Here is a 55237-nt window from a genome sequence, read left to right as displayed (position 1 = left end):
TCGACCGGTCCAACTCTTCACCTTGGCACGCAGCAAGACAGCGGTCTTAGCTTCAGTCGCAACTTGTACCATTCCGACCATCGCGGAAGTAGACAGACGAGCATTGGTCACAAGGATTAAGTTGATCGTCCCGGCTTGAGCCTGGCTGTTCATACGTTGTCCCAAGACCACCGGCTCCCCTGCTCGCACGGCATTCGACGTGCCAACCGTGACCAATCCTTCAACCCACATGTCATCATGGGCCTCTCGCACCGTGACCAAGTCCGCGAGTGAGACAGCCGTCATCAGACCGACGAATGGATCGCGAATACCAAGCGAGAGGGCGAGCTGACTCAGCGTTCTCGCAGGATCAGCACATCGCAGACCCTTGTCACGATCACTCTTCGCCATCGAATGAGCCGCGACTTGATGATTCAAGATATATCTGGCTCGTGTGACCCCACCGGCTCTGGGAGCAGAGGACAGAACGGTTCTCAGGCCCCCAAGATCGACAATAAGCGTCTTTCGACTGACCCGAAAGACAGTCTGCATCCCGCGTTTTCTCAGTGCCTTCATGGCTTTTGTTTCTCCAAACAGGAGCCAAGGGCTGCCAGCAATCGCCGATTGTCTTTCTCAGTTTTAACCGCAACTCTGATCATCTGTGATGTGAGGCCTGGCATCGTCGAACAGTCTCGAACCAGAATCCTCTCAGCAGCCAGACGTGCCGTCACCTCAGCGGCAGACGTTGAGACGGGAAGTTCGATCAACATAAAATTCGCGGCAGACGGGTAAAGACAGAGGCCGGGCAGGTGACGAAGCTCGCGCATGAGCCGCGCCCGTTCGCCCTTCATAAATGTGCGGCTTCTTGTCGCATAGGCATGATCGCGTAGCACCGCAAGTGAGACCTCTTGAGCCAGTGAATTGACCGACCAGGGAGGCTGACGATCTTTCACTCGTTCCACGACCTTGCTCGCGCCAACCAGGTAGCCGATTCGCAGCCCCGGCATGGCATAAAACTTCGTCAGACTGCGTAGCACCATCATGTGCGGGTACTCTCGCAACATCGGCATGACAGACTGAGCCGGACAGTAATCGATGAAGGCCTCATCCACGATCAGCCAACCCTGCTGCCGTTCGACGACTTCAGCAAGCTCCCGCACAGCAAGCCGGTTCATCACCTGACCGGTCGGATTATTGGGATTGCACAGAAAGACGGCGTCGAATCCTGACCGTTTGCCAGAAAGTTGCCGCAGCGTTTCGTTCAATAATGGAGGGCGAAATTGCTCTGCATGTGTGGCGTGAACATACTGAACCGAACTCCCTCCCTCCGTCAGCGCATGCGCATATTCCTCGAACGTAGGACCCATAACAAGCGCAGACGTGATTGTGAGTGCGCGGGGCAGCAGATGGATCAATTCGGTTGAACCATTGCCGACGAGAATCATGTCCGGATCGACCGCGCATTGTTGCGCCAGTTCTTGCGTGAGCTGCCAACAATCTGGATCCGGATAATGGACGATCTGCTTGAGCGCCGCGCGAATGGCGCGAAGCCCTGTGTCGGGAGGCCCCAACGGATTGATGCTGGCGCTGAAATCCAGGATGCGGCCAACAGGAATTCGTTGTTCCCGGGCGACCTTGTAGACATTTCCGCCGTGAATTGGTTGTGTCATCCCTTTACCATCAGAAGCGATCCGATGCTCAACACCGTTCCCAAGAGACTGGTCCAGAGCATGAGGGCCAACGCCCTACCGATGTGAGCTTGCGTCAAAGGCTGAACCGGGTCGCCGAGGCAAGGCCGTTCAAGAGAAAGACCGTCATAGCGGTTGACCCCGCCCAGTTGCACCCCAAGCGCCCCGGCCATCGCAGCTTCCGGACGTCCACTGTTCGGGCTTGGATGCTGTCCTCCATCACGCAACAGAACCTGCCAGGCCCTCTGCATTACTGGCCATGATCGAGACAAAATTCCCGCAGACAACACCAGCAAGAGCGCGGTAATGCGAGCCGGAAGAAAGTTTGCGACGTCGTCCAATCGAGCCGATGCCCAACCGAACCATCGGTATCGGTCGTCCAAATGGCCAATCATCGAGTCCAAGGTATTGATCGCCTTATAGGCCAACGCCAAAGGCGCTCCCCCGATAACCAGATAGAACAAGGGCGCGACGATGCCATCAGCCGTGCTTTCCGCAATCGTTTCCACCGTCGCACGAACGATATCCGCTTCCGCCATCTCCTCCGTATCGCGGCCGACGATCTGGGCAACGGCTGATCGAGCTTCCGGCAAAGAATGGGATTGGAGTGCCCGTTGTACAGAGAGAACATGGTCCATGAGATCGCGAGCCGCAAGCGTGGTCCAAGCCAACAGGACGGTGACAACAGTACCCACCAAAGGATCGATCGATCCCCCTAACCAGATGAGTACCGCTCCAGCGGCATAGGCTCCGGTTGGCAATGCAGCAGCCAGCAACACACCTGCCATCCGTTGTTTGGGAGGAGAGAAGGCGAGTCGATCAACATGCCGGTCGCACCACTCGACGACAGATCCCAGCCATCGCACCGGGTGTGGAAACCCGCGGGGGTCTCCGACCACCGCGTCTACGATGCAGGCCACCGCCAATTCGCCTCCGGTCATCGGGACAGCACCACAGGGACGATCACGAGAAAGAGAATCTCTGCGACTTCGTTCGTCGCACCGAGCAAGTCCCCCGTGACGCCGCCAAACATGCGATGGAACCAGGCCGTAGACAGGCGCACGAGCGCCGTACCGATCAGGAGACAGCCCAAGGCCGCCCAGGGTCCCAGCAACAGCGTCAAGACGACCCCTGCTGTGGCGGTTGCCAGACAGAGATGACGCCATGATAAATATGTGAGAAACGGTTGGGCCAATCCTCCTTCCGACCGTGCATAGGTCACATGGAAGGCCCCCATGACCATGGCCCAGCGTCCGACCACCGGCATGCCAAGCAGCAATGCGAGATGCTCGCCAGCCGGCATGGCATTGAGCCCGGCAAATCGCAGACCGAGGGCGAGAAAGAGTCCCGTGGCTCCGATTGCGCCGACGCGCCCATCTCGCATAATCGCCAATCGAGCCTGAGCGGTCCGGCCGCCAGCCAGGCCATCCACCATATCGGCCAGACCATCCTGGTGGAGCCCACGCGTGATCCCGATCAGGAGAAGCATCAGGACCACACTTATGATTTGGATAGAGAGGACTTTCGAGAGGAACAGATCTGCCGTGACTAACAGCGCGCCAAGGAGCAAGCCCACGAAGGGATACCAACTCATGGAGGCCGCCAACTCCTCCGGCTTGGCATCGTGCGTTGAGCGGCTGAGCGGAACGGCTGTGAGGAACTGCCAGGCGATGATGAATAGACGTACCATTTGAAAGATGGGGGTAACGGGATAAGGGCTACCGGGGTAATAAGACCACCACTGGTCTTCCCCCTACCCCCTTTACCCCTTTATCCCCGTACCCCCTTCCGTACGCTCCGACACACCCGCTTCGTCGAACGTGGCCATCTCCGTGAGGATCTTAATGGCGGCAACAACCAGACTCATACCCAGGCAGGCGCCGGTCCCTTCCCCTAGACGAAGGTCGAGATCGAACAGCGGCTTCAATCCAAGATGATCCAATATCGCCTGATGGCCGCGCTCTACGGACCGGTGGGATGCGATGAGATAGTCTTTGCAGTGCGGTTGTAAACCCACAGCGATCAACGCGGCTGCTCCTGCGATAAAGCCGTCCAACACGACAGGAACACGAGCCGCTGCGGCGCCGAGCATCAGACCGGCCAGCCCCGCGATTTCTAATCCGCCTACTTTCGCAAGGACCGCGATCGCATCAGACGAGTCGAGCCGGTGGAATGCGAGCGCCTGCTGAATCACGTCGATCTTGCGGGCATGGCTGGCATCGTCAATACCCGTCCCCCGTCCTGTCACCTCGGAAACCGGTCGGCCCGTTATCACAGCAACAATCGCTGAGCTCGCCGTCGTGTTGCCGATCCCCATCTCACCGGTCCCGATCAAGCCGATGCCCTGCTGAGAGGCCTCAGTGGCCAGTTCTATCCCGACTTGAATCGCTTGCGCAGCCTGCGCGGGACTCATCGCCGACTCCTTCATGAGATTCTTTGTGCCAGGCATGACCTTCTTATGAATCAGTCTTGGCACCGCTTCAAAATCGAAATCGACACCGATATCGACCACCCGCACCTCAAGGCCGGCATGACGCGCCAGCACATTCACGCCAGCGCCACCGCGCAAGAAGTTCAAGACCATCTGAGGCGTCACGGCGGAGGGATAGGCGCTCACCCCTTCAACCGTCACTCCATGATCGGCCGCAAAGGTAAAGACCGCTCCGGCTGGGACCTTTGGCTTCAACTCACCCGTGATCATGACATAACGTGCAGCCAATTCTTCCAGCCGGCCCAGACTGCCGATCGGCTTCGTCAATCGATCGAGGCGCGCCTGCGCCTGTGCCAAGAGTCGAGGGTCGGCCGGCTGAATTCGGTCAATGGTTTCTCGGAACAACATCCTCGACACTCCTCTTACTTCAATCGTAGCGGGAGACCGCTGACCGTCAGATAGACTTCATCGGCTTCTGCCGCCACCTGCTGATTCACCTTCCCTGCCAAATCACGAAACGCTCTAACAGGTTTTGTTGCAGGCACCAGCCCAAGCCCCAATTCATTACTCACGATCACCACGCGGGCCTTCGTCGCTCGAATAGCACCTAATAGGCTGGCCGTCGCGTCAAATACGTCTCCATCACGCAGCCGCAGCCCCTTCATATTACTCAACCATAGCGTGAGACAATCAAGCACAATTGACTGATACGTAACGCCTTTATCTAAAAACCACTGTGCGAGATCAGTCGGCACTTCCGCCGTCTCCCAATCGGACGCGCGCGTGGCCTGGTGCCGCTCGATCCGGACTTTCATCTCCCGATCCAACGCCTGACCTGTCGCCACAAAGGCCCTTGGCCCTCTCTGACCTGCCAGGTCGAGCGCCACCTGACTCTTGCCGGATGCCGCACCGCCCAAGACAAAAATGATCTGCGACTTACTCCGTGGCTTTCCTCTCACCGATCACCCCTCACTCGTCACTTCCCCGTATCACGCTGCCAGAGGAACTCCGGCTCCCCCTGGGTCTTGGCAGCCCAGCGTGCCAGGACAAACAAGGCATCGCTCAGCCGATTCACGAACTTGATATGCACCGCATCGACCGGCTCTTCCCGCGAGAGATGCACACAGATCCGCTCCGCCCGACGGCACACCGTTCTCGCCTGATGCAAAAAACCCGACACCTTCCCCCCGCCTGGCAGAATGAACTCCTTGAGCGGAGCCAGATCCTTCTGGCAGCGATCGATCATCTTTTCCAGCTTCGTCACATCCACTGCCGTAACTTGGGGCATATTTTTGAACTCTTGCCCAGGGGTCGTCGCCAGAATGCCACCGAGGTCGAATAGTTTATTCTGGACCCAGCGGAGATCTTCTTCGAGTGGCTCCGCCTGCTCATACATCCCAACCATCTCGGCATTCATCACCCGCACCACCCCGACCACCGCATTCAGCTCATCAAGCGTGCCATAGGCTTCAACTCGAAGACTGTCCTTCCAGACCTGCTGCCCGCCGGCCAGCCTGGTTTTTCCCGCGTCTCCCGTTCTTGTGTATACTTTCGTGATGCGCATCGCCGTTGCTCCTGTCACCCTGCTGTGTGGCTCCCCACGATTCGTAGTGAATGAGTTGCTCGACTGGAATCCTGGCGCGCCACCCTGCCGACTCCAAGTCCGGCTGCACCGCAAAGTCGTCGACGTACCCCAGACACAGATAGGCCAACACCGTGACCGGCCTTGGAATACCGAGCACCCGTTTCAGGGCTCCATGGTCCAGGATGCTGACCCAGCCAACCCCGATGCCTTCCGCACGTGCAGCCAGCCAGAGATTCTGGATGGCGCAACAGGTGCTATAGAGATCCGTATCACGCACCGTCGAACGGCCCAGCACATGAGGGCCGCCACGTTGACGACTGCACGTGACACCGATATTAACCGGCGCTTCTTCGATGCCTTCCAGCTTGAGACTTCGATACAGCGCGGCTCGCTTCCCCCGATACTTCGTCGCAGCCTCGGCATTCGCCGCGCGAAACAAGTCTTTGACCAGGCCCTTCACGGCAGAATCGCGGACCACCACAAAATCCCATGGCTGCATGAATCCAACCGATCCGGCATGGTGCGCGGCCGTCAATAGGCGCGTCAAGACCTCGTCCGGTATCGGCGCCGGCAAGAAATTCCGGCGGACATCGCGCCGCTCGAAAATTACCCGATACACCGCCTCCCGCTCCGCATTTGAAAATCGTCCGTTACCCGGCATCGCTCGTTGCACTCCTTCACGTCGCCCGCTCAGGTTGATGCGTGGATTGAGGCCCCAGCTCACCGGCGGCAACTTTTCCCAAGCAGACGGGACAGAGACATTCTTTATACCGCGCGGTGATCCAGTCCATCTGCTGCTCCGTAATGCCGAGAGTCCCACACCAGCATTGATATCCACGGCACTCGAACATCTCCCTGCAATGTTCGCAGGTCTTCGTCACCGGCCCCCTCAAAACTCCACCCCCGCCTGCGCCTTGATGCCTTTTCGAAAGGGATGTTTGACCTGCTTCATCTCCGTAACGAGATCGGCTTCCTCGATCAACGCTTCTTTGGCGCCACGCCCGGTGATCACCACATGCTGCATGACCGGCCGTGAACGCAGCCCCGAGAGCACCTCGTCTAGCGGAACGTACTCATGCTGCAATGCGATATTGAATTCATCCAAAATGACCATCGCATAGGAGGGATCCCGCAGAAACCCGCAGACCACGGTCCAGGCCTCTCGGGCGAACTTCGTATCCCGCTCACGGTCTTGAGTTTCCCACGTGTACCCTTCCCCCATACGGAGAAACGTGACGCGATCGCCAAAGGACTTTAAGGCCCGCTCCTCCGCCGTATCAATTGCCCCCTTGATAAACTGCACCACCGCCACCTTCATGCCATGGCCGAGACATCGTAACGCCATACCCAGCGCTGCCGTGGTCTTCCCCTTGCCTGCGCCTGTATAGACCATCAACAGGCCCTTCTCTTCCTGCGCCGCTTCAATGCGCCGATCCACTGACGCCTTGAGCCGTTCCATCTTGGCTTTGTGTTCGTCCTGCTCCGTCATCTCGCGCCTCCTCCATTCACCGACAATCGCGGAGAGGTCCGTCGCACCGACGACACCAGCGACTTCGCAATCTGCGGCTGGCTGGCAAAATGCAAATGCGTATAGAGCCCCACCACATTGCCGATGGAGACCCCATCCTGCCCCTTCGACAGGCCTCCCGCATCCCGAAGCGCACAGGCATAGTCCAATGTTCCGCTCGAAACCAGCGAAGAATAATGAAACTCATGTCCTCGTGCGGTGGTGCCAGCCGCACCAAGGATGCAGTCGTGCGAGAGTTCCATCGTCCTGTACCCCAGGGTCAAACCCGGCTTCTTCATGACAGCTTCAGCGGAAAACAGCCCGACCATCTCATGCGATATCCCGGCGAAGTCGCGGATGGCTTGCGTGAGATACATCATCCCCCCGCATTCTGCATAAATCGTCCCACCCTGCTCGGCAAACTTCCGGATGGCCGTCCGCATTGGGGCATTCTTACTCAGCACCCCACCATGCAGTTCCGGATAACCCCCGCCAAGATACAGCATATCCACATCGGGCAGCACCTGATCGTTCATGGGGGAAAACGTCACCAACTCCGCCCCCTCTGCTTTGAGCAATTCAAGATTGTCGGGATAGTAAAAACAAAAGGCCAGATCCTGAGCCACCCCGATTCGAATCGTGTGCCCTTGGCTCCTGGTCACAGGCGGAAGTGCCACTGCAGGGCACTCACCGCATGAACGGGCCACTACCTCGATTCGATCCAGATCGACCGTTTCTTCCGCTGCCTTCGCCAGCCGACCGTAGAGTTCGCCTGTTCCCTCTTCCATCGCCGTCACAAGCCCGAGATGGCGATCAGAAATCGTCACTGCCGGATCCGACCGGAAATACCCCACAGCCACGACATCAGTCTCTTGCTCTACGGCTTCCTTGAGTAACTTGTAATGCCCTTCGCTACCGACTCGATTGAACAGAACGGCCTTTACTCGTAGCGCCGGATCGAACTGTGCATACCCCGACACCATCGCTGCGGCGGAGCGTACCATGGCGCTTCCATCAATGACGAGTACCACCGGCGCATCCAACTGTTTTGCCAATTCGGCCGTGCTGCCGATTTCGTTTGCCGGTGAGCTCCCGTCGAACAGCCCCATCATCCCTTCGATAATGGAGATATCTGCGTCAGCAGCGGCCCGCGTAAAGATATCGCGATTGACGGCTTCCCCCAACATCCAGCCATCCAGATTCCGAGATGGACGTCCGGTCGCTGCGGCATGATGGCTCGGGTCAATAAAATCAGGCCCAGCCTTGAAGGGCTGGACCTGGCGGCCCCGAGCTTTCAGAGCCGCCAGGATTGCCAAGGTGACCGTCGTCTTGCCGACACCGCTGGAAGTGCCTGCGATGACCAATCGGGGAAGGATCATATGATTCAGTTACTTCGCATCGTAATTCACTCTCAGCCCGACAAAAATAGATCGCACAGGAGTACCGTAAAACTGAATCTCTTCATACTTCTCATTGAAAATATTGTCGGCGCGCACGTACGTCTGCACACGATTCGTCACATCATAGGTGGCAGAGAGATTCCACACATCGAAGGCACGCATCTTTTGCTGATTATTGACATCGTCGAATCGTGAGCCCACATAGCGGCCTTCGAGGTTCACCCTGACCGGATCAATCGGCTGATAACTAATGATCATGCTCCATTGATCGACCGGCATACGAGGCGCTCGATTGCCAGGCTGCTGCACCAGGTTCCTGGTCAGCGTATTGGTATATTGAGCCTGGACATCTAAGCTCTTGATCAAGGGCATATCCCTCACTACCGCATATTTGACACTCGCCTCCCATCCCTTCGTGCTCACCAAGCCTATATTCTGCGCACAATAATTGGCGAAGCCGAACGAGCTCCCGCATACATCTGCGCTCTGTTGAGCCACAATCATGTCACGGTAACGGCTCCAGAAATGTCCCCCGCTCAGAGTCAGCCGGTTATTGAGCAGATACTGGTCCACCCCGATATCCATACTCTGACTTCGCTCGGGCTTCAGATCCGACTTCCCAAAATCTGGGAAGTACAATTGATTGACGGTCGGCGCGCGAAACCCGGTCGCATAACTGCTCCGGATCTTGGTCCCGGTCTCTTGATGGAGATAGCCGGCGGTAGTCCGGTACGTGGTGGCGCCACCAAAAACGTTGTAATCGTCATATCTCACGCCTGCCGTTGCAAAGACTCGTTCCCAGAGATTCAGTTGGGCCTGAGCAAATCCGGCATTGCTGGAAACGATCTTGGTCGGGATATCGAGATTGTTTGTCAGAAGGTCTCGATTTTGCCCTTGCTGCTCACGGAACTGATATCCGGCACTAAGGAGTAAGGGCTTGGCAATCTGGATATTATTTTGCCACTCCATGCGATTCGACAACGTGTTGATCTGCGATCGGTAGAGAAATGGAGTAGAAACGACCCCAGTTTGCAGATTGCGCTGGGTCGTTCCGGAAAAAGACTCAGAATCCTCTGTTTGGCGTGACACCGTGAGGACTTGGTTCCACCAGGTCGTAATCGGCTGCGTATAGGCAGCGCTGTACACAAACTGCTGGCTGTTGTTGAACGCTCCCAGGGTATCGAATCCAGGAGAAAAACCGTTATCGATGTTCACCCTGCCTTGCAAGAGACGAAAATTGAAGTCGAGCCGTCCCTCGTGAGGAAGGGCCACACCCAGGCGCGCTGAGGTTTGCCAGTTGTGAAAGCCATCTCGCTCCGAAGCACCACGGCGATAGTTGACGGCTGAAAATCCCGTATAATCCCAACGTGAGATCGCCGCGCTGTAGTCCACGATTCCTGTTTTTCCGGAAACTTGGCCACCTTCTCGGATGGACGAGAACGATCCGTACTCGAAGAACGCGTTGGCCGACGGAGCGCCGGTGCCCCTCTTGGTAGTAATATTGATGACACCACCCATCGCGTCCGCGCCCCACAGCATGCTTTGGGCGCCACGGAGAATTTCAATACGTTCGATGTTGTCGGTGGTGAGATTTGCAAAGTCAAAACTACCGGTCGTAGCGCTGTTCATAATCGCGCCATCGATCAGCACCAGCACCTGGTCGGAGTTGCTGCCTCGGATGCGCACACTCGTGCTCGTACCGGGTCCACCGTTCGAGAACACCGTGAGTCCCTGGCTGAGACGGAGAGCTTCCGAAACCATCTTGATCTGCCGACGCTTCAGGTCTTCCTCAGTAATGATCTCGGCTGCGCTGGTGAGTTGAGTGACAGGAACAGGGGTTTTGGTTGCACTCACCACGACTTCCCGCGTCTCAATGGTGTCTATTTGATCGGCGGATGCCACTTCGATGTCCGGGGCAGCATGAACGAGAGGACTCATGGCAAACAGAGAAAGCAGACACCACCACACACGACTAGAACGAAGGAACCACATCATAACGATCTCCCTTGTGCTCGAAGGGTTGAGTCGAATCAACTACGGAATGGGTCTCCTGACTTGCGGATCGTCGTGTTTCTGCGCCTTCCCGTGTGCCAGGCACACAGTGGCTCAATGCAGAATTACTCCCCGCTTACAGTGGCGGCACCGTGATGGATTTGCACCATCTTCCCCGTCACCCGCGTCGCTTCTCCAAAACGCCCTTTCTTAAATAAGAAACTAACCGCCCCCCTTGGTCACACACAGCCGGGCCGGGGACAGGACCCTGGCTGTCTTCTACTGTCGAACGATACTCATCGGCATCGTCACGCGTGGCCTGCCCGTTTGGGGATGGGCGTCGACGACCACATCACATCCATAGACCATCCGAAGCACATCAGGTCGAATGGTCTCCTCCGGCGAGCCGATACGGCACAGCCCGCCGTCCTTGAGCATCAAGACCCGGTCGCAATACTGGCTCGCGACATTCAGATCGTGCGACACCAACACCACCGTCAGCCGTCGTTCTGTCCTGAGCCTCGCGATGAGCGAACAAATCTCGATCTGGTGATTGATGTCGAGAAACGCCGTCGGCTCGTCAAGAAGGAGGATCTTCGGCTCTTGCGCGAGCGCTCGCGCGATCATGACACGTTGCCGTTCTCCGCCGGATAAGTCCGAGACCAGTCGGTCGGCCAGCGAGAGCACATCGGTGTCGACCATCGATTGGTGCGCACAGGCGAGATCGTCCGCGGTCTCATCTCCGATTCCCAGACTCCACCAACGAGTCGTCCGATGGGGGAACCGTCCCATCAATACGGTCTCGGCCACAGTAAACGGGAATACCTGTGCATATTCCTGCGGCACGACCGCGACCACACGGGCGATATCGGTTTGGCTCTGTTTCCCCAGGGAGAGACCGCCCAATCGTACATCGCCTTCGCCTGCCGGCAAGAGACCTGACAACACTTTTAAGAGCGAGGTCTTCCCGGACCCGTTAGGTCCCACAATGCCCAGAATCTCGCCGGTATCGACGTGGAAGGAGAGATGATCGAGGGTCCACATTCTCCCTCGCCCTTCCGACGTGCGGTATTGAAACGATAGTCCAAGGACTTCGATGGCAGGACTCTCCGCAGACAACCCGGAATGCGCGACGTCAATCTGGCAGGTCGTCATCTCACAACATCCGATCTTTTCGCCAGAGAAGAAGATAGAGGAAAAATGGGCCACCGGCGAGCGCCGTCACAATGCCCACCGGTATTTCCGCGGGAGACATAATCGTCCGGGCGATCGTATCGGCCAGGGAGAGAAACATGCCTCCGACTAACGCCGACGCAGGCAGCAACAGCCGATGATCCGATCCGATGAGCAGCCGCACCGCATGAGGCACCACCATCCCGACGAACCCGATCATGCCGCTCACCGACACAATCGCACCGGTCAGGAGTGCCGTGAGCACAAAGAGCTGCTTCTTCACCCCCTCAGTCTCTATACCCAGTGAGCGAGCTGTTTCTTCGCCCAACGTGAGCACATTGAGCGACTGGGCCTTGTGCATGAGAACCCCGAGGACCAACACGACATACATCAAAAAGACGCCTAATGCCGGATACCCCGGCGCGGTCAGCGATCCCATCAGCCAGGCCATCAGTCCCGCTGAACGGTTCGGCTCCATGATTGATGTGATGAACATGATAAAGGCCGTCAGAATGGCATTCAAAATCACGCCAGCCAGCAACAGGCTATGAACCGGCAACCGGCCTTTTGACTGCGCCAGCCGATAGATCAACACCAGTGCCAGCAGGCCTCCGGCAAATCCAAAGAGCGGGAGCACCGGCAGCAGCATGAAGGTGGAACCGATGCCAAACAGAATCGCCACCGAAACGCCCAGAGCGGATCCGCTCGACACACCCAATACATAGGGATCGGCTAACGGATTTCTCAGCAGGGCTTGAAGCGTGACACCGACCGCCGCCAAACTGGCCCCCACGAGAAAACCCATGAGCACTCGCGGAAAACGAATCTGCACCATAATAATCTCGGAAGTCGCCAGACTTGGAGAGCCGGCCTCATCCCCGCGCAACAGACGCGCGATCGCCGTCGCGACCGTTCCCATGCCGACCGACGTGGCGCCGAATTGCAGACAGAGCAGCAACACGGCCAGGCTCGCCAGCAGCAGTCCACCGATCACTACCACCCATCGCTGGACGGTCAACACCGCGCCGGCCTGCGCCCATGATGCCACGATATCTGCCATACGCTGTTCTCGTTATCGTTCGGTTCGACTGCCCGGCGTGTTATCCGGATGTAAAATTGCGGCGAGCGACTCAAGTCCCTGGGCGATGCGCGGACCAGGCCGGTTCAACCAATCGGCAGAAATCTGGTGAAGTCTGCTGCGCTTCACCGCCGTCATCGTCGTCCACTGGCGCCAGGTCTGCTGCTCGCTCTCTGAGATGCCTTCCGCTTTGCCGACAGGAAACACCAACACTTCAGGATCCTCTTGGAGCACAGACTCCATACTAAGCCGCGGATAGGGCGTAACGCTCTTGGCCGCGACATTGACGCCTCCGGCCATTCCAATGAGCTGATCGATGAAACTGCCCGGCCCGACAGTGATCAAAGGTTGGCTGTTCAACACATAGAGCATCCGCACTGGAGCCATTCCCTGAACACGCTGCTGGATCGCAGCCACCTGATGTCGAAGCTGCATGGCAACGGTATCGGCTTTTGCCGAATGTCCGACAATCCGTCCAAGCGTTTGAATGTGAACGAAAATCCCCTCGACGTTCTTGTCTGCCAAGATAAATACTGGGATCTTCAGCTGCTCAAGCTTGACGATGATATCGGGTTTGAGAAAATCGTTGGGCGCCACTACCAGATCAGGCTGGAGCGCCACCAACGTTTCCAAGTTCGGATTGGAGTAGCCGACTTTAGGCTTTGTCAGAGCTTCGGGTGGATAGTCGCAAAAGTCTGTGACGCCGACGAGCTGCTCCCCCGCCTCCATGGCAAACAGCATTTCCGTGATGCTGGGCGCCAGTGAGACGATTCGCGCGGGAGGTTTGGCAAAATATATGCGGCGACCCGCATCATCGACATAGGCGCGTGCCGAGACGTTCGCCATAAACGGCATGCCGGTGAGGATGCCCTGCTGTCGACGTGCCATGCCCGACGTCCCATCATCTGCATTCGCGAAGGTGGCCATCGCAAGAACGAGTATTCCCATACTCGTCAACAGTCCAGCCCACCATCGACCATGCCATGCAGCGGTGCGCAAATAAAAAATCCCCAAGGCCTGACAGACCCTGAGGATTGCTCCCGCAACTCATCCTCGCCAATTCCCCAGCCCACGAGGGAACGTCGGTCAACTATCCTGGGAGGTCTTCTGGCTTATGGTTCACCCTACTCCCCGCACCTTCCCATCCGCCGAAGCGAACAGTGGCATTTACGGGTTTCGTCCCCATTTACAGCGGCGGGACCGCGAGGGACTTACACCCTCTTCCCTGACCACAGGAGTCACAATGTGGAGGGCACTCTAGGAGACAAGGAAGAAGGTTGTCAAGTTCATTAATGTCCGTTCGACAGTTCCCTCCTCATCGTCTGACATCTCGCCAATCCGAAGTCTCTGACAAAGGGAGCAAAAGACCGAGCTTTTTCAGGCCGCCTTCCGGCATAGCCCTTGCTCACCTCTGCCCTGCATGACGATCCCAGAGGACATAGCGGTCCAGGTGAATGACCGGTCCAACATACAACTTCTACTTACGTATTTATGAAACACCTGATCATTGGCGTTCTCATCCTCTGGGCTTTCTTCCAAATTTCAGGCCTGATCTGGTCCTCGAAAGGGCAACCGCCCAGCCCAGCCTTCACTCGCCTCCTGGAACCGCCGCAACAACGTCTCGTCGATCCCTATGAGAATGGCTATTTCTATTTGCTCGGGTTTGCCTCAGCTGCGACGCTCGATCCCGCCAAGACGGGGCATGAAATATGGGTTGAAACCAACGCCGCTCCAAGCAACAGCGAATTCAACTACGACAAGCTTGGACGTGCAGAACTGCAGATTCAACTCCCTGTCGAACGGATCATCCCTTCCTGGAACGCCGAGAGCCCGATGAATGAGTTCAGGAATATGCAGGCATGGTTCCACCAGGTGACCGGTCGCGACCGGACCTTTCTAACACGATATGAGCGATGGCTCTCTATGCCGTTCGAAGACATGGGATTCGCGCACTGCGGCACGCCTCGCTTTGCCGAAATGTTTCTCGCCCATCGCCTCTATATCGCCGACGGATTTTCCCGCCAGACAGTCCTGGGCATGCACCGGATGACGCAAGACCTTCGTATGTGGCGACATGTACTTCGAGATGCGACCACCATCGCCACCAAAGTCATGGCGCAAATCGTCATCACCGACGATCTCCACCTGCTCTCGACCTTATTGTCGCAAGCAACCGTCGACAAAACCGTCCTGGCGATGACTCCCAACATCGCACCCCCACTGACGGCAACTGAGTCGTCGCTCCGCTGGCCGCTACAACATCAATTCACACTTGGCGTCCAGGCCGATCGCACAGGCACATTCATCACGAAACGGCCGTCCGAATCTCTCCTGACACCCCAACAGTGGCTGGCAGGCGCAGCCCGTCTGCCCGAACAGGCCTTTGATCGAATCGCACATCCACTACCCCGCTCGTTGGTCGGCATCCCGTTACAAACGCGAGAGACCTGGGAAATGTACGCGACCTACTACGATGCCATCATCCATGCGACAGAAACTGGACAGACGACCTTGCCCACACTCAGAGAGCTGTCCGGAACCGCACGTCACGGCATGACTGAACGCCTCATCAATACCGCTCCATTCGAGCCTGACTGGGCCCCCTTCCACTATCAGCTGAAGGAGACCGATGCCAGGCTGCGGCTCGCCTCATTACAGGTCGTCTTGCGGCGCCCGAGCGCACAAACCACCGTGCCGAATCGACTCGCGGAAGTCGGCTCGTCCTATTACGACCCATTTAGCGGATTGCCGATGTTGTGGAGCCCGACGCAGCAGAAGATCTATAGCGTGGGGAAAGACCGATTCGACGATGGTGGCGACCAGAGTTTCGATGTCAGTGTTCCTGCGATGGTCACCCTCGCACCAGCGACCAAGGAAATCCAGGCAACTCCTCCAAGCCGAAAAACTAACCGCCGCTAGTCCTAAACCGAATCTTGAGTACTAATATCGCCCCCGTCAGTATCAGCGTCACAGCATTGGTCAAAATAATCGGCCAGGACTGAAGCACCAGTCCATAGAGAAACCAGAGCCCAACGCCTGAGGTGAAAATCGCCAGCATGCCCAGCGAGACATCACCCGCAGACTTCGAGATCCATGTCTTCTGCAGCTGGGGCCAGAAAGCACAGGTCGTCAACGTCCCTGCCGCAAAACCCAACAGATCGATTCCGGTCATGATTCCCTCTCCACTCGCAAGCCCGACATTCCCGAACAACCACTCATGTCCCCCCCAACCTGCTTGTCAAGACCGATGTCCCTGTGGTACATTTGCCCGTTCGCAATATTGTCTTGATTCGACCAGATGAAGGAGTGTACCCGTGGCATTTACATGCGACCTCTGCGACAAACGACGCCAATCCGGCAATAACATCAGTCACGCCAATAACAAGACCAAGCGGATCTTCAAGCCCAACCTCCAGCCAGTCAGGGCCTTGATCGACGGTCAGCCAAAGCGCCTTCGAGTCTGCACTCGCTGCCTTCGCAGCGGCAAAGTCATCAAAGCCGTATAACAGATCCAGACAAAGACCGACGTTCGAAGTTCAGGGTATCGCGCAGCAACACCTTGGACTTCGAACCATTTGTACTCTTGCCCACCCACGCAAGCCCCTCGTCTCGCAAGCCAAGCTAGTTTCCCAGAAGACCCTTATGGGGCCGACCAGATCACACGGCCGCTCTGATCGGACAGCTTCACGGCAAACCGATCGTCCGGCGACAGGGCCAACGTCCGATTCCCATCACGGCTCATCAGCACCAGACCGACCTCGCCATTCTTATCAAGTCCCAATCCAGCTCGTGCCTTTCCAGTCTGATCCAGCAGGAGAAACTCTTCCGCATTGACCCCATTCGTCTTCTGCGCCTTCGCAGATATCGGCGCCAGCCACCAGCCGCTGACGGCGCCGCCGACCATGCTTCCAACGAACGTCACGACGACTAAAAATATAAATTGGCCTCGGCTCACAGTGCCTCCTCGTTGATATCGCACAGGGCTATCGCCCATGCTGCTGCCTGACTTCGATTTCCCTCAAGGACTGCGTGTACGGTGCGCACATCTCTTTCGCCTTGGGAGGCTCATCTTGATACTTGGTCAAACAGAGCCGATAGGCCTTCAGGAGTTCCGCTCGCTCATCCTGCAAATCCGCCGTCGATTTGAGCACCCGATATTCTTCATAGTAATGACAGCCAGTGACAGTGAAAATGCACCAGAGCGCCAATCCAAGCATGACCGTCTGTTTCATCAGTCCACCTTTGTCTAGATACAACAAAGGACTTGGAAGCGCATGCCTCTCAAGTCCTCCATCTCTCCCGTAAGACGCGTCACGCCTCACGTTTTAGTCTTATTTTGGAGCGGGCGAGGGGATTTGAACCCCTGACAACTTGCTTGGGAAGCAAGGACTCTACCACTGAGCTACGCCCGCTCACTGCACCGAATCCTACCTGGGCCTCTAGGCCAAGTCAAGAAACTCCTCGTACTATCCCTTGAATTCAACCAGTGCAAACTTTCGCCGACCAACCTTCAGTCGATAGGCTTTTCCTGTCACGATCGACAAGACCGCATTGGCATCGCTCTGCTTCTGTTCATCGACCTCTAACCCACCCTGAATGATCAATCGTCTGGCTTCGCTCTTGCTCGGAACCAACCCTGTCTTGGCGACCAGATCGACCAAACCGATCGTCTGGCCCTCGCGCAGATCAGCCAGGGTCAGGGTCAAGCGCACGTCCGGCTCTGCGGGAAACTCTCGCTCTGAAAATTTCTGTTGAAAGGCCGCCCTTGCCTGTTGGCCAGCCTCTGCCCCGTGATACCGGGCCACGATCATCGCCGCGAGTGCCTGTTTCGCCTCCATCGGATGTGCGGCCTTTACTCCAGCCAAGTCTTCCGTGGTGAGCAGCTCGTAGTACCGGAGCATCAATGCATCGGTGACGGACATGAGCTTGCCGAACATGTCGTTCGGGGCATCTTCCAACGCAATGTAGTTCCCCTGGCTCTTGCTCATCTTTTTGACGCCATCCGTGCCTTCGAGCAACGGCATCGTGATGACCACTTGAGGCTCCTGGCCATAATCTCGCTGCAACTCTCGCCCCATCAACAGATTGAACTTTTGATCGGTCCCGCCCAGCTCGATATCGGACTTGAGCGCCACGGAATCGTAGCCCTGCACGAGGGGATACATGAACTCGTGGATACTGATCGGCTTCTGCTCGTGATACCGTTTGTGAAAATCGTCCCGCTCCAGCATCCGCGCGACACTGCTATGCGCACTCAGATGGATCAACCCTTCCGCGGTCATCGTACCCATCCAGCGGCTATTGAACTCCACCAGAGTCTTGGCAGGGTCGAGAATCTTAAAGATCTGCCGCTCGTAGGTCTTGGCATTCTCCAAGACTTTTTCTTTCGACAGCGCGACCCGCGTATCGGATTGGCCGGTCGGATCCCCGATCATCCCGGTGAAATCACCGATCAAGAAAATAACTTGGTGCCCCAACTCCTGAAAGTGCTTAAGCTTGTGGATCAAGACCGTATGACCCAGATGCAGATCCGGCGCGGTCGGATCGAAGCCGGCTTTCACACGGAGCGGACGGTTCTCTTTTAACGACCTAGTCAGCTTCGATTCAAGTTCAGCCCGTTGAATGACCTCCACCACTCCACGGAGAATCAGATCTAGTTGACGGGAGAGTTCACTCATGTCGCTTTCTTCCCTCTGTCCAAAGATGAGGCCTCGGGCGTCACCGTGACCAATGGACGAATTCGTTCAAACTTCTTTTTCCCAATCCCTTTGACGGCTCGCAATTCGTCGAGCGAGCGAAAGGCTCCCACCGATTGCCGATGCGCCATGATCCGTTCCGCCAACTTGGGACCGATCCCCGGCAAGGCATCGAAGTCCTGTTCCGTTGCGCGGTTCAGATCGAGGAGCCCCAGGTGAGATCGTCTCGACGCGGGAGCCATGGCCTGCGGATCTGGCGTCAAGGTCGCAGGGGCTAGACTCACCGCAGCAACTGGTTCACGGCTTAGTGTATTGGCAGACTGCAACCCTTCGAACGATTTCGCGGCAAGATCATGGTCCCGATCGAATGAGGTCGGCAGTGTCCAGCCGATCCAGAAGACGACGGCCATCGTCACGGCGAACATCCCGAGCTTGATGAGAAGGGACTGCATCATGACGGCATCCGCTTTCGCGCCTGATGAATCGCTTTGCCTTCGACATCCTCCGCCGCTTCCATCAACCCTTCGGCCAGCGTCGGATGGGCATGGATCATCTCGGCCATTTGAGTCACTGTCGCGCCGACTTGCATCGCCAAGGCTGCTTCATGCACCAGGTCGGCCGCATGGGCGCCAAGGATATGTACGCCGAGAATTTTTCCGCTCGGCGACTCGGCAATGACCTTAAACAAACCGGTCGTATCCCCTGTCGACTGCGCCTTCCCCAAGCCGGCATAGCGAAAACGTCCGACCTGAATGGTCTCGTCCGGGTTCTGCCCGGCAGCCTGGGCCCGTTCGCGCGCCTGCTGCTCCGTGATACCGACACGACCGATTTCCGGCAGGGTAAAAATTCCGGCAGGAATGACGTCATAGCGAACAGTCGTCTCATGACCCATGATATTTTCGACTGCCACTTTTCCCTGAGCCGAGGCCACGTGCGCCAACATCACCTTACCGACCACGTCGCCGATCGCATAAATCCCCGGCACCGTCGTTTCCATCCGGTCGTTCACGAGAATCTCTCCTCGCCGTCCCGTCTGCACCCCGACCTGCTCCAGTCCGATGCCTTTGCTATTAAACCCTCGCCCTACGGATACCAGCAGCTTCTCCGCCACAACCTGTGAGCCGTCTTTCAAATGAGCGGTGACAGCCGTCGGTGACCGCTCCAATTTCTCTACAGTGGTTCCGGTCTCAACCGTGACCCCGCGCTTCTTCAACTCCCGCTCCATCGTCGAGGAGATATCCTCATCTTCCAGGGACAAGACGCGTGGCATCAATTCCACGATCGTGACCGCAGTACCAAGACCGCTATAGAGGGCAGCAAACTCACAGCCTTCAACACCAGCGCCGAGGATCAGCAAACTCGCAGGAATACGATCGAGATCCAGGAGATGTTGGCTCGTGAGCAACTGCTGTCCGTCGATTGGAAACTGCAGCAGATTAGGCCAGGACGATCCGGTCGCCACCACAATGGCATCGGCCTGAATATCCCGCACCGACCCATCGGCAGCAGTCACCGTCACCGTCTGCCGGGCGCGTATTGAACCAGTCCCCTGCATCTGCTCGATGTTCCAGGCCTTGAAGAGTGTGGCAATGCCCTTCACGAGTGACGCCACGACTTTATTCTTTCGGGCGACCATCTTAGCAAGATCGTACGAGACCGGTCCTTGAACGAGCAGCCCCATGTCTTCAGCTTTTTTGACTTTGTCGCCAAGTTCGACGACCGAGAGGAGGGCCTTGCTGGGAATGCAGCCCCAATTCAAGCAGACGCCGCCAAGCGCGTGGGATTCGATGACCGTGACCCGGGCACCCAGCTGGGCTGCGCGAATCGCCGCGACATACCCGCCAGGCCCGGCGCCGACAATGACGATGTGCTTAGACATGGAAACGAATCAATGCTTTTGCGTGGAGAGAAAGGCCTCGTACTGGGCTGCCGTCATCAGTCCCTCGACTTCGCCCGCATTGGAGAGATCGATCAGCACCATCCAGCCCTTGCCATAGGGATCGGAGTTCACGACTTCCGGGTGATCCTTCAAGTCGACATTGATCTTGGCAATGGTGCCGCTTACAGGTGTGTAGATCGTGGAGGTTGTCTTGGTCGATTCCACTTCGCCGATCTGCTGCCCCGCCTTGACGACGGCGCCGGGCTTCGGCATATCGATGAAGACAATATCGCCCAACGCATCCTGGGCAAAATGACTGATGCCTACCGTGGCCTGCAAGCCGCTCACGCGCACCCATTCATGCTCTTGGTGGTACCGGAGATCTTTCGGAATCATGCGCGCTCCTTCTAAAGCAAAAGAAGGCCGAAGTTGGGTAAGGCAGAAGCCTGAACTACTCTCATCGCACCTCGACTTCAGCCTTGATCTCGACCTGTATTTTTTGGGGATCGTAGTGGTCCGGTGCCTCTTTTGTCAAGGAATCGCCGGTCCGTTCATCAGCAACAAATGAGGACCGGCCTGCCCAACTGTTGCCGCAATGGAGGCTTGCACCGCTGCGACCAACGAGGCTGGGTCCGAAGCACCCAGGGCCATGCCCATCCAGAGTTGCCGTTCATCTCCGAACGTCAGCGCCAATCGTTGTCGCACCCGCTCCATCCCGGCCCCTGGCTCATTCGATCGCTCAGGCGAAATCGGCTCCGGCTGAACGATGACATGTAACCCTCGTTGCTTGGTCTCGAGCAGATCTTCTCCATAGTCCGTCAATGCCTCCGCCGGTGAGAGCACCGCCTGCTCATGCACAGCCACCGCCGTTACAAACCCCGGTCTCGTCTGACGCAACTGACGGGTGAGTTGTGCAAGAAACCCAAGATAGGTCCTCGTCTTCCACCCGGCCCAGCGCCAGGCATCCGGCGAGACCGGTTGGTCCCGGCTATCGAGCGAAAGACCAAACATCCCTTCGAACTGCCGTCGCGACATCGGGCTCCATTCTTCGGCGAACCCCCGAGCCCTCCTCGCCCCCACCACTAGCCCATCGATGTCGGTGCGCAACAAATCCTGCGCGACTTCCCCGACGGCACGCTGATAATCGGGCTGGAGTATATCGATAGAACCGGCCTGCTGGCTTATGCCGTTGGCTATGACCGTACGCCGCTCAGGACTCACCGCCATCCAGTCAGGCTCATGGAGATTGAGCGACGCCAAGACCGCCATCCCCTTGGCATGGGCGACCGGCACGATCGTCTTGAACCGATCCGCGACAACCGGAGCCTTGGTGGTTTGACCAAATATCCCCATCGGGCCTGACGCCCCAGCCTCGAGAATCAACGATGTCACACCGGCGTCGGCGAGCTGCGCAATCCAGACCCCGGCATCAGACGCCATGAGCCAGTCCAGATTCGACAACCAGAGCGCAACCTGCCGCCGTTCCAATAAAGAGGTCGAGCCGAAACTCCGGCGAAAGGTGTCCAGCCGATTGAGCGCATGAAAAGCATAAGTGCCGGCGAGCGGAACAGATGGCGGCGCCGCCCCGACCACCGTGCGATAGACCGACAGCGCAGCCGGGAGATCCCCGCGCTCCTCATTGGAACGTGCAAGCCACCAGCGCGCTTCACTCAACCTGGGAGAGTTGGGATTGGAGTCGACGAATCGTTGGAAAAGCACAGCAGCCAGCGGATACCGCTCTTGCACAAAGGCCCGATAGGCGGATTCAAGAAGCTTGGTCTGGGCGTCCAGTGCCGGATCGGCACCGGACGCAACAGACGGCGATGAAGCGGGAAACTGGTGCGCCAGACCGGCGCACCCGGAAAGAACCACACACAGCACACAAAACATCCATCGCACAAAGTCGAGGCAACGTGGAACGGGAAATCGCACAGCCGTTCACGCCTGCCAACAGGCGTCCTTATTTGACGAGGTCTGTTTCTGGGAAGAAATAGGAGACCTCAAACTTCGCTGTCTCCGGCGAATCGGATCCATGCACCGCATTGAACTCGATATTCGCGCCATGCGCCTTGCGAATCGTGCCAGCTTCGGCCTTGGCTGGATCGGTCGCACCCATCAGGTCACGGTTCTTCTTGATGGCGTTGTCGCCTTGCAGGGTAAGCACCACGACCGGACCGGACGACATGAACGTGCAGAGGCTGTCGAAAAATGGACGGGCCTTATGCACGGCATAGAACCCCTCGGCCGTTGATTTCGAAAACTGCATCATGCGGATGGCCACTGGCGTCAGACCGGCCTTTTCATAGCTGGCAATAATGTCGCCAATCGCATGCTTCTTGACTGCATCCGGCTTGATAATCGCTAATGTTCGTTCACTCATGGGCTCTAAGGCTCCTCCAGATAGTTAAAGGATAGATTGAACAGCACTGGCGCATTATAAGTGGCGGATAATGGGCTTGCAAGAGTCGGATAGGCGGTACGGTGCTCCGCCTTGGTCAATCGGCGCTCGCATCAATGATGCCGGTGATCAGCTCAGCCCAGGTCACATTGAAGGATGGAGTGACCAGAAATAGCACTGTGATTACCCTGGCCGTCAACGGCTGGAGCAATCCCCTGTACTACAATCTCAAGATACGCGCCCTAACGGGCTGCGCGACGCCACGACAGCTTCAACGTGCTGAGTCCTGAGCGCTGAGTCGGCACCGATCAAGCATCCTTGCACTGGCTCAGCACTGAGCACTCAGAATTCAGCTCTTTCAGAATGTCGCGCATCTGCGTGAAAGCTTTGGCGCGATGACTGATGGTGTTTTTTTGTTCTACCGAGATCTGCGCCAAGGTTTTGCCGAGTTCTGGAACGAAGAACACTGGATCGTATCCGAACCCCACCGTACCGCTCGCCTCTTCTGTGATCGTGCCGTCCAGCGTGCCCTGCGCCACTCGTACTTCGCCCGATGGAAGGGCGAGGGCTGCAACAGTGAGAAAGCGAGTGGTTCGTCGTTCACGAGGCACGCCCGTCAACTCTCGCAGCAACTTCCTGCAATTGTCGTCGTAGGTGGCGTCTTCGCCGGCATACCGGGCGGCATAGACACCGGGCCGCCCACCGAGTGCGTCCACTTCGAGTCCCGTATCGTCGGCGACCGCCGGCAACCCTGTGAACTCGGCAATGGCACGCGCTTTCTTGATCGCATTGGCTTCGCACGTGGTCCCATCTTCGACCACGTCCGGTGCATCGGGAAACTCATCGAGGCTGCGTATCGTGATACCAAGATCACGTAGGAGCGCGACGAGTTCTATGGCTTTATGCCGGTTGCGAGTGGCGAGCACCACTTCACGGATCATCGCCTCTCCCCTATTCCAATTCCCCGATCAGATCCCTCTGTAGCGCGGTGAGGGTCTGAATCCCGCTCCATCCCACCGCCATGAACTCATCCATTTCCGATTTGGCAAAGGGGGTCCGTTCTGCGGTGCCTTGCACTTCGACATAGCGCCCCTGTCCCGTCATGACGACATTCATATCGACATCGGCCATCGAGTCTTCTGTATAGGCCAGATCGAGCAGGATTTCCCCGCCCACTTTCCCAACGCTGATCGCGGCCAGATAGTCCGTCAATGGACGTTTCTTAATCAGCCCCTTCTTCTTGAGTGAAGAGAAGGCATCGGCCAAGGCAATAAAGGCTCCCGTAATGGAGGCGGTTCTGGTCCCGCCGTCTGCTTGGATCACGTCGCAATCGAGCCAGATCGACCGTTCTCCCATCTGCCCCATATCGGTCACCGCACGGAGGGCTCGCCCGACAAGACGTTGAATTTCTAACGTTCTACCGCTTTGCTTGCCTTTGACCGCTTCACGCGGAGACCGGTCGTGGGTCGAACGAGGGAGCATCGAATACTCTGCCGTGACCCATCCTTGCCCTTTCCCTTTCAGAAAGGGAGGCACTTTCTCTTCGATCGAAGCCGTACAAATGACTTTGGTATCGCCCATTTCAATTAACACAGATCCTTCGGCATGCTTAATGAAATTTCGCGTGACCTTTACCGGACGCAATTGATCTTTTCGCCGCCCATCGACACGTAATAATCCTGCTACACTGCTCATTGGTGACTCCTGTTGTGTGATGTGGCGCATTATAAGTGAAGGCCCGGCGAAAGCGCAATGAAACCGGCCCGGCACCCCAGCGATGACTCGAACCGAGGGAACAGCTGTATGCATTTGATCATTCCTCTCGTCGATTTGTACAAAAGTACACGGTGCGATCGGCGAAATCTGTACAGCCCTTTCCGCACTCCCGTTGAGCGCCCTCCTCCACGCCGCGCAAGCCACGATCACGGCACCCGTTTAACATGCTGTCACAGCGCATCATTCCACTCCTTCTCGATCATCAAGATGTCATCCGTTGTCAGTGGCTGGCAGTGCTGGTTTTTCGCAATATGATGGCACAAAAGGTGCAAATGCCCTTACAGTTCTCTGTGGCCCTTGACCATCATGATCGTATCGAACATCCATCGGACCTAGACAGTCGTTTCCTTCACCACCCAAGACGGACAGACCGTACACATTATGACGCTACTTCTTGACCGACCAAGCCAGCAAACCCTACTTGAGCTCAAACGCATTTTGATCGTCGATGACGAAGAGCCCATCCGTCGGCTCTTGGGATATATGCTGCAGACCCACGGCTACGAAACGGTGCTGGCGTCCGATGCGCGCGACGCGCGCGTGAAACTGGAAGAACAACCTTTTGCCTTGATGTTGTGCGATGTGAATATGCCCGGCGAGTCGGGCATGGATCTGGTCCGTAATATCCTGAGCCAGTATCCCTCGACCGCCGTGATCATGGTGACCGGTCTCGATAGTTCCGTGCTGGCGAATGCGGCGTTAGACATCGGCGCATTCGGATACATCGTCAAGCCGTTTGAGTCCAATGAAGTCTTGATCGATGTCGCGAATGCACTCCGCCGCCGCCGGCTGGAGATGGAAAATCGTCTCCAACGAGAGAACCTCGAAGACATCGTGCGAACCAGGACGATGGCGCTGCAGCAAGCGCTCGAGTGGCTCGAACGTAGCGAAAAAGAATTACGCCTCTCGCGAGAAGAAACGATTCAACGGCTGGCCATCGCCGCAGAATACCGGGACGGCGCCACGGCCCAGCATATTCATCGCATGAGTCACTACTGCGAATTGCTCGCCAGGAAATACGGGCTCTCAGCGGAACGCTGTGAGTTAATCCGCACCGCCAGCCCGATGCATGACATCGGCAAGATCGGAACACCGGATCATGTGCTCCTGAAGCCCGGCAAGTTCACGCCGGAAGAGTTCGACGTGATCTCTCAACATGCAGAAATCGGCTATCGCATCCTCGACGGATCGGATGCGGAGATCCTCAAAGTAGCCGCCTTGATTGCCTGGACCCACCATGAACGCTGGGATGGAAATGGCTATCCACGGAAGCTCAAAGGCGAAGCGATTCCCATCGAAGGACGGATCGCCGCCATTGCCGATGCGTTCGATGCACTCACCACACAACGGGTCTACAAGCCGGCTTTCACCCTAGACCACGCCGTCGAGCTCATGAGCAAACATCGAGGCGAACACTTCGACCCCGAGCTGCTCGATATCTTCTTTGCTTCGATGGACGACATCAAACGCATTCACGACCGGTATGCCGACCCTTCATCGCCCGGAATCGTTCCCGAATCATAAGTATCCGTTTCCGTCATTTCGTTGACCGGTTTTCTACCCGCCGATATACTTGCCTCATCTCGATCGGTACAGATCCCCACGCAGATTTCCAGATCCTGTACCCCACCATCTCACGCTCGCGAAAGGTCCGCCGACTATGGCAAAGAAGACGATTTCTGCGCGCAAACAAGCCGCGACACGCAATTGGATTGCCTACCTCTGCGAAGCCTTGGTGACATCGGGCACGATGCCGACGTGGGAGGCAGCCACCTATCTGACCGAGAACCTGTTTGGAGAGAAACCCAATCCTCGCCTCCTCAGTACGACAAACCCCTACGAAGTGACGTCTCAATTTCTTCAACGGCTGTACCATCCACTCGTGGAAGCCGCATCTCGCGACATCTCGTTGCCTGAGAGCGCCATGCTGCACGTGTTTACCGATATCAGCCTAACGGGAAAATCCGCGGTGCTCGTTGTCTACCTGCCTGGCAATACTCAGCCACACCAACTGTTGATGTTGGATGCAGCGAAGGCCTGGGAGTTGGTCTTTACTGATTCAGAAGACGTGAATCGGTGGGCTGAAGAACGGTATCGGCGAGTGAAGACGGCTCTGACCGCGGCGATCGGCAAGCCGACTCATGCGAAAGTCCTCGCCGCAGTGTCATAACAGAAAGGTGAACCGGTTCGTGAACAACCTTCCCCTCAGACTATCCGCCAGTGGGTTCATAGTTCAGGTTCGGCCCCAACCATCGTTCGAGTGCTGAAAGCGGCATGCCCTTTCGCAACTGATAGTCGAGCACCTGATCCTTCCCAATCTTCCCCACCGCAAAGTATCTGGCGTCCGGATGCGCGAAGTAAAACCCACTGACCGAAGCCGCCGGCCACATGGCGAAACTTTCCGTCAAGGTAATGCCTGTCTGCTGTTCTGCAGACAAGAGATCGAAAAGCAACCGTTTCTCGGTATGGTCGGGACAGGCAGGATAGCCGGGTGCCGGTCGAATACCTCGATATTTTTCACGGATCAGATCCTCAGCCGACAACGTCTCTCCTTTGCCGTATCCCCACACATCTCGCGCCTGTTTATGGAGATATTCGGCAAAGGCTTCGGCGAGACGATCGGCCAGGGCTTTGGCCATAATAGAATTATAGTCGTCGTGGTCCCGTTCAAACTCTTTACACAAGAGATCGACTCCGATTCCCGTCGTCACGGCAAAGGCTCCAAGATAATCCGTCCGGCCGGACTCTTTCGGCGCGATAAAGTCTGCCAGTGCGAAACTTGGCTGCCCCTGCAGCTTCTCCGACTGCTGACGCAGGGTATGGATGGTCGTCAAGACCGTTGAGCGCTGTTCATCACGGTAAACCTCGATATCGTCTCCCACACTATTGGCAGGGAAGAAGCCATAGACCCCGTTGGCGGTGAATAGCCGTTGCTCCACAATCTTCCGAAGCAAGGCTAACGCGTCGTCATGCAACTCCTTCGCCTTTGGCCCCACGACTGGATCGTCAAAAATGGTCGGGTAACGACCACGCAATTCCCACGTATGAAAAAACGGCGACCAATCGATATAGGGAATCAGTTGATCCAACAGCTGCTTCGGCAATGTCTTGATCCCTGTAAAGGCAGGTGTGGGAATATCGACCTCGGCCCACTTCGATTCGAATCGATTGGCTCGCGCCTTCGCCAACGGCCAGAGGGATTTGGCTCCCTTGTCGTGATGGGTCTGACGGATCGAATCGTAATCTGCGCGAATCGTCTTGGAAAACTCATCCCGCAACTCCGCATTGACCAGGCTCCCGACGACACCCACGGCCCTGGAAGCGTCCAGCACATGTACCACAGAGTGGTTGTAGGAGGGCGCGATCTTGACGGCCGTATGGGCTTTACTCGTGGTGGCGCCGCCGATCAGCAGCGGCAGATCAAAGCCCTCACGCTTTAACTCGCGTGCCACATGGGCCATTTCATCCAGCGAGGGGGTAATCAGTCCGCTCAACCCGATGATCGCAACTCCATGTTCGCGTGCTGCCGCTAAAATCTGCTCACAGGGCACCATCACCCCAAGATCGATCACCTCGTAGTTATTGCAGCCCAGGACCACACCGACGATGTTCTTCCCGATGTCGTGTACATCGCCCTTCACCGTGGCAAGGAGGACCTTCCCATTGGAGCTTGAAGCCCCCGACTTGAGCTTCTCCTCCTCCATGAAGGGCATCAGGTAGGCCACAGCCTTCTTCATGACTCGAGCGCTCTTGACCACTTGCGGCAAAAACATCTTGCCGGCCCCGAAGAGGTCCCCGACGATATTCATCCCGGCCATCAAAGGTCCCTCGATCACATGTAGCGGCTTCGCATACTGCAAACGGGCTTCTTCGATATCCTGCTCGATGTAGTCGGTCACACCTTTGACTAAGGCATGGGAGAGTCGCTCCTCGACCGTGCCTGAACGCCACTCATCGTCTTTGACTGCCACCTTACCCAATTGTTTGACGGTCTCGGCAAAGGTCACCAACCGCTCCGTCGCATCGGGCCGGCGGTTCAGCAGCACGTCTTCCACCAGCTCCAACAAATCCTTGGGAATCTCCTCGTACACCGCCAACTGTCCGGCGTTCACGATCCCCATGTCCAGACCGGCCTTGATGGCGTGATAGAGGAATGCCGCGTGCATCGCCTCGCGCACGCGATTGTTGCCACGGAAGGAAAAGGAAATGTTGCTCACGCCGCCGCTGACTTTCGCGAGCGGAAGATGTTGTTTGATCCAGCGTGTCGCGTCGAGGAAGTTCACCGCATAATTGTTGTGTTCCTCGATGCCGGTCGCCACAGTGAGGATGTTCGGATCGAAGATGATGTCCTGGGCGGGAAAGCCGATGCGTTCCGTGAGGAGGCGATAGGCCCGCTCACAGACCTCAATCTTGCGCTCGTAGGTATCGGCCTGGCCACGCTCATCGAACGCCATGACCACCACCGCCGCCCCGTAACGATGGACCAACTTCGCCTGATGGAGGAACTTGGCTTCGCCTTCTTTGAGGCTGATGCTATTGACGACCGGCTTACCCTGAATGTTCTTCAAGCCCGTTTCAAGAATGTCCCACTTCGAACTGTCTACCATGACGGGGACGCGAGTGATATCCGGTTCCGAGGCAACCAGCCGTAGAAATTTTTCCATGGCAGCCTGGGAATCGAGCATGCCTTCGTCCATATTGATGTCGATGATCTGAGCGCCCCCCTCGACCTGCTGCCGCGCCACCGAGAGCGCCGATTCATACTCGCCAGCCAGAATCAGTTTAGAAAAAGCCGGTGACCCCGTGACGTTGGTTCGTTCACCGATATTCACAAAGTTGGATTCCGGCCGCAGGGTGACCGCTTCCAACCCGCTGAGCCTGGTATAGGGCTCGACGGGCTTCGGGACGCGCGGCGGAATACCCCTGACGGCCTCAGCGATCATCTTGATGTGCCCCGGCGTCGTCCCACAACAGCCGCCCACGATATTCAGCCAGCCATTCTGCGCCCATTCTTTTAATTGGGGTGCCAGACTGTCCGGTGTCTCAGGAAATCCCGTCGGCAGCAACGGATTCGGCAGTCCGGCATTCGGATGGCTGCTCACAAGGATCGGAGCCAGACGAGAAAGCTCTTCAATCAACGGCCGCATTTCCTTGGGCCCCAAGGCGCAGTTGATCCCCACACTGAGCAACGGCACATGAGAGATCGAATTCCAAAAGGCTTCGATGGTTTGGCCCGTGACCCCACGGTTGCTGCCGGCTTGAATAAACGTCACTGACGCCATGATGGGAAGCTTCACGTGGCGATCTTCAAAAAACGTATCGATGGCAAAGAACGCGGCTTTCGCATTGAGCGTATCGAAAATGGTTTCGACTAATAATATGTCAACACCGCCGTCCACTAAGCCACGAATCTGCTCGTAGTACACCGTCACCAGTTCGTCGTAGGTCGTGCCGCGGGCCGCAGAATTGTTGACATCGGTTGAAATCGACGAGGTCTTCGTCGTGGGACCGATGGCCCCGGCCACAAAGCAGGAGCGACCAGGGGTCGCCGACATGACCTGCGCCGCCGCACGCCTGGCACATTCCCCTCCTGCCCGCGCAATTTCGTAGGCCAAAGACTCCATGCCGTAATCGGCCAGGGAAATGGCTTGGGCATTGAACGTATTCGTCTCCACGATATCGGCGCCGGCCTCGAAGTACTGGCGATGAATCTCCTCAATGATGGCCGGCTGCGTGAGGTTCAACAGATCGTTGTGCCCCTTTTGGTCCTTCTTCCAATCTTTGAACCGCTCGCCCCGAAATGCCGCCTCGTCCAGCTTCCGCTGCTGGATCATGGTCCCCATCGCCCCGTCGAGGACGAGAATGCGTTGTTGCAGCAGGGTTTCTAACTTTGCACTCATACAACCTGTCTCCGTGATCGACTACGTCTCAATGACAAAAAACCAGTCGACATCATAACTGAGCGGTTCCGGCGCCAGCAAGCAATCCCGCTTATCGTGCCTTGACAGGACGGGAGTCCACCGATAACATGCCGTGACTAGCTGGAGAGACACTGTGCTCCTGCGTGACGCGTCCCATACCATTCTCGTGCTTCTCGTCGCGCTGGTCTCGACGACCAGCCTCTGGATCCACCCCTCCCCAGCCTTTGCGGCGCCCTATTTTGAGGATGGGTATCTCGGGCTGACACAAACAGAACTCCATCAACAACTCGGAATGCCACAAGCGGTACGGGATCGAAAATCCGCGCTGCGCGTCTTCACCTACTACGCCATCACCGATTGGGAGAAGTATTTCCGGAAGCTCGTCTCCCCGGAAAACGGCGAGGATGTCTACACTGTGACCCGTGAGGGCATCGAGATCCGCTACTCATTCAGTTACACCTTCGATCCCAACGACGAAAGCGACAATCGAACCCTCTTCGTTCGGCTCGTCGACATCGAGTTTTCCCCGGCCGTCCCCCTCTCCAAGATCCCGGCACTGGTCCCGGAGTTTCACCCTTCTGAGAACCCCGCCGCTCCCTCATTCCGATCGAACATCTGGATCCTGCTATTCAAGGGCACTTCGTCGCCACAAGCTCGCTTTATTGTGAAAGAAGCCGCGAAGGATACGCTCGAATGGAGCCTGGCCTATCAACTGTTTTCGTTACAAGGCCTGCCCGATCCCCTCACGTCCAAGTCACTCGTCGATCGAATGGAAATCGGCACGCAAAGCGTCGACCTCGTAAAGCAACGCCAGCGACATACGCATGACCCTATCCTGAATCCCTACTCGCAAGAATTCTCCCAACGCCAACTGCCCCCTCAGGTGCCCACTGTCAAAAAGATTCCCCTACCCAAGTACGCGGATTAGCCACGACTGGGTGTCACGATTCAACACGATGATCAGGAAAAATTAGGGAAGGCGCTGGAGACGGTCCTGCTGTTGCTCTTGGGCTTTTACCGCCCGACCTGTGAAGAGATCCAATGCGGAATCTTGGGAAGTAAAGAGCAAGATAGGCACGGTCAAACCCAACATGACCAAGCACCAGAGAGAGAGGAAGCGAATAGCTTGGCTTCGCGCAAATAGTCTGGCCAATAGACACATCACCCCGACAAGACCGCCGACAGTCAGCACTTGAGACTGATAGGAGCTTAACCCGGAAATACTTGGCGCGAATGTACCGAGTTGCGCACGAGCGACCTGTGCCCAATCGGATACCGACTGCTGTAGCCGCACCGCCGTCGAATGATTGGTGGCGACTAGGGGCGCATGGTCTGTCGCCTGCACCTTCGCACGATACCGTTCGGGAATGGTCTCGTAGTTGTCCGTCATGACTGCCGTGCCTCGTTCATCGATATAGGAATAGATGATGGTGGCAGACACTGACTCCGGTAACAGGAGGCTACTGATCCAGAGAAGGAAGACTCCTACAAGGACAGCGGCACTGCCATGGAGCAGAAAAGGGCTTCGTTGATCCCGAGGAATCGTGTCATGGCTGGATAGACGCATCTCCATCAGTATACCGACCCAGACAGAATACTCACATCTTATTGATTAAATTGACGCAAACAGTCCGGCTTCCTTGACTCTCTCCGATTCACATTGCTACCATGCACACCATCATGGATCATACGACTGCAGCCGCCCAAGAATCGATGAACGCCTCATCCACCGATCACCAAGAACAGACACCCTTCATTCGCCGACGCCCCGTTCGACTCATGATCTATGCGGGGCTTGGAATATTCATGCTCCTCATGGTGATCTGGCCGCTCATCGTACAACTCAAAGACCCGGACTTTCAAAAACATATCGCGGAACATCGCGTCATGGTCGGTATGTCCAAAGAGCAGGTATTAGAGGCCTGGGGAGGCCCCCAAACCATCAACACCACCTTCACCAAAGAAGGCCTCCGCCGCGAAGAATGGATTTTTGAAGATTGGGAAAATGCAGCGACGGTGAAGCACCGCTATCTCTACCTGGAAGAAGGCCGGCTCATCGGCGGATGGTTTCAAGGGTCCGGCGAACGACTCCCCATTCAAACTCCGTCGAACCCCCATGCCCCGAGACCCCAGCGCTAGTCCGCGCTTACACCTGTGCCGACACGTCACGCACTTCCAACCGCAGCCGGCTCAACAGCAGGTCCGCAGAGAGCCGATCACGCTCGTCGACCATGACACGCGAGTTCAGAATGGGGAGTCCCGGATACAAGCTGCTCACATGTTCGTTCTCAAGCAGGTACGCGATACCGCTTCCCTCCAGCAAACTCGTGACCATCGCCAGCTCACCCATATTCTGCGGCTCCATCAGACAGATCATCGGCATGTCACACCCTCGATACGCACAGAATTGACGAGCGGATACCCCTCGTCTCGTTGCTTTTTTCCCGTATCCCTCTTACACTCAGCGGCTGCTAGGGGGTTTCTGTAATTTGCACGCGGCGTTCTTTGCCCGGGCCGCCCGAAATGGTTAACACACGTTTCCATTCCCGGACCTGATACACGGCCCAGGCATGCGATTGGCCTTTAAAGTAGGCATCAGGGTCTTCCCCGCTGGCGTTGAGAAAAATCGGCTCCGTGAAGCCCTCTTCCAACACATAGTCCAGGAGAGAGTCCGTCACAAAACCTGATCCTCGCAACGACACGTCTGCCAGCATGGACAGAATGTCTTCTGGATTTTGAACCGTCACACGATCCATTGATGTACCTCCGCGTCATCAAATTGTAACGAGCCGCTCAGCAGGAAGGCAACAGACATGACACGTCCCTTGACGAAAAGCCGATTCCGCGAAGAACTCTTGCGACTGATGGACCGCAAGCATCATTGGGCCTGGCCGGCATTCGCCGACGGCACGGTCACCGTCGAGCAGCTCAAGCGCCACTTCCAACAGGAATATGGCGTGTACGTACGAGACTTTCCTGTCTTCCTGGCCCGCATTCACGGCCAAAATCCCCCGGCCACAGTCCGCCGGATGCTCGCAGATAATATTTACGAAGAAGACACCGGTGGGCTCTCGCTGGGCAAATCGCACCCGGAATTGTTCCTGACCATGATGGCAGGCCTCGGATTGCCTGCCCGCGATTTTGACACGGTGCGCCTCCTCCCGGCCAGTCGGCGCTACCGCGCCTGGCTGGACAATGTCTCGAACAAGAAAGACTGGGTCGTCGGAGCCGCGGCGCTGACGATCTTCGTCGAAGGTAGCGTGAAGGACCGCGCCGAAATCGCCGACCCTTCAAAACCCAAAACCGCCGAAGAAATCGAAGCGATTGTCCAGCGCCACCCGCTGGTGAAATACCACGGCCTCTCCCCCGATGCCATGGATCTGATTCGCGCGCACCAACTGGTCGAAGCCGGCCATCGCCACGATGCCTATGCCATGGTCGTGAACTACGCCACCACACGAACGCAACAACAGGCCGTCTTGAGCTGCCTCAAGAAATGCCTCACCCTCTGGCAAGCCTATCGCGATGCGGTAGCCAAGGCCTGTGGACTAAAAAAGACCTAAATTGTGCGTTGGTTGATCTCTCTCGCATTCTTGTCTTTTATCCTTACCATCAGCCATCCGCAATTGGCTATCAGCTCCCTTCCTTCCGACGACATGGCCCTGGTTCCTGCCGGAGAATTCCTAATGGGGAATCCGGCAGGCAGCGATGGTCTTCCGGACGAAGCACCACAGCGCCTCATCTCTACCGCCTCATTCTGGATCGACCGCTACGAAGTCACGAACGATGCCTATGCGCGATTTGTCCAAACGACCGGACATCGCGCGCCGGCGAACGCCAATCCTGCCTCGACCTTGTGGGAAAACAATGTACCAATCTCCGACATCGGCACTCACCCCGTGGTGAATGTCAGTTGGGAGGATGCCGTCGCCTACTGCACCTGGATAGGCAAACGTCTGCCAACCGAAGCGGAATGGGAAAAGGCCGCACGCGGCGCCGATGGCCGCCGCTACCCCTGGGGGAACGAGTGGGATTTCACGAAGGCCAACAGCGCCAGTTATTGGGCCGGTCGCACCATCGACTTTCAGAGCGGAGCGGACTGGGATGCCTTCTGGGTCAAAGGAGAGGGCGCGCAGATTTCAAAAGAGAAGGGCCTCAAAGGCGAAGTCCTCACGATGCCAGTCGGCAGCTTTCCCGCAGGCGTCAGCCCGCACGGACTGTATGACATGGCCGGCAACGTCGCTGAATGGATACAGGATTGGTATAACCCGAACTACTACAAAGAAGCGCCCCTCTCAGATCCTCAAGGACCTCCTCGCGGCGCGATCAAAGCGATGCGCGGTGGGTCCTGGTTGAAACCGGCTATTAGTCTACGCACAGGCGACCGCGACTGGGGCACGATGGACAGTCGTCCAAGCGGCACCGGCATTCGCTGTGCGAAAGATGCGTTCTAAGGGGATGCAAAAAACCGCCGGCGCATCACCGAACTAGCAAATACTCCACCCGTTCAATTCTCACGACCGGCATGATGAGCCCCAGGCCTGCTTCATCATGGGAGAAGTCGTAGACCAGTGACTCCTCAGGAATGAGCCTCCCGATCATCACGATCTCAATCTCGACTTTCTGACCAGCCTCGATCTGTCGACGCAAGCGGTCGTGCTCAACCGCGCCGGGGATCGCAACGAGAGTGCCTGGAAGGTCTTCGGCTTTGAATCGAACCATCCCCCATCGAGTGGACGTGAAGATCGGCCCCATCGCGATGGTAAAGCCGCCAGCCGTTGGCTCATACCGGGAGAGCTCTCCGGACCAGAGAAACGCTACCGTCCATTGGAGCGCCTCCTTTCCTTCACGCTTCGCATCGCGCTCACGGTTCAACATGAACAGCCGCTCGTCGTGCTCGGGATCGTGATGGCCATGCCCATAGACCATCGCCCAGTCAGGCGGGGCGCCATCCAGCGCATCGAGAAACTGTTCAATGGAAGGCGGATCGATCAGGAGATGAGAGTCTGCTGGCAGGATCCGAGGAAGATCCTTCGGCGCAATTGTCAGGAGCGGGCTTGTACCGATGCCCTCTTCTGCCCGTCCCTCCCCGATCGGCCAGATGATCAGGAGAAAGGCGGCGATGACCGACAGCGCCCACATGGGATAACATCACTCCGTTACGGCAGCGACCGCCTTCTCGAAACTCGCACAGAGGGCCGTGACCGCCTGCTGCTCACCCGTCAACACACCACATTCGATCAAGACTGCCAGACGCGGCTGGGGGTCGATGCGGCGCAAGGCCTGGCCGGTCAATCCGCCGGACTCGATCACTTTCTGATAGGTCCCCAGCCACGAACCGGTCACGGCTCGCAGTCCGGCATCGGTTGGTTTCATCCGACCAAGTTTCACCTCTTCGAGCAATTTGGTGAGCGGGTCGGACTGAGAGATGATGGCAATCGCGCGCTGCAGATTCTGCTCGCCTGGTTCCATGATCAATTGGTGGAACAGGAACCGGGGCCACGCGGGTCACCGCAACTTCCGCAGGAACCGCCGCCGTTGCCCGGCAACACCCAGCCATCCGTGCCCCCGACTCCGAACGAAGAAATTTGCTTCTCCAGCTTCGTCGTCTTGCACTTGGGGCAGGCAGCCGGCGTGGAACCATAGACCAACAGCTCGAACCGATGATTGCATTCGCCGCAGACATATTCGAAGATAGGCATGAGTCATACTCCTTTATCTGGGGGGTATTATAAGATCGACCTAGCCAGATCGCAATCAGCGAGGGGTTCTATGTACCAAGAAGAGAAAACCTTTACCTTTCGATTCAGCCTGGAGGCCTCCTTTCCCGACGACTATGAGGGCGACGAAGAGGCACATGCATGGGTGCGGGAGTGGGAAGCGCGCATCAAGCCGGATCTACTCAAGGTGCTCTTCGACTCGTTGCGCCAACACAAGGCCTGGCAACCCCACGTGCGCAATCGCGGAAAATCCCCGGCCGATGAAATTGAAATCGTCCTGTCACGGGACTTTTCCAAACCCCAAGGATTCAGCTTATCGTGACCATGCCCCCGCTTCTGGGCCTGTACCTCCACATCCCCTTCTGCCGCCAGCGCTGCGACTTCTGCTCGTTCTACCTGGAAATCCATCGCGAGGGGCGTGCTGACGCCTTTGTCCGATCCCTCTTGCGTGAGATCGGACTAGCGGCGCAGCAACAGATCGCTGTAGGCCGCCCTGTCCAATCCGTCTATCTTGGAGGTGGCACACCGACGGTTCTGACCGTGGCTCAGCTCATCGCCATCCTGTCCGAGATTCGGAACCGATCCAGCCTCACCTCAGACTGTGAAGTCACCGTGGAAGGCCACCCCTCGACGGTCTCCGAGCAGGACCTTGTTCAACTACGTCAGGCCGGTGTGACCCGCCTGAGCTTCGGTGCAGAATCGATGGAGGATGCCGACCTCCTCAGAATCGGTCGGCCCGGCGCCGTCAGTGAAACCGTCACAGCCATGGCGAAGGCCAGATCCGCCGGCTTCACAAACATCAACCTTGACTTGATGTATGGCTTGCCAGGACAAAGCCTGAGCAGTTGGGAGAAAACTCTGGCCCATTGTCTTGCACTGCAGCCGACGCACCTGTCTTGCTATGCACTCACAGTGGAACAGGAGACGAAACTCGCATCAAATATCCGACTCGAACGGAGTCCCGCACCTGACGAAGGCCTTCAGATTGAGATGGACCAGTCTGCGCAGAGGATACTCTCGGACGCAGGATATGAGCGGTATGAAGTATCCAACTATGCCCAGCCCGGACATGCCTGCCGCCACAATCTGCTCTACTGGACCAACGGCGAATATCTGGGATTCGGCCCCAGTGCCCAGTCCTATCTGGGCGGAATAAGATTCGGCAACGTCGCTGACCTCGATGCCTACAACCGCTCGCTGACAGAAGGCCTCCTCCCCATCGAGGAGCGCATCACACTCTCGAAAGAAGAACAACTTCGCGATGCCGTGATTTTCGGGTTACGACTGATCCAAGGAATTCCCTCTCACAACCTGCATCAACATGCGTTGAACTATGGACACAGTGCTCTCACCGCTCAGTTGCTCGCGCAAGAATTGATCGAACAAGACGGTGAACGCAGCAAACTATCGGCGAAAGGCCGGCTACAGGCTGACAGCATCGCCGAGAAGCTGTACTAGGAACAGGCCGTTGAAAAAACCCGCCAGCTTCGTTCTCGCATCGTTCAGACCCTCAACGTACCACAAGGGTACGCGTCGGCCCTTCACTCGCTGCGGCCTTGCTGGACGGCCTTTTGAGCAGCCTATGGGGAAACACAATAGTTCAGTCTAACCATCATTGACTTTTTTGCTAATCAGAGTGGAAACTGAACGCAGATCACGTCGGAGGTAACATGCCCGTTAATATGGATCCTGCCAAGAAGCGAAGAAGTCAGCCCGTGCAGCCGGAAGCGGTTGCCGCACCAACCGAGAAAGAGACCGCCCCACCGATTCAAGCGGTTCAGTTCGGCCAAGAGACGGAAGAGGATCGAGTGAAGGATCTCGCGGATGCGGAGCTGAAAAATCTGTGGGAAGCCACCGAAGTCATCGACATGGACAAGGTCTAGAAGAAAAGAGCCGATGGCTTATAGCTTATGGCTGATAGTCGGGAGAATCGGACTGTCTCTATCTGAGCTATACGCCATTAGCTATCAGCTCCGCTCTCCCAGCTGCTATGCGGGCAGAAAGAAAAAGGCGATCGAAAGCATCACATAGACTCCAACCAGCATCACCCCTTCCATCCAGTGCGATTCCCCGTCCATCGCGACAAATCCGACGATGAGGACCGAGATGGTCACGGCAGCGACTTCGAAGGGCGTAAAAATCAGATCCAGCGGCGTCCCGAAGAAGTAACTGGCAAACACGAGTAGTGGCGCCACGAGCAACGCAATCTGCAGACTGGAGCCCACCGCAATCCCGTAAGCTAGATCCATCTTATTTTTCAGCGCCACCATCACCGCAGTGGAATGCTCAGCCGCATTGCCCACCAAGGCCACAAGAATGACGCCGACAAACACCTGCGTAAGCCCGAGTTTGTGCGCAGCAGGTTCCAATGCCCCCACCAGCATCTCGCTCATCAAGGCCACCAGACAGGTCGCAACGGCAAGCACGGCGATCGAGGCCTGTTTGGTCCAGGGCTGCTCTCCAAGGTCCGAGGCATCATGCTCCTCCCCGGCAAACAGATGGCGATGGGTCTTCAAGGAGAACAGGAGACTGGCGATATAAATCGCAAACAAGACCATGGCAATGGTAAGACTGAGCTCCCGTTCGATCGCCACACCACGGTCGGCTGCAGTGAAATGGAAGAGCGCAGGAATGATGAGGCCGACAGCAGCTAAGAGTAGAAGACTGGCCCCCGTTCCGGCAGCGGTTTGGTTAAACTTCTGCCGCTCATACTTCATGCCACCGGCAAACATCGAGACACCAAGAACGAGTAAGATGTTTCCCAGGATTGAGCCGGTCAGCGACGCTTTGACGACGTCGTGAAGGCCCTCGCGCAGAGCCACCAGTGCGATAATCAATTCTGCTGCATTGCCCAGCGACGCATTGAGAAGGGCGCCGATCCCGGCACCGACATGAGCCGTTAAATGTTCGGTGGCTCGCCCGAGCAAGCCGGCGAGCGGAATAATGGCCAGGCAGGCCGAGATGAAAACCAGCAGCGGATCGGCTCGAAGCACCTCGAGCGCGATCGTCACAGGGACGAAGATGAGCAGATAATCAAGCCACGACGTGAAGAGATATTTCACGCGCGAAAACTAACATGACTGTGAGACTTTGTCGATGAATCACCGGCAACCACCCCACGCGTTGTTCTACCCCTTCCACCTCTGCCATCCGGAGACCCTGACCAGGCTTCTGACTCGCTTTGCCACCGTGCACTTTCGCGACTTCATGGCGATGCAACTGACGCCCATGACAGGCGTCACGGCCTTTCAAGACCGGATGGGCATGAGTTTTCCAGAGCTCATCGAGTCGGGGCGCCTCATACAAGGGTATGACGTGAGTGGACCGCTCACCTCACTGGTGGCAGAGGCCGTCGACCGAGATCTCCGCGACCCCGTCTGGCGCGCACAATTTCACGCAGCCCTCTGCCGTGACCGCCGTCTTCAGCGTGGACTCTTCGAACCCTCCCATGCGGTTCGCATCGGCGAGACCGTCGTGCCAGGCCCGGCTGCGCTCCTCCATCTCATGGACAATTCGTTCAGAGAGGAACCATTCGACCTCGCGCGGGTAAGGACACTCTCGAAGAGGAACCCGACTCTTGAAGAGGGGTATCTTTTTGAATATGGGCTCGCCCTCGTCAAGACATCCGCCTCACTCGTCTATACGCAAATGCTCGCATTGGCACATCAACTCCAGCCGGCCACAGATTCCCCAGCGCATTTCACACTCTATACGCAATCCTGCGCCCGGGAGAATTGGGTGAGAACCAACCACCTGCTCACGCGAGTCGGCTATTAACCACGACTCTAGGCACAGACTTGCCCCGTCAGCCGTATGGAGAACGGCACTAGCGCGCTCGACCCCGAACGCTTCGCGACGGCCTGCCGGAATAATCCAGGTTAAAAGTTGCTCCAAACTCTGCTACTATTCGCCTTTATGGCAGGCATAAAAACCCCCTTTGCACCTCCCGTCCCGATCGAGACGACCAGTACCGGCACCGGTAGCGGACTCGATGCGCGCGTGATCGTATTCAATTGCGAATGTCACACCTACGAGCAAGTGGTAGGGCTCTTCTGCCAATACATTCCAGGCATGACCAGCTCGAAAGCCTTCGAACTGGCATGGAAAATCGATCATGATGGAGAAGCCATCGTGTTTGCCGGGGGGCTGACACAAGCGGAAGAGATCGCGGCAAAGCTGGCAGGCGGTGGACTACGAGTGGCAGTGCAATAATCGCCCGTCGGCTATTTCTTGCGTTTAGGCTGTGCGGCTTTGACCGGTTGCGCCTTTGCCTTTGGCTTGACCCTCGAGACAGCAGGCTTCGCAGCAACTTTCGCCGGTGCGGCCTTTGCTGGAGCGGGCTTCGTCGGCGCAGTCTTCTTACCATGGCTCCCGCCGCCACCCTTGACAGGCTTCCCTTCAGCGAGCTGGGCCTGGAGTTTGTGCGTGGCGGACGTCTTATTCAGTTTCTGAACCATGTCTCCACTATGAATCCGCACTTGATACAGCTCTAAGAGCTTGCCAATGGCCTTCTGATCGCCCTTCTTCGCGGCGTTCAGCAATTTACGGCGATGGTTCATCTCTTCTTCTTCGGTATGAGAAGCAGCCCGTCGTTCCATGTCCATCCTTTCGTTCTACGTGGAGAGATAGCCCCCGCGCGGCGCGAGTATACCCGAAATGCTCAATTTCTTCTAGCGCCCAAGTGGGAACACTGAGCGAGACTGGCGAGACCAGCCCGGTCTATCTCGTTCATCTGGTTTCTCTGGTTAGTCTGGTTCAACCAAACAAACGAGATTAACCAAATAAACTATAACAACCAGCCACCTCTCACGCCTGCGAGCGCTTGTGGCAGCTTTCGCCCCAAGCGTATACTGCGGTCTAAATCTGGCAGGATGCTCAAAATGGCCGTCAGCAAGGCCGCAGCCGATGGAAGCACCGGAGGCGTAGCCTCCGGGCTACGTTGAGGATGCTTTCGAGGCGAGAACGAAGCTGGCGGACGTTTTCAGCATCCTGCCTATTCGGCCCAACAAGGAGATGACCCCATGGAACAGCAGAAGCCAAAACAAGAAGAAGCCCCAGTCGCCGACGATCCAAAAGCCCGCGAGCTGCTTCGACAAGCCTTCGAGAAGACCGCACGCTGGCCCAAAGACTTCAAGGGGTTCACCGCCGACTTGACCGTCAATGTGAACGGGAAAGAGACCAAGGGACCGGTCATGGTCAAAGGCCCGCGTGAAGTCTCGGTCCAACTGGGAGACCCCGAGGTCCAGAAGTGGGCACAGGAACAGCTTGGCTCGATCGCCGTGCACCGTGGCCCGAGAAGCTTCGAAGAGTCTGACGGCAAATACTCCTTAACGATGGAAGAAGACGGGCATCCCTTCGGCACGAAGCTGAACATTCACGGCTCGAACTCCTTCTATCGTCTCAAAGACAATCGCATCACCCAGATCAATCGCAAAATGGCGCACCCGGGCATGACCCCCTTCGCCTTCACGATCAATGTTGAGGAAAGCTCCCTCACCCAGGATCAGAAGAACCTCACGACAAAATATTGCGTGTACTACTACTCCCCGACCGACGGAAAGCTGAACAACGTGGAAAGCTTCACCGATAGCCACGTGCGTGTCGGATCATCGGATCTGCCGGCCACCCGCCGCATCATTACCTATGAAAACGGGGCGGTCGTCGTAAAGAGCCTCACGTTCACGAATCACAAACTGGTCTAACAAAGGAGCGGCGATAGCCCGTGCGATGACAGCGCGGCCCGCAGGATGGTCAAAAAGTCCGTCCAGCGAGGCCGCAGGTGAGTCGAAACCGGAGGTGTACCCTCAAAGGTACGTTGAGGATTTCGATGAGCTGAGAACGAAGCTGGCGGGCTTTTTCATCATCCTGCTATGGACCTACGGACATCATTCCCCCGCAGCATGAAATTCACGCTGGCGGGCTACGTCCATTTGGCTCGCATGATCGATAAGTGCCGCGCCGTGCTGGCCGGCACGGAAGGCGAATACATCTATCCCTGCCCGATGGATGATCGACTGATGGAATTCGCCGGGATCACGGCCGATCAGTTCACCGCAGCCGTCAAAGCCAATCCCACTGACGACACAGTAGCCCAGTGGTTCAGGAAAACTGCAAAGCCACACAAAGCCTCTGAGCTCGAGCTCTGGAACGATTTAATGCTGACGCGCGGGCCGAGCAGTCCCGAGAAACAACAGTACTTCAACCAGCTGAGAGACGCCGTCGATTCTTCCCGCAGCGACCTCACTGCCTGGTCCGATCTGCAGGACTTGGAAGAAGGCAGGCCCGTTCCTCGACGATCATAGCCCGGGCCGCACATGTGACGTCCGAATAATTCTCCCTCAACGCACCCTGCATCTCTTCAGATTCACGTCTGAATCGAATTCGATTCAAAGACGAATGAACATGACCGCCTGACTAAATCAGACCCTCTCACCTGAGCTCACCGAATCATCAGTCGCATACATCTGTTTGTGGCGCGAGTGACTCCAGAAAATATCGCCAGCCCGCGATGGTCTGCAACTTGCTTATGAAGCGGCATGTCCGATGCTCAGCAGTTCGTACCTGGCTCCGTCCGCCACACCTCATTATCCGGCATGGAATAATAGGTGCACAGATGCTTACCTACACCCTCTCGGTCGAGCGTGAGGAGATGGGATCATGAAGTAAGGAGGACGTGATGCATCGCCCAATCAATCAAAAATATGTGTTCCATCTGTTGAACGAAAGCCGCTGGATCGCCCTTCTTCTTGCCCTGCATGTTCTGGGCTGTAGCTCGGACCCTCCGCATTATGAAGGGGCCTTTTCCGCGAGTCAGCAAGTCAAAGGCAATTCAGAATCGATTTCTGCGCCGGTGGATATGACGTGGGGAGCCATTCTTGAGGTCCTCTCTCAACAGGGCTTTCTGATTCAACAGGCCGATCCGAAGAGCCGGATCATTCTGGCGAATCGGGAAATGAGATCCAAGGAGGATAAGGATCTGTCCCACACGGTCTCCACAACTGTTACGTTGTTCCCCTCCAGCGACCAACTGACCCGCGTCATGGTTGCGGCGAACCAGACGACCGAACTCCATAAAAAATCCTATACCTGGTGGCACTTGCTCTGGATCATTCCCCTCTTTCCGACCGGAACGGAGTACACCACCGTGGTCGTCGAACGCGACACCGTTCGCAGCCCCCAGTTCTATAACGATTTTTTGGGAGCAGTGAAACGATTATGCGAAGAAAAGAAATGACCGTCTCAATCCACACCTGTGCCCTCATCGATTGAGCGAGCCTAGATCAATGCCAGGCAGTTTGGGCAGCCCAAGAGTAATCACCAAGACCGATACCGGAATAACAAGACTGCACCGACCTCGTCGCTTGACCTGACCTATTCCAGCAGCTCCTAGCCCTTATACATATCGTGCGAGTACAATAGGATCTCCTCCAGCCTGCGCCAAGCCGGGGACCGGCGTAAAACGATGGATGCGAATGGTCTATTGTCACGGAATTGGAAAATTGATGCAGACCTTTCCGATAACCGCGCCGCTTATGACATGGCCGCTTCTGGCTCTGACCGTCGCGCTGGCAGCCTGTGGCAGCATAGATCCCGGAACAACCTACCTGGCGACAAATAGGACGGGCGAGAAACTTCGAACCAAAACGATCGTCGGAGCAACCGTCCCTGCCGGTTGCCCCACAACCCCGGCCTCGCTTCCGACTGGTCCGAATGGATTTACCATCACGTACCAGGAGCCCTCCACCAATGCGACCGGTTCTCCGCTCACCAATCTCCTGCTGACCTCCATCTATCTCAGCTCGCCTAAGGGCCAGACCCAGGTCATTCGCATCTGGACGAACGACCCCCGAGGGGGAGGAACCGTCATCATTCGAAATATCATCCCGCCTGCACCTGAACTCAGAGTCTGCGTGACCGCCACCAACATCGCAGGACAGGAATCGTCCCCGGTGTCCCAACCCCTGCCAAAGTAGACGCGCGCCACACCCAACCTGCACGTGCCTCGATTCACGCACATCCTGTCATGGCACGACGGCTCTCCTGAGCTCATCAACGGAGAAGAAGGGGAAGGAACCTTTAGAAATGATGCCGGTCGTCCGATAAGAGAAGGACGAGCGACAGACTCCCTCTGCCCGATGCATCCATTCAGATGACTCGGCAGTTGGCGAACTTTCAGATACATCTCAGGAATTCACATCGATGAAACGAGTGGTGATCGAGGAACTCTTGCCGGATATGATCCTGGTCAAACCCGTGACCAATGCCAACGGACTTCCCATCGTAGCAGTCGGGACCATCCTCGACGCGTCCATGATCGAGCGCCTCCAACGGATGGGAACGACCTCGGTCTATGTGGAGGGCGATGCCGGGGGCGCCGGTGGAAAAACGCTGACGGAGCTGGAGGCTGAACTCGATCATCGGTTCCGGCATGTCACGCAAGACTCTATCCAACAACTCATCCTCAAGACTCTCCGGACACATTTGCATGCCACGCATAGCACCGCGTCGGCAACAGAGGGGCCTGCGACAGCATGACCACATTCAATCCGACAGACCTGCGCAACCGGATCGAGAAACTCGGAGACCTGCCGACGCTCCCCCATGTCGTGCAGCGGCTCGCCGCCATGATCGGCAGCCCAACGGTCTCGACCGAAGAGATCGGCTCAATCATCGAAAAGGATCAGGTCCTCGCGGCCAAAGTCCTCCGGCTTGCCAATTCACCGTTTTATGGATTCCCCTCCCGCATCAGTTCGGTGGCCCATGCGGTCATCGTCCTGGGATTCAATGTCGTGAAGGGCCTCACCCTCTGCGCCTCGGCGCTCAATATCATGAAAGACGCCGGCATGGATCAGTTATGGCGCCATTCCCTAGGCGTCGCCATCACGGCCAACCTCCTGGCAGCCAGACTGGAAATCAAGAACCCCGAAGAACTGTTCGTCGCAGGCCTGCTACACGACATCGGGAAAGTCGTCCTCTACGTCAAATGGGCCGATGTCGGAGACCAGATCAAAGAGGCCTACAAAGTAGGAGGCGATCGGTCACTCTTCGACGTGGAGCAGGAACTCACGGGTCTCTCACATGCGGAGATCGGCGGCTACCTGGCCAATGCCTGGCATTTACCGGTCACGCTCCGCGAGCCGATCCTCTACCACCATGCACCGACGCTCGCCAAAGAAGCCACGGTGCAAACGGCCATCGTCCATGTCGCCGATATCCTGGTCAAAGGCCTGGCTTGCGGAAACCCGGGGGATGACCTCATCCCGCCGCTCTCGAAAGCAGCATGGGACATGGTGGGGCTCGATGAACAGACGTTGGCGGACTATATCGCCAAGGCCTCAAGCGAGTTTGCCACCATCGACGATTACCTATGAACCCCTCCCTACCAGGACGGCGCATTCTCCTCCTGCACAATGAACTCGCCCCTACCGTCACCTTGACCTCGGCCTTGGAGAAAGCCGGTTTCCAAGTCGTGGAAGGCAACCTCCCGGACCTCGCGCTGCACGAACTCGTTCACGATCCTCCCTGTCTCATCCTGGCAACAGAAGGAGCCGGGGGCCATTCGGCGGAAACACTCACGCGAAATCTCAAGCACGATGCCTTCCTCGGACGACTGCCGTTGATCCTCTTCGTCCGGGACAGCCGACTCAACGATATCGACTGGGGGGAATTGGGAGTCGACGATTTCATCACGATCCCCTATCGCCCTGAAGACGTGGTCCACCGTGTGCGCCTCTGCCTCAGCCGCCTAACCCGTTCGCTCGATGCCAACCCTCTCACCCGGCTTCCAGGCAACACCACCATTCTGTTCGAAACCACCGCCAGAATTCAGAGCGGTCAGCCCTTCGCCTTGGCCTATGTCGATATCGACAATTTCAAATCCTTCAACGACCGCTACGGCTATGGCCGTGGAGACGAAGTCCTCATCGTCGCCTGCCGCATCCTCACTACGGTAGTGGGAGAACTCGCCGGCGCAGAAGGATTTGTCGGCCATGTCGGAGGAGACGACTTTGTGTTCATGAGCCGGCCCGACCGCATCGACGCCATCTGCCAGACCGTCATCAAACGCTTCGATCTGGTGATACCGGACTTTTACGACCGTGACGATCGCCTCAAGGGCTATATCGATTCCGTCGATCGACGAGGCAACAAAGAGCAGTTTCCGATGATGAGTCTCTCGATCGCCGTCGTGACCAACGAACGCTGCCCCATCACCCATCCGGGAGATGTGAGTAAGATTGCCTCCGAACTGAAGAAGCGCGCCAAGGCGCTAAAGGGCAGCGTCTACGTCAAAGACCAGCGCGGCCTAGCCGGCGATGCGCTCGATGCGAATACCGTACCTTCACAGGAAGACGACGCCACTCCAGCAGAGCAGCAGAAACAATAACCAACCCCACCTCATAGCCAGATAGCCCTGCAAGACTGAGCATAGGCTGAAGCAACCCGCCCGCCCAGCACCTGTGCAGCGTATCTCGTGTCTTGATAGGAGCTGATGGCAGAAGAGCGCCTCTGAAGAGGGTTTCAGGGATGCCGAAAAGGAATTACGGTCATGGGGAAGAAGGAGTGAAGAGGCGCCTGTTAGAAGCGAGAGAACCTTGTCCGGCGTTTTCGCAAACCTGAGTAGCTCTTCCGGCTGATGAGTGAATAGGACATGGTGGGAGTTGGGACGGTTTCCATGCTGACGCCAATCAACAGTCGGCCGAGGATCACCGTCGTCGCGATGAAGCCACTGCTACTGACCCAGCTGCTCAAAGACTGTGCGTCAAGCAAAACACTGGTCAGGTTGAGCAGCCAGACACCGACTCCAATGGCCACGAGATACGACAACTTCGTCGTCTCAGCGACCCTGAGGGCGATCGCCACACCAACCGCCCCTGTGAGTAGCGCGAGCAGAGGGAAGCCAATGTGATCGGTCTGGGGCGTGATCCCGTTGATGGCAAACACCAGTCCCGCCACAAAGGTGGTGCCATACACAATGGCAACCCCTCGAAGAATCGTTCGCCATGCCATGGGTTGGTTCCTGTCCGCCATAGGGCACAGGATACGAGCATGGCAGAACGAACCGCTATCCTACGAAATGGGGGGGAAGGATGGGATGGAGGCTGATGATCTTCTGTGCTCGCGGAACGCGCACGATGAGAATGTGCTCGTTCGACGCGCGCAGTGGAAGATCAATCAGCCCCCATCCCTAGGGGGAAGGATAAGTAAGCTCGGAAGGAGGGAAAGACACAGGTCCGGATCGGGTCGCCGACGGTTAGGGCGCCGTGGTCACTTCAAACGCTTTGGCGACGAGTGTTTTCTCTTTCATCCGCTTCACCAACCCAGCATAGGCCAGGTCGCGGATAATGCTGGTGAACTGCGCATGGTAATTACCGACGAGGCTGGCTCCATCGATGACCACATCGTAGACGAGCCAATTGCCGAGCCGGTTCGCCAACCGGAAATCGAGGAGCGTATCCATCTTGGTGCCCGTCAACCTCGTCTTCACTTCGGCGAACTGTTCCTCGCGCTGTTCGGACAGATAGACCACCTGCTCGCCTGCATACGAGTCGATCCTCCCGGCAAACGTGTCCCGGAGTAATTGCACGAAGAGATCGACGAATTCCCGCCGTTCGCTGTCCGTCAAGTCCGTCCAGGGCACGCCCAACGCACGTTTCGCCATCTCTTCATAACTCACTCGATCCCGGACCACCTGCTCGATCATCTGACGTCGTTCCATGGAGCGGCTCGGCTGCTTCACCTCCGCATTGTCGAGGATACGAACCACTTCAGAGATCGTGCTCTTCACGGACTCCGTCGGGGTCAGCTCAGCAGCCAACGCACCAGTGCCGGGCAACGTCAGGAGTGCCACCAGCCCCGTGATCACCGCCCAACCTGAGCCCTTGCGCGATTCGAGACTGCGAGAACCCTGACTGACGGCTTTGTCTAATATCTGTTCCATGTGATGGCCCTCCTCAATCCTGTCGGCATATGCCTGTCTCTGCCCACTGACATACAGCAAGACCCATGCTGGACAGCCAGGAGGAAAAGCCCTCCTGATCCGACGAGAGAAAAACCAACAAAGCCATGGACATAGAGCCTGCCGAGAGGAGCGGCTTTCTAAGGATAGGTGCCCAAGGTCGCTAGGCACTGTGGCAGAAGGAGCACAAACGAACCTTACTGTCGCCCAATCGCTTCAGTGCCTGGAGCAAATGGAAGGCTGGTTTCCAGCGCCTCCCCGTTTGGCCAATCCAACAGATCTCGCTTCAATGGAACAGGACACGCAGGATAGGGCAGCGGCCAAGACTCCAGTGAAAGTGGACTGGCTGCTGTATGTACAGTGTGCGCACGTTCTAATTATAGTGAAACCATCCATAGGAAGGTGTCGCATGAAGCATTCGGAAACCAGACCCGTGGGGGGACAAGGGCAAACCATCAACCTCCGCGCCAGTCATAAACAGAAGACCTTGATTGACCGGGCTGCGGAAATGCTTGGCAGGAGCCGGTCAGACTTCATGCTGGACACCGCATGCCGGGAAGCGGAAGCCGTGCTGTTGGATCGGCGCTACTTTGCGCTCCCTACAGAGATATTCGAACGTTTTACCGCCCTGCTCGACCGCCCTCCCGCGCGCAATCAAAAACTTCGACGTCTCCTTCGAACCAAGGCCCTGTGGGACAAATGCTTGACGGCCTTGAGGCCATCAAGCCGCCCGAGAAATTAACCACCACACATGACCTCGCGAACTTTGATTCAGGCGAACCAGCATTAGATGATTGGCTGCGTCGGCGCGCCCTTCACAACGAGGCCAGCGGAGCCTCACGCACCTATGTGGTCTGTGTCGGGAAAACCGTGGTGGGATACTACACGCTCGCCGTTGGTGCGGTGGCACATGCGGAAGCACCTGGGCGGATGAAACGCAATATGCCTGACCCTTTGCCGGTCATGGTCCTCGGACGACTCGCAGTCCATACCAGTATCCAGCGTCGTGGTATCGGCAAAGGGTTACTGCGTGACGCAATCCTGCGCACAGTGCAGGCCGCGGAGATCGCCGGTATCCGAGCGATTCTTGTCCCTGCGATCTCGGAGCCCGCCAAACGGTTCTATGAGGAATGCGGATTTACAGCCTCGCCCATTGACCCCCTGACGGTGATGTTGCCCCTTGCTGAGGCCGAAAAGATCTTGAACGCCACAGACTGAGGCTCCTCACACAGGCCACGGAAAATCTCTGTGGCCACGCAGTTCGCTCCAGGCTTTGCCGACGTATTCCACTCCCACACCAGCCAGTTTGCCTGCAGACTGACTCCCCTCCCCTACATGTTCCTACATACAGACATCGTGCGGTGCCGAGCTAGGTGACTGATGTTGTTGAACATTTATCGAATCGACTGAAGGCACGACTGTTGCTCCTTCAGACGATATTACATGTTCGCTGTCCGTCGAGACCCTTCATTCTGAATCATCAAGGAGCATCACCAATGTGGGACACCAAGAAACCCAAGAATAAGCAGACCGATGCCGAGAACTTTACCGTCCTGGGTAAAGACGTCACGTTCAAAGGCATTGTCTATTTTGAAGGCACCGTCCAGCTCGACGGATGCGTGGAAGGCGAGATTCACACCACGGGGGTGCTCGTCGTCGGCGAACATGCGGAGATACGGGGAACCGTCTCGGTCGGCACGTTACTCAGCAGCGGGAAGATTCAGGGCACCGTAGCAGCGGTCGACAAAGTACAACTTCTCAAGACCGCCGTGCAGATCGGCGACGTGCATACCCCGGCCTTCTCGATCGAAGATGGCGCCTATTTCAAAGGCTTCGCAGACATGGGCCCCGGCCCTAAGGCCGAAGAATCCACGCAGCACAGCAACGGGATGCCCAATCAGACCATCCGGCACAACAACGCAGGCCTCCGCCTCACGGAACGGGAATCCGATTACAAGCAGCTCGCGCACAACATCGAGACAGACGAACTCGTTCACTGACCCATCGCTACCTACCCACCGCAGCGCCGCAGGCCATGAAAATCTGCCATCGGCGCCATTCCTTCCTTCCCGTATCCCGCTGGGGATAAGAGCGTATGGCAAGAGGGGGAGAGACAGGCTCGACGGTCTTCTGCGCTCGCGGAACACGAGCAAGCGAGCAATCTACCGGCCTTCACAATCCTCATTCATAGGAACCGCTCAAGAAACCCCTACCAGACTATTTCGCACTATTCTTTGCGCTCTGCGGGGCTCTGAACTACAGTCGTCTCATGCGATTGCAATCTTCAACCGCATCGAACGGAACAGCGCAAAATTGACATCCCCCCGTGACTCCAGTAGGCTTTGATCATGACAACCGCGACAAGCCATCCATACATTGTCTGCACCGAGGACATTCTCCACGGAGCCCCCATCATATCGGGTAGCCGCACCCCGGTGCGCGCAATCGCCGAGCTCTGGAAGTTCGGCATCGCCCCTGAAGAAATCATCGGGCGTCTCCCCCACCTCACATTGGCCCAGGTCTTCGATGCCCTGAGTTACTATCAGGAGCATCGCGAGGCGATCGACGAAGACATCCGTCGAAATCGCGTACCGGCCGAGAAAATTCACCCCCGCCTCCAGTAACCGAGCCCGCGCTCTTCATCCGGCTCTACCTCGACGAAGATGTGTCTGTTTTTCTTGCACAACTGCTGCGTCCCCACGGCTTTGAGGTGCTGACCACGCGGGAGGCCAAGAATCTTGGATGCTCCGACGAAGCACAACTGCAATTTGCAACAGCCCGTCAGCACACCATACTCACCCATAATCGTTGCGACTTCGAACAGCTGCATGAAGCAGCGCTCCGAGACCAACGGCCCCATGCAGGCATTCTCATCGCCAGCCGCCGCGCCTCAGACTTCGAACTCGCCAGACGGATCATGACCGTGCTCGACACATTCACCGCCGAAGAAGTCACCAACCAGCTCTTCTACGTCTAATAATCCCGCAGCGATCATTCAAAAGGTAACTATCCGCAGTTCAGACTCCTTAGCCTGCTTCACGCGACGGCTGACCGTGGCCTTATGCACGGCGAAGTGGCCCTAATTGCATCGAGCCGATACCCGTATTATCGATAGGCCGTATGGATGAGAGGGTGGCGATCGACCACATGAGCGAGGAAAGTCAGAACCTGCGTGCGGTCATGACCCTCATTCGCGAGGCTATGGAGGGTTCTTCTCGCCTTGCTACCAAGGCCGGAAGCTAATGGGCACAAGGCGAAGGAGAAGAGCCTGTTTCTTCCCAAGAGCGCACAGCTGATGGCGTATCGCGTATGGCAAGAGGGAGGGAGAGAGACAGGCCAGACGGTCTTCTGTGCTCGCGCAACGCGCGAGGGATCGTCTATCTAGGTGGCTTGTCTTTCTGGTCAGCCTGGTTCTGTTGGACGAATCTCCAGTCCGACCAACCAGACAAACCAGACAAACCAGATGAACGAGACAGACCAGATGAACCAGCATTCGGTCGATGCGCGCAAGATGGGAGCCCACCAGGCCGCCCCTCTGATCATGGAGGGAAAAATGGAAATAGCGTTCGGCAAACTGTCCCACATGGGCATAGACCGGCTGCCGAGGAAAACGTAGAATGTCTCTGTTTCCTCCCATGTAAATGCTGTCTTCAAATGCCTGACCACAATCCAACACTGAAACCATTGCCCGATGATCAGACTCTACTAGGCATTGCCGGCCTTCCTCCTCATCTACTAGGAGACCCCGGGCGACAGGCTGTCTACTCCATTCAAGGAACCGTCTATCAAGCCTGGTGTTCAATTGATGCCTGGCTTCGGCTAAATAATGCCGACGAAGCAATCTACTTGGAATGCGCGGAAGACTTCGATGTTGTTAAGCCCGGCAGTGCTATTGCTGTGCAAGTTAAGAAGAACGTAGGTTCTATTTCGTTGGGCAACAAGAAGGCTCGCGAGGCGCTGGAGAACTTCTGGACACTGTCCTGCAATGAACCCACGCGTCAGATAGATTTCCACTACCTTACGACCAGCTCTATTGCAATGGAGGAGGACTCAAGCTTCGATGGTCTCAAGGGCATTGAGGCTTGGCGCGCTGCGCAGACGAATTCAGAGTTAGCTGCCAAGATAGCGGAGTATTTAAAAGTAAAACTTCCTGCTGGCAGTTCTTTGCGGGCGTTTTTAGCAGACGCAACTATTGATGATGTCCAGCAGCGACTCATTAGGCGATTTTACTGGTTCATGGACCAGCCAGACCTTGAAGGGGTCAAGCGTAGCGTTAACAATCGCATCGTTGTGCTCTTGGCAAGCCAGGGACGCCCACCGTCTCTCTGCTCACGCGTTCAAAAGTACGTTGTTTCCCATTTTTGGGAAGCAGTACTAGACCCATTACCTGCCAAAAGATGCTTGACTCGTGGCGAGTTGTTGAGACAGGTCGAAGCGGCGATTACTATTAATTTGCCAATACCAGTTGAACAGCTGCTAGACCTTATAGGTAACGCACATCCTGGCTTGAATTTACTCAAACTTTTAATTCTCAAATCGCCACGCCCCCCTAATCCACTCCTCCGTAGACCAGCGCTCACGCAGCACCTGGAAGAATTGGTCAAACAACGCCGAGTCATCTTGCTCACAGGGACAGTCTATAAGGGCAAGACTACTCTCGCACAGCTTGTCGCTTCGACATTGTGCCCCGAGGCATGGTGGATCAACCTAACCGGGCGTTCCCTGGGCGAGGCAGACATCGTCCTCCTCGCGCTGGCTGGTCAAATTGAAAGTGGGGAATGTCCAAGCCTGGTCGTTGTCGATGACATGGACATCAGTCCGACTGCTCACCGTGTCTATCGAGACTCGCTTGAGTTGGTGTTGCACCGGGCTAACGCGACAGGGCGTGGCGTCATTCTTACTGCGCAGGGTGCCTCTAGCGATTCGGCTGTCGTTCAAGACTTCAACAATATCCAAGTTCTTGATGTGCCCGAGCTGAGCACCGAGGAAACAGAGACATTGTGCCTCGAGCACGGTTGTCCAGAAGCACTTTCAAATATCTGGGGTACTTTCGTAAAGATCTGGACAAGGGGTCATCCAAAACTCGTCCAGGTTCGGTTGGCTGAACTCACCACCCGCGGCTGGCCTAAGCCTAATCAGACTGATTTGACCACGCAATCACCGGCTGTGATCTCCGTTCGTCAAATGGCTCAACAACTACTAAGTGAGTCAGTGTCTGGTCCCACAGCTGAGTTTGTCTACTTAGCCTCAGAATGCACCGTGCTAATGCATCGAACAGTTGCGATCCGACTGGCTGAGGCCGTTGAGGGGCTGACAAATGCCGGGGATGTACTCGACAAGCTCACTGGAAAATGGATTGAGAAGATCGAGGGGCAATGGTTTCGCACCACTGCGCTGCTTCAAGGAGTTGCTGCTGACGTCTGGTCCCCTGAAAAGTGCAAGCAAGCGCACATTCGCTTGTATGTCGCTATTCAAGCCAAACAGCCCCTTGACCCATCTGAGGCAGCAGCACTTCTCTATCACGCATTCATTGCTCAAGACCGCGCACGGCTAGCTTACACAGCAATGCACCTCCAGCTGATCGCAAAGGAGGATGCCGAGCGCGCGGTTGAAAGGCAGCTTCTGTGGCTGCCTCTTATCGCACTGGAAGCTGGCCAATCTATCATCGACGATGTGATGATAGGGCCAATTCTCCGACGATTGCAGTTTCAGGCTGCTTCGACATTGGACTCTGATTTTCTCCCTCAAATTTGTGAACGTTGGGCAGACGACATCGAACGGATTCCGTCGCCTGAAGCTAAATCCACTATGCTGGCGATCATGTGGTCCTCCATTGGATTTTCACAGAGTCTCAAGGTGCCGCTCAGACCTCGCCTTCAAGCTATCGCTGGTATTGAAAGACTACCAGACGATTTGCAAGAGCTTCAGGCTGATAGGACACGAAACCTCCTAGGGAAGGACGATGTGGCAGCGTCGGGCTTGCCCGCTAACGGAACGACAGTCCAGATGATGTTTCTTTTCGCAAACCGGAGCTTTCGCAACATAGCGAGTCTCGACGAGCTATTGCAGTGGTTAGACAACGTGGCAACAGATGACCTTCGTAAACAGTTTGATACGATGTTGGAATGGCCGGTTGTGCAAGATTTAGGCGCATTCGTACAGGGTGCGTGGGCTGCCAAGCATGAGGAGACCACAGACTGGGAGCCTTGGCTGACACTCTTTGAGCGAGTGGACGATTACGCTAAACGCCGAGATTCAGCTCGATTTGGTCAGGAAGCTGCTAAAGCCAGAGCGATCATTCTCTCCGAGTCTCTCGATCGGAGTGAGGATGCGTTGGTTGTGCTGGATAAGGCTGACGCGGCCTTCGGGTCTTCGGCCGTGGTCCTGGAACAACGAGCCAATGTCCTCTTCCATAGACAAGATGATGAGGCGGTTCTAAAGATCTGGCACCAGCTGACTTCCGCCCAAGCTAGCAAGGCTGTGCTCGATCCGTTCGCATACCGACGAGCGGGCGTTAGCGCTGCTCGGCTTAAGCAGTATGGTGATGCAGAGCGAATCTTTCTTGCAGCCGCCGACTCCATTACTCCTGGGTCTTTCGACCTCACTAAATTTGGCCTGCGAATGGATGCCGCGCTCGTCGTATCCCTCAAGGGCAACCAACCTACTGCGGCAAGGATATTGGTTGAGGCGGTCCTAACATTACCTCCCGAAGCAGCTGATGAAGGTGATACCCGGTGGGACGCCGTGCAGCGAATGACCGTTGAGGTCTGCAGAATCATCAGGAAGGCCTATTGGAAACAGGAGGGGGAGGAGTCACGGATTCGGCCAGGAGATGCAAGCTCCCCCATCCTGAAAGCTCCCAAGGTTGAACCAGGGCAAGCTGCCCGCAACGAAATGACCAGGGCTCAAGTGCTACTTCTTGCGACTACTCTAGGAGTAGGGCCGTCCTCCATTACCACTGAACTCGAAACCTTGGCAGGCTCGAGGTATCTCCTTGTTCGATGGTTCGCGTCGCAAGCACGCCTTGCGTTATTTTACGCTGCTGGTGCTGAGGTCGG

65 protein-coding genes, 1 tRNA gene and 2 riboswitches (2 of these 68 only partly in view) are annotated in these 55237 nt (G+C 56.7%); of the genes, 28 read left to right on the top strand and 38 right to left on the bottom strand.

The features are described 5' to 3' along the window. From Q7U76_10835 to Q7U76_10765, 15 genes are all read right to left on the bottom strand, one after another. A protein-coding gene (locus Q7U76_10835) for an adenosylcobinamide amidohydrolase (protein MDO8356873.1) crosses the window boundary here: on the bottom strand, nucleotides 1-555 show its 5' portion. It extends 198 nt beyond the left edge of the window; 555 of the gene's 753 nt are visible here — the first part of the coding sequence; the start codon lies at nucleotides 553-555; its stop codon lies off the left edge, out of view. Then, a complete protein-coding gene (gene cobD / locus Q7U76_10830; protein ID MDO8356872.1) occupies nucleotides 552-1649 on the bottom strand; it encodes a threonine-phosphate decarboxylase CobD in 1098 nt (365 codons plus the stop codon). The genes Q7U76_10835 and cobD overlap by 4 nt, the downstream gene beginning before the upstream one ends. Further along, the gene (gene cbiB / locus Q7U76_10825; protein ID MDO8356871.1) at nucleotides 1646-2608 is read right to left on the bottom strand and encodes an adenosylcobinamide-phosphate synthase CbiB; all 963 of its coding nucleotides are present in this window, start codon (nucleotides 2606-2608) and stop codon (nucleotides 1646-1648) included. Before cbiB ends, cobD begins: the two co-directional genes overlap by 4 nt. Further along, nucleotides 2605-3357 carry an adenosylcobinamide-GDP ribazoletransferase gene (gene cobS, locus Q7U76_10820; GenBank protein ID MDO8356870.1) on the bottom strand — a complete coding sequence of 251 codons (753 nt, stop codon included), beginning with the start codon at nucleotides 3355-3357 and terminating at the stop codon, nucleotides 2605-2607. Before cobS ends, cbiB begins: the two co-directional genes overlap by 4 nt. Before the next feature lie 72 nt (nucleotides 3358-3429). Next, the gene (gene cobT / locus Q7U76_10815; protein ID MDO8356869.1) at nucleotides 3430-4506 is read right to left on the bottom strand and encodes a nicotinate-nucleotide--dimethylbenzimidazole phosphoribosyltransferase; all 1077 of its coding nucleotides are present in this window, start codon (nucleotides 4504-4506) and stop codon (nucleotides 3430-3432) included. Between the two features lie 14 nt (nucleotides 4507-4520). Then, nucleotides 4521-5057: a bifunctional adenosylcobinamide kinase/adenosylcobinamide-phosphate guanylyltransferase gene (gene cobU / locus Q7U76_10810; protein ID MDO8356868.1), complete on the bottom strand. Its 537-nt coding sequence runs from the start codon at nucleotides 5055-5057 to the stop codon at nucleotides 4521-4523. A 17-nt stretch (nucleotides 5058-5074) separates the two neighbouring features. Beyond that, nucleotides 5075-5662 carry a cob(I)yrinic acid a,c-diamide adenosyltransferase gene (locus Q7U76_10805; GenBank protein ID MDO8356867.1) on the bottom strand — a complete coding sequence of 196 codons (588 nt, stop codon included), beginning with the start codon at nucleotides 5660-5662 and terminating at the stop codon, nucleotides 5075-5077. Continuing rightward, entirely contained in the window at nucleotides 5568-6344 is a 777-nt protein-coding gene (gene bluB / locus Q7U76_10800) for a 5,6-dimethylbenzimidazole synthase (protein ID MDO8356866.1), read from the bottom strand. Before bluB ends, Q7U76_10805 begins: the two co-directional genes overlap by 95 nt. Before the next feature lie 16 nt (nucleotides 6345-6360). Next, nucleotides 6361-6564 (bottom strand): cysteine-rich CWC family protein, encoded by a 204-nt coding sequence (locus Q7U76_10795; GenBank protein ID MDO8356865.1) that lies wholly within the window; start codon nucleotides 6562-6564, stop codon nucleotides 6361-6363. Nucleotides 6565-6572: 8 nt separating this feature from the next. Further along, nucleotides 6573-7172: a cob(I)yrinic acid a,c-diamide adenosyltransferase gene (gene cobO, locus Q7U76_10790; protein MDO8356864.1), complete on the bottom strand. Its 600-nt coding sequence runs from the start codon at nucleotides 7170-7172 to the stop codon at nucleotides 6573-6575. Continuing rightward, entirely contained in the window at nucleotides 7169-8569 is a 1401-nt protein-coding gene (locus tag Q7U76_10785) for a cobyrinate a,c-diamide synthase (GenBank protein ID MDO8356863.1), read from the bottom strand. The genes cobO and Q7U76_10785 overlap by 4 nt, the downstream gene beginning before the upstream one ends. A gap of 9 nt (nucleotides 8570-8578) precedes the next feature. Further along, nucleotides 8579-10528 (bottom strand): TonB-dependent receptor, encoded by a 1950-nt coding sequence (locus tag Q7U76_10780; GenBank protein MDO8356862.1) that lies wholly within the window; start codon nucleotides 10526-10528, stop codon nucleotides 8579-8581. Nucleotides 10529-10612: 84 nt separating this feature from the next. Continuing rightward, a riboswitch (cobalamin riboswitch) is annotated at nucleotides 10613-10795 on the bottom strand. Nucleotides 10796-10861: 66 nt separating this feature from the next. Further along, complete coding sequence (locus Q7U76_10775) at nucleotides 10862-11737, bottom strand: ABC transporter ATP-binding protein (protein MDO8356861.1); 876 nt, start codon at nucleotides 11735-11737, stop codon at nucleotides 10862-10864. 1 nt (nucleotide 11738) lies between these two features. Then, nucleotides 11739-12815 (bottom strand): iron ABC transporter permease, encoded by a 1077-nt coding sequence (locus Q7U76_10770; GenBank protein ID MDO8356860.1) that lies wholly within the window; start codon nucleotides 12813-12815, stop codon nucleotides 11739-11741. Nucleotides 12816-12827: 12 nt separating this feature from the next. Continuing rightward, on the bottom strand, nucleotides 12828-13721 hold the full coding sequence (locus tag Q7U76_10765; protein ID MDO8356859.1) for a cobalamin-binding protein: 894 nt from the start codon (nucleotides 13719-13721) through the stop codon (nucleotides 12828-12830). Between the two features lie 191 nt (nucleotides 13722-13912). Beyond that, nucleotides 13913-14110: riboswitch (cobalamin riboswitch) on the bottom strand. A gap of 214 nt (nucleotides 14111-14324) precedes the next feature. On the opposite strand from Q7U76_10765, the gene Q7U76_10760 reads away from it, so the two are divergent. Then, nucleotides 14325-15752, top strand: coding sequence for a hypothetical protein (locus Q7U76_10760; protein ID MDO8356858.1), 1428 nt, complete (start codon nucleotides 14325-14327; stop codon nucleotides 15750-15752). Here the strand turns inward: Q7U76_10760 and Q7U76_10755 are convergent. Next, on the bottom strand, nucleotides 15739-16005 hold the full coding sequence (locus Q7U76_10755; GenBank protein MDO8356857.1) for a SemiSWEET transporter: 267 nt from the start codon (nucleotides 16003-16005) through the stop codon (nucleotides 15739-15741). The genes Q7U76_10760 and Q7U76_10755 overlap by 14 nt on opposite strands. A 142-nt stretch (nucleotides 16006-16147) precedes the next feature. Between Q7U76_10755 and rpmB the strand changes: the two genes are divergently transcribed. Continuing rightward, on the top strand, nucleotides 16148-16339 hold the full coding sequence (gene rpmB, locus Q7U76_10750) for a 50S ribosomal protein L28 (protein MDO8356856.1): 192 nt from the start codon (nucleotides 16148-16150) through the stop codon (nucleotides 16337-16339). Between the two features lie 134 nt (nucleotides 16340-16473). Here the strand turns inward: rpmB and Q7U76_10745 are convergent, their stop codons facing one another. From Q7U76_10745 to ndk, 9 genes are all read right to left on the bottom strand, one after another. Next, nucleotides 16474-16788, bottom strand: a complete 315-nt coding sequence (locus Q7U76_10745; GenBank protein ID MDO8356855.1) for a hypothetical protein — start codon at nucleotides 16786-16788, stop codon at nucleotides 16474-16476. 28 nt (nucleotides 16789-16816) lie between these two features. After that, on the bottom strand, nucleotides 16817-17065 hold the full coding sequence (locus Q7U76_10740) for a hypothetical protein (protein MDO8356854.1): 249 nt from the start codon (nucleotides 17063-17065) through the stop codon (nucleotides 16817-16819). Between the two features lie 105 nt (nucleotides 17066-17170). Continuing rightward, nucleotides 17171-17245, bottom strand: a tRNA-Gly gene (locus Q7U76_10735). Between the two features lie 54 nt (nucleotides 17246-17299). Next, on the bottom strand, nucleotides 17300-18511 hold the full coding sequence (gene tyrS, locus Q7U76_10730) for a tyrosine--tRNA ligase (GenBank protein ID MDO8356853.1): 1212 nt from the start codon (nucleotides 18509-18511) through the stop codon (nucleotides 17300-17302). Further along, nucleotides 18508-18984: a helix-hairpin-helix domain-containing protein gene (locus Q7U76_10725; protein ID MDO8356852.1), complete on the bottom strand. Its 477-nt coding sequence runs from the start codon at nucleotides 18982-18984 to the stop codon at nucleotides 18508-18510. Before Q7U76_10725 ends, tyrS begins: the two co-directional genes overlap by 4 nt. Next, nucleotides 18981-20408: a dihydrolipoyl dehydrogenase gene (lpdA, locus tag Q7U76_10720; protein ID MDO8356851.1), complete on the bottom strand. Its 1428-nt coding sequence runs from the start codon at nucleotides 20406-20408 to the stop codon at nucleotides 18981-18983. Before lpdA ends, Q7U76_10725 begins: the two co-directional genes overlap by 4 nt. A gap of 9 nt (nucleotides 20409-20417) precedes the next feature. Further along, nucleotides 20418-20804 (bottom strand): glycine cleavage system protein GcvH, encoded by a 387-nt coding sequence (gene gcvH, locus Q7U76_10715; protein ID MDO8356850.1) that lies wholly within the window; start codon nucleotides 20802-20804, stop codon nucleotides 20418-20420. A gap of 135 nt (nucleotides 20805-20939) precedes the next feature. Next, nucleotides 20940-22289: a tetratricopeptide repeat protein gene (locus Q7U76_10710; protein ID MDO8356849.1), complete on the bottom strand. Its 1350-nt coding sequence runs from the start codon at nucleotides 22287-22289 to the stop codon at nucleotides 20940-20942. A 79-nt stretch (nucleotides 22290-22368) separates the two neighbouring features. Next, the gene (gene ndk / locus Q7U76_10705) at nucleotides 22369-22788 is read right to left on the bottom strand and encodes a nucleoside-diphosphate kinase (GenBank protein ID MDO8356848.1); all 420 of its coding nucleotides are present in this window, start codon (nucleotides 22786-22788) and stop codon (nucleotides 22369-22371) included. A 137-nt stretch (nucleotides 22789-22925) separates the two neighbouring features. On the opposite strand from ndk, the gene Q7U76_10700 reads away from it, so the two are divergent. Then, a complete protein-coding gene (locus Q7U76_10700) occupies nucleotides 22926-23096 on the top strand; it encodes a hypothetical protein (GenBank protein ID MDO8356847.1) in 171 nt (56 codons plus the stop codon). 18 nt (nucleotides 23097-23114) lie between these two features. Here the strand turns inward: Q7U76_10700 and Q7U76_10695 are convergent, their stop codons facing one another. Together Q7U76_10695 and rph are read right to left on the bottom strand one after the other, a co-directional pair. Beyond that, the gene (locus Q7U76_10695; protein MDO8356846.1) at nucleotides 23115-23744 is read right to left on the bottom strand and encodes an XTP/dITP diphosphatase; all 630 of its coding nucleotides are present in this window, start codon (nucleotides 23742-23744) and stop codon (nucleotides 23115-23117) included. Nucleotides 23745-23757: 13 nt separating this feature from the next. Continuing rightward, nucleotides 23758-24501, bottom strand: a complete 744-nt coding sequence (gene rph, locus Q7U76_10690) for a ribonuclease PH (protein MDO8356845.1) — start codon at nucleotides 24499-24501, stop codon at nucleotides 23758-23760. A gap of 462 nt (nucleotides 24502-24963) precedes the next feature. Here rph and Q7U76_10685 point away from each other — a divergent pair, with 462 nt between their 5' ends. Both Q7U76_10685 and Q7U76_10680 read left to right on the top strand, forming a co-directional pair. Beyond that, nucleotides 24964-26106, top strand: coding sequence for a response regulator (locus Q7U76_10685; GenBank protein MDO8356844.1), 1143 nt, complete (start codon nucleotides 24964-24966; stop codon nucleotides 26104-26106). Nucleotides 26107-26242: 136 nt separating this feature from the next. Beyond that, entirely contained in the window at nucleotides 26243-26752 is a 510-nt protein-coding gene (locus Q7U76_10680) for a hypothetical protein (protein MDO8356843.1), read from the top strand. A gap of 40 nt (nucleotides 26753-26792) precedes the next feature. On the opposite strand, the gene metH is transcribed toward Q7U76_10680, so the two are convergent. After that, nucleotides 26793-30482: a methionine synthase gene (metH, locus tag Q7U76_10675; protein MDO8356842.1), complete on the bottom strand. Its 3690-nt coding sequence runs from the start codon at nucleotides 30480-30482 to the stop codon at nucleotides 26793-26795. A 154-nt stretch (nucleotides 30483-30636) separates the two neighbouring features. Here metH and Q7U76_10670 point away from each other — a divergent pair, with 154 nt between their 5' ends. Beyond that, entirely contained in the window at nucleotides 30637-31431 is a 795-nt protein-coding gene (locus Q7U76_10670; protein ID MDO8356841.1) for a hypothetical protein, read from the top strand. Between the two features lie 42 nt (nucleotides 31432-31473). Here Q7U76_10670 and Q7U76_10665 read toward each other — a convergent pair whose 3' ends face one another. Then, complete coding sequence (locus Q7U76_10665) at nucleotides 31474-32070, bottom strand: hypothetical protein (protein MDO8356840.1); 597 nt, start codon at nucleotides 32068-32070, stop codon at nucleotides 31474-31476. A gap of 113 nt (nucleotides 32071-32183) precedes the next feature. On the opposite strand from Q7U76_10665, the gene Q7U76_10660 reads away from it, so the two are divergent. Further along, nucleotides 32184-32642 carry a hypothetical protein gene (locus Q7U76_10660; GenBank protein ID MDO8356839.1) on the top strand — a complete coding sequence of 153 codons (459 nt, stop codon included), beginning with the start codon at nucleotides 32184-32186 and terminating at the stop codon, nucleotides 32640-32642. A gap of 7 nt (nucleotides 32643-32649) precedes the next feature. On the opposite strand, the gene Q7U76_10655 is transcribed toward Q7U76_10660, so the two are convergent. Together Q7U76_10655 and Q7U76_10650 are read right to left on the bottom strand one after the other, a co-directional pair. Beyond that, nucleotides 32650-32886, bottom strand: coding sequence for a DUF2007 domain-containing protein (locus Q7U76_10655; GenBank protein ID MDO8356838.1), 237 nt, complete (start codon nucleotides 32884-32886; stop codon nucleotides 32650-32652). Between the two features lie 88 nt (nucleotides 32887-32974). Further along, on the bottom strand, nucleotides 32975-33259 hold the full coding sequence (locus tag Q7U76_10650; GenBank protein ID MDO8356837.1) for a hypothetical protein: 285 nt from the start codon (nucleotides 33257-33259) through the stop codon (nucleotides 32975-32977). Between the two features lie 57 nt (nucleotides 33260-33316). On the opposite strand from Q7U76_10650, the gene Q7U76_10645 reads away from it, so the two are divergent. Together Q7U76_10645 and Q7U76_10640 are read left to right on the top strand one after the other, a co-directional pair. Next, a complete protein-coding gene (locus tag Q7U76_10645; protein ID MDO8356836.1) occupies nucleotides 33317-34066 on the top strand; it encodes an iron-containing redox enzyme family protein in 750 nt (249 codons plus the stop codon). Nucleotides 34067-34069: 3 nt separating this feature from the next. Then, the gene (locus tag Q7U76_10640) at nucleotides 34070-34957 is read left to right on the top strand and encodes a formylglycine-generating enzyme family protein (protein ID MDO8356835.1); all 888 of its coding nucleotides are present in this window, start codon (nucleotides 34070-34072) and stop codon (nucleotides 34955-34957) included. Nucleotides 34958-34982: 25 nt separating this feature from the next. Here Q7U76_10640 and Q7U76_10635 read toward each other — a convergent pair whose 3' ends face one another. Genes Q7U76_10635 through Q7U76_10625 form a run of 3 tightly spaced genes read right to left on the bottom strand, consistent with a single transcriptional unit; the run spans nucleotide 34983 to nucleotide 36205 of the window. Continuing rightward, nucleotides 34983-35645, bottom strand: coding sequence for a hypothetical protein (locus Q7U76_10635; GenBank protein MDO8356834.1), 663 nt, complete (start codon nucleotides 35643-35645; stop codon nucleotides 34983-34985). Between the two features lie 9 nt (nucleotides 35646-35654). After that, nucleotides 35655-35975, bottom strand: a complete 321-nt coding sequence (locus Q7U76_10630) for a hypothetical protein (protein MDO8356833.1) — start codon at nucleotides 35973-35975, stop codon at nucleotides 35655-35657. A gap of 2 nt (nucleotides 35976-35977) precedes the next feature. Beyond that, complete coding sequence (locus tag Q7U76_10625) at nucleotides 35978-36205, bottom strand: zinc ribbon domain-containing protein (protein MDO8356832.1); 228 nt, start codon at nucleotides 36203-36205, stop codon at nucleotides 35978-35980. A 70-nt stretch (nucleotides 36206-36275) separates the two neighbouring features. On the opposite strand from Q7U76_10625, the gene Q7U76_10620 reads away from it, so the two are divergent. From Q7U76_10620 to Q7U76_10610, 3 genes are all read left to right on the top strand, one after another. Continuing rightward, nucleotides 36276-36545 carry a hypothetical protein gene (locus tag Q7U76_10620; protein MDO8356831.1) on the top strand — a complete coding sequence of 90 codons (270 nt, stop codon included), beginning with the start codon at nucleotides 36276-36278 and terminating at the stop codon, nucleotides 36543-36545. 2 nt (nucleotides 36546-36547) lie between these two features. Beyond that, a complete protein-coding gene (gene hemW, locus Q7U76_10615; GenBank protein ID MDO8356830.1) occupies nucleotides 36548-37681 on the top strand; it encodes a radical SAM family heme chaperone HemW in 1134 nt (377 codons plus the stop codon). Between the two features lie 212 nt (nucleotides 37682-37893). Beyond that, the gene (locus Q7U76_10610; GenBank protein MDO8356829.1) at nucleotides 37894-38106 is read left to right on the top strand and encodes a hypothetical protein; all 213 of its coding nucleotides are present in this window, start codon (nucleotides 37894-37896) and stop codon (nucleotides 38104-38106) included. Between the two features lie 105 nt (nucleotides 38107-38211). Here Q7U76_10610 and cax read toward each other — a convergent pair whose 3' ends face one another. Beyond that, nucleotides 38212-39285: a calcium/proton exchanger gene (gene cax, locus Q7U76_10605; GenBank protein ID MDO8356828.1), complete on the bottom strand. Its 1074-nt coding sequence runs from the start codon at nucleotides 39283-39285 to the stop codon at nucleotides 38212-38214. Nucleotides 39286-39319: 34 nt separating this feature from the next. Between cax and Q7U76_10600 the strand changes: the two genes are divergently transcribed. After that, nucleotides 39320-40000 carry a hypothetical protein gene (locus tag Q7U76_10600; protein MDO8356827.1) on the top strand — a complete coding sequence of 227 codons (681 nt, stop codon included), beginning with the start codon at nucleotides 39320-39322 and terminating at the stop codon, nucleotides 39998-40000. 138 nt (nucleotides 40001-40138) lie between these two features. After that, complete coding sequence (locus tag Q7U76_10595) at nucleotides 40139-40435, top strand: ATP-dependent Clp protease adaptor ClpS (GenBank protein MDO8356826.1); 297 nt, start codon at nucleotides 40139-40141, stop codon at nucleotides 40433-40435. A gap of 11 nt (nucleotides 40436-40446) precedes the next feature. Here the strand turns inward: Q7U76_10595 and Q7U76_10590 are convergent, their stop codons facing one another. Beyond that, the gene (locus Q7U76_10590) at nucleotides 40447-40821 is read right to left on the bottom strand and encodes a hypothetical protein (protein ID MDO8356825.1); all 375 of its coding nucleotides are present in this window, start codon (nucleotides 40819-40821) and stop codon (nucleotides 40447-40449) included. A gap of 423 nt (nucleotides 40822-41244) precedes the next feature. Here Q7U76_10590 and Q7U76_10585 point away from each other — a divergent pair, with 423 nt between their 5' ends. The 7 genes from Q7U76_10585 (at nucleotide 41245) to Q7U76_10555 (ending at nucleotide 46607) form a co-directional block, all read left to right on the top strand. After that, a complete protein-coding gene (locus Q7U76_10585; GenBank protein ID MDO8356824.1) occupies nucleotides 41245-41925 on the top strand; it encodes a DUF3386 family protein in 681 nt (226 codons plus the stop codon). A 168-nt stretch (nucleotides 41926-42093) separates the two neighbouring features. Next, nucleotides 42094-42525, top strand: coding sequence for a DUF5069 domain-containing protein (locus Q7U76_10580; protein ID MDO8356823.1), 432 nt, complete (start codon nucleotides 42094-42096; stop codon nucleotides 42523-42525). 374 nt (nucleotides 42526-42899) lie between these two features. Further along, nucleotides 42900-43457: a hypothetical protein gene (locus Q7U76_10575; protein MDO8356822.1), complete on the top strand. Its 558-nt coding sequence runs from the start codon at nucleotides 42900-42902 to the stop codon at nucleotides 43455-43457. A 298-nt stretch (nucleotides 43458-43755) separates the two neighbouring features. Further along, complete coding sequence (locus tag Q7U76_10570; protein MDO8356821.1) at nucleotides 43756-44196, top strand: hypothetical protein; 441 nt, start codon at nucleotides 43756-43758, stop codon at nucleotides 44194-44196. Between the two features lie 226 nt (nucleotides 44197-44422). Further along, nucleotides 44423-44758, top strand: coding sequence for a hypothetical protein (locus tag Q7U76_10565; protein MDO8356820.1), 336 nt, complete (start codon nucleotides 44423-44425; stop codon nucleotides 44756-44758). Beyond that, on the top strand, nucleotides 44755-45594 hold the full coding sequence (locus tag Q7U76_10560) for an HDOD domain-containing protein (GenBank protein ID MDO8356819.1): 840 nt from the start codon (nucleotides 44755-44757) through the stop codon (nucleotides 45592-45594). Before Q7U76_10565 ends, Q7U76_10560 begins: the two co-directional genes overlap by 4 nt. Beyond that, nucleotides 45591-46607, top strand: a complete 1017-nt coding sequence (locus tag Q7U76_10555) for a diguanylate cyclase (protein MDO8356818.1) — start codon at nucleotides 45591-45593, stop codon at nucleotides 46605-46607. Before Q7U76_10560 ends, Q7U76_10555 begins: the two co-directional genes overlap by 4 nt. A 191-nt stretch (nucleotides 46608-46798) precedes the next feature. Here Q7U76_10555 and Q7U76_10550 read toward each other — a convergent pair whose 3' ends face one another. Together Q7U76_10550 and Q7U76_10545 are read right to left on the bottom strand one after the other, a co-directional pair. Then, nucleotides 46799-47230 (bottom strand): hypothetical protein, encoded by a 432-nt coding sequence (locus tag Q7U76_10550; GenBank protein MDO8356817.1) that lies wholly within the window; start codon nucleotides 47228-47230, stop codon nucleotides 46799-46801. Between the two features lie 244 nt (nucleotides 47231-47474). Then, entirely contained in the window at nucleotides 47475-48161 is a 687-nt protein-coding gene (locus tag Q7U76_10545; protein MDO8356816.1) for an ABC transporter substrate-binding protein, read from the bottom strand. A 427-nt stretch (nucleotides 48162-48588) separates the two neighbouring features. Here Q7U76_10545 and Q7U76_10540 point away from each other — a divergent pair, with 427 nt between their 5' ends. From Q7U76_10540 to Q7U76_10510, 7 genes are all read left to right on the top strand, one after another. Beyond that, the gene (locus Q7U76_10540) at nucleotides 48589-48921 is read left to right on the top strand and encodes a DUF1778 domain-containing protein (GenBank protein ID MDO8356815.1); all 333 of its coding nucleotides are present in this window, start codon (nucleotides 48589-48591) and stop codon (nucleotides 48919-48921) included. Then, a complete protein-coding gene (locus tag Q7U76_10535; protein MDO8356814.1) occupies nucleotides 48879-49397 on the top strand; it encodes a GNAT family N-acetyltransferase in 519 nt (172 codons plus the stop codon). Before Q7U76_10540 ends, Q7U76_10535 begins: the two co-directional genes overlap by 43 nt. Before the next feature lie 278 nt (nucleotides 49398-49675). Further along, on the top strand, nucleotides 49676-50179 hold the full coding sequence (locus tag Q7U76_10530) for a polymer-forming cytoskeletal protein (protein MDO8356813.1): 504 nt from the start codon (nucleotides 49676-49678) through the stop codon (nucleotides 50177-50179). Between the two features lie 348 nt (nucleotides 50180-50527). After that, nucleotides 50528-50803 (top strand): DUF433 domain-containing protein, encoded by a 276-nt coding sequence (locus Q7U76_10525; GenBank protein MDO8356812.1) that lies wholly within the window; start codon nucleotides 50528-50530, stop codon nucleotides 50801-50803. 17 nt (nucleotides 50804-50820) lie between these two features. After that, nucleotides 50821-51156 carry a DUF5615 family PIN-like protein gene (locus tag Q7U76_10520; GenBank protein MDO8356811.1) on the top strand — a complete coding sequence of 112 codons (336 nt, stop codon included), beginning with the start codon at nucleotides 50821-50823 and terminating at the stop codon, nucleotides 51154-51156. Nucleotides 51157-51642: 486 nt separating this feature from the next. Then, nucleotides 51643-51795 carry a hypothetical protein gene (locus Q7U76_10515; GenBank protein ID MDO8356810.1) on the top strand — a complete coding sequence of 51 codons (153 nt, stop codon included), beginning with the start codon at nucleotides 51643-51645 and terminating at the stop codon, nucleotides 51793-51795. A gap of 38 nt (nucleotides 51796-51833) precedes the next feature. After that, nucleotides 51834-55237 carry the 5' portion of a hypothetical protein gene (locus Q7U76_10510; GenBank protein ID MDO8356809.1) on the top strand. The gene runs 661 nt beyond the window's last position, so only the first 3404 of its 4065 coding nucleotides appear in the window; its start codon is at nucleotides 51834-51836; the stop codon falls past the right edge of the window.

This window comes from Nitrospirota bacterium (assembly GCA_030645475.1).
GTDB lineage: Bacteria > Nitrospirota > Nitrospiria > Nitrospirales > Nitrospiraceae > Palsa-1315.
This window is presented reverse-complemented; position numbering and strand designations above follow the sequence as displayed.

Excerpts from the sequence above, each read along its gene's own strand:
- Q7U76_10540 (MDO8356815.1), top strand. The coding sequence starts at position 48,589 with ATGAAGCATTCGGAAACCAGACCCGTGGGGGGACAAGGGCAAACCATC.
- cbiB (MDO8356871.1), bottom strand. The coding sequence starts at position 2,608 with ATGACCGGAGGCGAATTGGCGGTGGCCTGCATCGTAGACGCGGTGGTC.
- Q7U76_10755 (MDO8356857.1), bottom strand. The coding sequence starts at position 16,005 with ATGACCGGAATCGATCTGTTGGGTTTTGCGGCAGGGACGTTGACGACC.
- Q7U76_10700 (MDO8356847.1), top strand. The coding sequence starts at position 22,926 with ATGCCGGTGATCAGCTCAGCCCAGGTCACATTGAAGGATGGAGTGACC.
- Q7U76_10600 (MDO8356827.1), top strand. The coding sequence starts at position 39,320 with ATGAATCACCGGCAACCACCCCACGCGTTGTTCTACCCCTTCCACCTC.
- ndk (MDO8356848.1), bottom strand. The coding sequence starts at position 22,788 with ATGAGTGAACGAACATTAGCGATTATCAAGCCGGATGCAGTCAAGAAG.
- Q7U76_10635 (MDO8356834.1), bottom strand. The coding sequence starts at position 35,645 with ATGTGGGCGCTGTCGGTCATCGCCGCCTTTCTCCTGATCATCTGGCCG.
- Q7U76_10665 (MDO8356840.1), bottom strand. The coding sequence starts at position 32,070 with ATGCGTCTATCCAGCCATGACACGATTCCTCGGGATCAACGAAGCCCT.
- Q7U76_10680 (MDO8356843.1), top strand. The coding sequence starts at position 26,243 with ATGGCAAAGAAGACGATTTCTGCGCGCAAACAAGCCGCGACACGCAAT.
- Q7U76_10765 (MDO8356859.1), bottom strand. The coding sequence starts at position 13,721 with ATGGCACGTCGACAGCAGGGCATCCTCACCGGCATGCCGTTTATGGCG.
- Q7U76_10610 (MDO8356829.1), top strand. The coding sequence starts at position 37,894 with ATGCCCGTTAATATGGATCCTGCCAAGAAGCGAAGAAGTCAGCCCGTG.
- Q7U76_10620 (MDO8356831.1), top strand. The coding sequence starts at position 36,276 with ATGTACCAAGAAGAGAAAACCTTTACCTTTCGATTCAGCCTGGAGGCC.
- Q7U76_10590 (MDO8356825.1), bottom strand. The coding sequence starts at position 40,821 with ATGGAACGACGGGCTGCTTCTCATACCGAAGAAGAAGAGATGAACCAT.
- Q7U76_10785 (MDO8356863.1), bottom strand. The coding sequence starts at position 8,569 with ATGATCCTTCCCCGATTGGTCATCGCAGGCACTTCCAGCGGTGTCGGC.
- Q7U76_10560 (MDO8356819.1), top strand. The coding sequence starts at position 44,755 with ATGACCACATTCAATCCGACAGACCTGCGCAACCGGATCGAGAAACTC.
- Q7U76_10530 (MDO8356813.1), top strand. The coding sequence starts at position 49,676 with ATGTGGGACACCAAGAAACCCAAGAATAAGCAGACCGATGCCGAGAAC.
- cobT (MDO8356869.1), bottom strand. The coding sequence starts at position 4,506 with ATGTTGTTCCGAGAAACCATTGACCGAATTCAGCCGGCCGACCCTCGA.
- Q7U76_10515 (MDO8356810.1), top strand. The coding sequence starts at position 51,643 with ATGAACGAGACAGACCAGATGAACCAGCATTCGGTCGATGCGCGCAAG.
- Q7U76_10685 (MDO8356844.1), top strand. The coding sequence starts at position 24,964 with ATGACGCTACTTCTTGACCGACCAAGCCAGCAAACCCTACTTGAGCTC.
- Q7U76_10725 (MDO8356852.1), bottom strand. The coding sequence starts at position 18,984 with ATGATGCAGTCCCTTCTCATCAAGCTCGGGATGTTCGCCGTGACGATG.
- hemW (MDO8356830.1), top strand. The coding sequence starts at position 36,548 with ATGCCCCCGCTTCTGGGCCTGTACCTCCACATCCCCTTCTGCCGCCAG.
- Q7U76_10780 (MDO8356862.1), bottom strand. The coding sequence starts at position 10,528 with ATGAGTCCTCTCGTTCATGCTGCCCCGGACATCGAAGTGGCATCCGCC.
- rph (MDO8356845.1), bottom strand. The coding sequence starts at position 24,501 with ATGAGCAGTGTAGCAGGATTATTACGTGTCGATGGGCGGCGAAAAGAT.
- Q7U76_10630 (MDO8356833.1), bottom strand. The coding sequence starts at position 35,975 with ATGGAACCAGGCGAGCAGAATCTGCAGCGCGCGATTGCCATCATCTCT.
- Q7U76_10805 (MDO8356867.1), bottom strand. The coding sequence starts at position 5,662 with ATGCGCATCACGAAAGTATACACAAGAACGGGAGACGCGGGAAAAACC.
- Q7U76_10585 (MDO8356824.1), top strand. The coding sequence starts at position 41,245 with ATGGAACAGCAGAAGCCAAAACAAGAAGAAGCCCCAGTCGCCGACGAT.
- Q7U76_10770 (MDO8356860.1), bottom strand. The coding sequence starts at position 12,815 with ATGGCAGATATCGTGGCATCATGGGCGCAGGCCGGCGCGGTGTTGACC.
- Q7U76_10550 (MDO8356817.1), bottom strand. The coding sequence starts at position 47,230 with ATGGCATGGCGAACGATTCTTCGAGGGGTTGCCATTGTGTATGGCACC.
- Q7U76_10535 (MDO8356814.1), top strand. The coding sequence starts at position 48,879 with ATGCTTGACGGCCTTGAGGCCATCAAGCCGCCCGAGAAATTAACCACC.
- bluB (MDO8356866.1), bottom strand. The coding sequence starts at position 6,344 with ATGCCGGGTAACGGACGATTTTCAAATGCGGAGCGGGAGGCGGTGTAT.
- Q7U76_10760 (MDO8356858.1), top strand. The coding sequence starts at position 14,325 with ATGAAACACCTGATCATTGGCGTTCTCATCCTCTGGGCTTTCTTCCAA.
- Q7U76_10650 (MDO8356837.1), bottom strand. The coding sequence starts at position 33,259 with ATGGATCGTGTGACGGTTCAAAATCCAGAAGACATTCTGTCCATGCTG.
- Q7U76_10545 (MDO8356816.1), bottom strand. The coding sequence starts at position 48,161 with ATGGAACAGATATTAGACAAAGCCGTCAGTCAGGGTTCTCGCAGTCTC.
- Q7U76_10565 (MDO8356820.1), top strand. The coding sequence starts at position 44,423 with ATGAAACGAGTGGTGATCGAGGAACTCTTGCCGGATATGATCCTGGTC.
- Q7U76_10555 (MDO8356818.1), top strand. The coding sequence starts at position 45,591 with ATGAACCCCTCCCTACCAGGACGGCGCATTCTCCTCCTGCACAATGAA.
- cobO (MDO8356864.1), bottom strand. The coding sequence starts at position 7,172 with ATGACGGAGCAGGACGAACACAAAGCCAAGATGGAACGGCTCAAGGCG.
- Q7U76_10580 (MDO8356823.1), top strand. The coding sequence starts at position 42,094 with ATGGACCTACGGACATCATTCCCCCGCAGCATGAAATTCACGCTGGCG.
- Q7U76_10570 (MDO8356821.1), top strand. The coding sequence starts at position 43,756 with ATGACATGGCCGCTTCTGGCTCTGACCGTCGCGCTGGCAGCCTGTGGC.
- gcvH (MDO8356850.1), bottom strand. The coding sequence starts at position 20,804 with ATGATTCCGAAAGATCTCCGGTACCACCAAGAGCATGAATGGGTGCGC.
- Q7U76_10740 (MDO8356854.1), bottom strand. The coding sequence starts at position 17,065 with ATGAAACAGACGGTCATGCTTGGATTGGCGCTCTGGTGCATTTTCACT.
- Q7U76_10595 (MDO8356826.1), top strand. The coding sequence starts at position 40,139 with ATGGCAGGCATAAAAACCCCCTTTGCACCTCCCGTCCCGATCGAGACG.
- Q7U76_10645 (MDO8356836.1), top strand. The coding sequence starts at position 33,317 with ATGACACGTCCCTTGACGAAAAGCCGATTCCGCGAAGAACTCTTGCGA.
- lpdA (MDO8356851.1), bottom strand. The coding sequence starts at position 20,408 with ATGTCTAAGCACATCGTCATTGTCGGCGCCGGGCCTGGCGGGTATGTC.
- Q7U76_10655 (MDO8356838.1), bottom strand. The coding sequence starts at position 32,886 with ATGCCGATGATCTGTCTGATGGAGCCGCAGAATATGGGTGAGCTGGCG.
- Q7U76_10775 (MDO8356861.1), bottom strand. The coding sequence starts at position 11,737 with ATGACGACCTGCCAGATTGACGTCGCGCATTCCGGGTTGTCTGCGGAG.
- cobS (MDO8356870.1), bottom strand. The coding sequence starts at position 3,357 with ATGGTACGTCTATTCATCATCGCCTGGCAGTTCCTCACAGCCGTTCCG.
- Q7U76_10575 (MDO8356822.1), top strand. The coding sequence starts at position 42,900 with ATGCATCGCCCAATCAATCAAAAATATGTGTTCCATCTGTTGAACGAA.
- Q7U76_10625 (MDO8356832.1), bottom strand. The coding sequence starts at position 36,205 with ATGCCTATCTTCGAATATGTCTGCGGCGAATGCAATCATCGGTTCGAG.
- tyrS (MDO8356853.1), bottom strand. The coding sequence starts at position 18,511 with ATGAGTGAACTCTCCCGTCAACTAGATCTGATTCTCCGTGGAGTGGTG.
- Q7U76_10660 (MDO8356839.1), top strand. The coding sequence starts at position 32,184 with ATGGATCATACGACTGCAGCCGCCCAAGAATCGATGAACGCCTCATCC.
- cobD (MDO8356872.1), bottom strand. The coding sequence starts at position 1,649 with ATGACACAACCAATTCACGGCGGAAATGTCTACAAGGTCGCCCGGGAA.
- metH (MDO8356842.1), bottom strand. The coding sequence starts at position 30,482 with ATGAGTGCAAAGTTAGAAACCCTGCTGCAACAACGCATTCTCGTCCTC.
- Q7U76_10525 (MDO8356812.1), top strand. The coding sequence starts at position 50,528 with ATGACAACCGCGACAAGCCATCCATACATTGTCTGCACCGAGGACATT.